This is a genomic window from Fictibacillus sp. NRS-1165, from assembly GCF_050468105.1.
Taxonomy (GTDB): Bacteria; Bacillota; Bacilli; order Bacillales; family Fictibacillaceae; genus Fictibacillus_C; species Fictibacillus_C terrinigri.
The window spans coordinates 1-57,671 of record NZ_JBDPNU010000052.1; the positions used below are offsets into that span (position 1 = coordinate 1).

General features: G+C 38.2%; 48 protein-coding genes and 7 pseudogenes (1 of these 55 running past the window's edge). 42 read left to right on the forward strand and 13 right to left on the reverse strand.

All coding sequences use genetic code 11. The annotated features are described in order from the left end of the window. Nucleotides 1–82: 82 nt before the first annotated feature. Nucleotides 83–505 (reverse strand): hypothetical protein, encoded by a 423-nt coding sequence (locus ABHN01_RS20560; protein WP_429877061.1) that lies wholly within the window; start codon nt 503–505, stop codon nt 83–85. Between the two features lie 1,741 nt (nt 506–2,246). Between ABHN01_RS20560 and ABHN01_RS20565 the strand changes: the two genes are divergently transcribed. The 3 genes from ABHN01_RS20565 to ABHN01_RS20575 all read left to right on the forward strand — a co-directional run bounded on the left by ABHN01_RS20565 (nt 2,247) and on the right by ABHN01_RS20575 (nt 3,771). Beyond that, on the forward strand, nt 2,247–2,540 hold the full coding sequence (locus ABHN01_RS20565) for a hypothetical protein (RefSeq protein ID WP_429877062.1): 294 nt from the start codon (nt 2,247–2,249) through the stop codon (nt 2,538–2,540). 456 nt (nt 2,541–2,996) lie between these two features. Continuing rightward, the gene (locus ABHN01_RS20570) at nt 2,997–3,404 is read left to right on the forward strand and encodes a hypothetical protein (RefSeq protein WP_429877063.1); all 408 of its coding nucleotides are present in this window, start codon (nt 2,997–2,999) and stop codon (nt 3,402–3,404) included. A gap of 37 nt (nt 3,405–3,441) precedes the next feature. Further along, nucleotides 3,442–3,771, forward strand: a complete 330-nt coding sequence (locus tag ABHN01_RS20575; RefSeq protein WP_429877064.1) for a hypothetical protein — start codon at nt 3,442–3,444, stop codon at nt 3,769–3,771. Between the two features lie 1,110 nt (nt 3,772–4,881). On the opposite strand, the pseudogene ABHN01_RS20580 reads toward ABHN01_RS20575, so the two are convergent. Next, nucleotides 4,882–5,089, reverse strand: a pseudogene (locus tag ABHN01_RS20580) (BlaI/MecI/CopY family transcriptional regulator); the annotation flags it as partial. Between the two features lie 645 nt (nt 5,090–5,734). On the opposite strand from ABHN01_RS20580, the gene ABHN01_RS20585 reads away from it, so the two are divergent. Further along, nucleotides 5,735–5,956 (forward strand): hypothetical protein, encoded by a 222-nt coding sequence (locus ABHN01_RS20585; protein ID WP_429877065.1) that lies wholly within the window; start codon nt 5,735–5,737, stop codon nt 5,954–5,956. 198 nt (nt 5,957–6,154) lie between these two features. On the opposite strand, the gene ABHN01_RS20590 is transcribed toward ABHN01_RS20585, so the two are convergent. Further along, nucleotides 6,155–7,192, reverse strand: a complete 1,038-nt coding sequence (locus ABHN01_RS20590) for an acyltransferase (RefSeq protein WP_429877066.1) — start codon at nt 7,190–7,192, stop codon at nt 6,155–6,157. A 325-nt stretch (nt 7,193–7,517) separates the two neighbouring features. On the opposite strand from ABHN01_RS20590, the gene ABHN01_RS20595 reads away from it, so the two are divergent. The 10 genes and pseudogenes from ABHN01_RS20595 to ABHN01_RS20640 form a co-directional block, all read left to right on the forward strand. Next, complete coding sequence (locus tag ABHN01_RS20595; protein ID WP_429877067.1) at nt 7,518–7,727, forward strand: NAD(P)H-binding protein; 210 nt, start codon at nt 7,518–7,520, stop codon at nt 7,725–7,727. A gap of 702 nt (nt 7,728–8,429) precedes the next feature. After that, nucleotides 8,430–8,639 (forward strand): annotated as a pseudogene (locus ABHN01_RS20600) (3D-(3,5/4)-trihydroxycyclohexane-1,2-dione acylhydrolase (decyclizing)); the annotation flags it as partial. A gap of 199 nt (nt 8,640–8,838) precedes the next feature. Continuing rightward, nucleotides 8,839–9,021, forward strand: coding sequence for a NucA/NucB deoxyribonuclease domain-containing protein (locus tag ABHN01_RS20605; protein ID WP_429877068.1), 183 nt, complete (start codon nt 8,839–8,841; stop codon nt 9,019–9,021). Between the two features lie 114 nt (nt 9,022–9,135). Then, the gene (locus ABHN01_RS20610; protein WP_429877104.1) at nt 9,136–10,503 is read left to right on the forward strand and encodes an N-acetylmuramoyl-L-alanine amidase; all 1,368 of its coding nucleotides are present in this window, start codon (nt 9,136–9,138) and stop codon (nt 10,501–10,503) included. A gap of 338 nt (nt 10,504–10,841) precedes the next feature. Further along, nucleotides 10,842–11,195: pseudogene (locus ABHN01_RS20615) on the forward strand (sigma-70 family RNA polymerase sigma factor); the annotation flags it as partial. Between the two features lie 396 nt (nt 11,196–11,591). Continuing rightward, nucleotides 11,592–12,458: a DUF1259 domain-containing protein gene (locus tag ABHN01_RS20620; protein ID WP_429877069.1), complete on the forward strand. Its 867-nt coding sequence runs from the start codon at nt 11,592–11,594 to the stop codon at nt 12,456–12,458. A gap of 174 nt (nt 12,459–12,632) precedes the next feature. Beyond that, nucleotides 12,633–12,872, forward strand: a complete 240-nt coding sequence (locus ABHN01_RS20625) for a peptidoglycan-binding domain-containing protein (RefSeq protein ID WP_429877070.1) — start codon at nt 12,633–12,635, stop codon at nt 12,870–12,872. A gap of 397 nt (nt 12,873–13,269) precedes the next feature. Next, the gene (locus ABHN01_RS20630; protein ID WP_429877071.1) at nt 13,270–14,121 is read left to right on the forward strand and encodes a DUF2935 domain-containing protein; all 852 of its coding nucleotides are present in this window, start codon (nt 13,270–13,272) and stop codon (nt 14,119–14,121) included. Between the two features lie 1,096 nt (nt 14,122–15,217). Continuing rightward, nucleotides 15,218–17,041: an APC family permease gene (locus ABHN01_RS20635; RefSeq protein ID WP_429877072.1), complete on the forward strand. Its 1,824-nt coding sequence runs from the start codon at nt 15,218–15,220 to the stop codon at nt 17,039–17,041. A 226-nt stretch (nt 17,042–17,267) separates the two neighbouring features. Next, a pseudogene (locus tag ABHN01_RS20640) lies at nt 17,268–17,543 on the forward strand (VOC family protein); the annotation flags it as partial. Nucleotides 17,544–17,570: 27 nt separating this feature from the next. Here ABHN01_RS20640 and ABHN01_RS20645 read toward each other — a convergent pair. After that, nucleotides 17,571–17,903, reverse strand: coding sequence for a helix-turn-helix domain-containing protein (locus ABHN01_RS20645; protein ID WP_429877073.1), 333 nt, complete (start codon nt 17,901–17,903; stop codon nt 17,571–17,573). A 180-nt stretch (nt 17,904–18,083) separates the two neighbouring features. On the opposite strand from ABHN01_RS20645, the gene ABHN01_RS20650 reads away from it, so the two are divergent. From ABHN01_RS20650 to ABHN01_RS20685, 8 genes and pseudogenes are all read left to right on the forward strand, one after another. Beyond that, nucleotides 18,084–18,392, forward strand: coding sequence for a PadR family transcriptional regulator (locus ABHN01_RS20650; RefSeq protein ID WP_429877074.1), 309 nt, complete (start codon nt 18,084–18,086; stop codon nt 18,390–18,392). A 14-nt stretch (nt 18,393–18,406) separates the two neighbouring features. Next, nucleotides 18,407–19,600, forward strand: coding sequence for a chromate transporter (locus tag ABHN01_RS20655; protein WP_429877075.1), 1,194 nt, complete (start codon nt 18,407–18,409; stop codon nt 19,598–19,600). Between the two features lie 249 nt (nt 19,601–19,849). Then, a complete protein-coding gene (locus ABHN01_RS20660) occupies nt 19,850–20,359 on the forward strand; it encodes a PCYCGC motif-containing (lipo)protein (protein WP_429877105.1) in 510 nt (169 codons plus the stop codon). Nucleotides 20,360–20,709: 350 nt separating this feature from the next. Further along, on the forward strand, nt 20,710–21,468 hold the full coding sequence (locus ABHN01_RS20665) for a copper resistance D family protein (protein ID WP_429877076.1): 759 nt from the start codon (nt 20,710–20,712) through the stop codon (nt 21,466–21,468). A 56-nt stretch (nt 21,469–21,524) separates the two neighbouring features. After that, nucleotides 21,525–21,734: pseudogene (locus tag ABHN01_RS20670) on the forward strand (HAD family hydrolase); the annotation flags it as partial. Nucleotides 21,735–21,765: 31 nt separating this feature from the next. Then, entirely contained in the window at nt 21,766–22,395 is a 630-nt protein-coding gene (locus ABHN01_RS20675; RefSeq protein WP_429877077.1) for a class I SAM-dependent methyltransferase, read from the forward strand. Nucleotides 22,396–22,571: 176 nt separating this feature from the next. Beyond that, the gene (locus ABHN01_RS20680) at nt 22,572–22,892 is read left to right on the forward strand and encodes an ArsR/SmtB family transcription factor (protein ID WP_429877078.1); all 321 of its coding nucleotides are present in this window, start codon (nt 22,572–22,574) and stop codon (nt 22,890–22,892) included. Between the two features lie 12 nt (nt 22,893–22,904). After that, nucleotides 22,905–25,541: a heavy metal translocating P-type ATPase gene (locus ABHN01_RS20685; RefSeq protein ID WP_429877079.1), complete on the forward strand. Its 2,637-nt coding sequence runs from the start codon at nt 22,905–22,907 to the stop codon at nt 25,539–25,541. A 594-nt stretch (nt 25,542–26,135) separates the two neighbouring features. Here the strand turns inward: ABHN01_RS20685 and ABHN01_RS20690 are convergent. Beyond that, nucleotides 26,136–27,302 carry a CdaR family transcriptional regulator gene (locus ABHN01_RS20690; protein WP_429877080.1) on the reverse strand — a complete coding sequence of 389 codons (1,167 nt, stop codon included), beginning with the start codon at nt 27,300–27,302 and terminating at the stop codon, nt 26,136–26,138. A gap of 166 nt (nt 27,303–27,468) precedes the next feature. On the opposite strand from ABHN01_RS20690, the gene ABHN01_RS20695 reads away from it, so the two are divergent. The 8 genes from ABHN01_RS20695 to ABHN01_RS20730 all read left to right on the forward strand — a co-directional run bounded on the left by ABHN01_RS20695 (nt 27,469) and on the right by ABHN01_RS20730 (nt 38,190). Continuing rightward, a complete protein-coding gene (locus ABHN01_RS20695) occupies nt 27,469–28,590 on the forward strand; it encodes a glycerate kinase (protein ID WP_429877081.1) in 1,122 nt (373 codons plus the stop codon). A gap of 36 nt (nt 28,591–28,626) precedes the next feature. Continuing rightward, the gene (locus tag ABHN01_RS20700; RefSeq protein WP_429877082.1) at nt 28,627–29,493 is read left to right on the forward strand and encodes a carbon-nitrogen hydrolase family protein; all 867 of its coding nucleotides are present in this window, start codon (nt 28,627–28,629) and stop codon (nt 29,491–29,493) included. Between the two features lie 38 nt (nt 29,494–29,531). After that, nucleotides 29,532–31,004 (forward strand): purine-cytosine permease family protein, encoded by a 1,473-nt coding sequence (locus ABHN01_RS20705; protein ID WP_429877083.1) that lies wholly within the window; start codon nt 29,532–29,534, stop codon nt 31,002–31,004. 488 nt (nt 31,005–31,492) lie between these two features. Next, entirely contained in the window at nt 31,493–31,975 is a 483-nt protein-coding gene (locus ABHN01_RS20710; protein ID WP_429877084.1) for a PTS sugar transporter subunit IIA, read from the forward strand. A 12-nt stretch (nt 31,976–31,987) separates the two neighbouring features. Then, a complete protein-coding gene (locus ABHN01_RS20715; protein WP_429877085.1) occupies nt 31,988–32,299 on the forward strand; it encodes a PTS fructose transporter subunit IIB in 312 nt (103 codons plus the stop codon). Nucleotides 32,300–32,324: 25 nt separating this feature from the next. Next, nucleotides 32,325–33,344, forward strand: a complete 1,020-nt coding sequence (locus tag ABHN01_RS20720; protein ID WP_290398937.1) for a PTS fructose transporter subunit IIC — start codon at nt 32,325–32,327, stop codon at nt 33,342–33,344. 78 nt (nt 33,345–33,422) lie between these two features. Then, nucleotides 33,423–36,062 carry a glycoside hydrolase family 38 C-terminal domain-containing protein gene (locus tag ABHN01_RS20725; RefSeq protein WP_429877086.1) on the forward strand — a complete coding sequence of 880 codons (2,640 nt, stop codon included), beginning with the start codon at nt 33,423–33,425 and terminating at the stop codon, nt 36,060–36,062. A gap of 148 nt (nt 36,063–36,210) precedes the next feature. Beyond that, a complete protein-coding gene (locus ABHN01_RS20730) occupies nt 36,211–38,190 on the forward strand; it encodes a BglG family transcription antiterminator (protein WP_429877087.1) in 1,980 nt (659 codons plus the stop codon). Nucleotides 38,191–38,575: 385 nt separating this feature from the next. On the opposite strand, the pseudogene ABHN01_RS20735 reads toward ABHN01_RS20730, so the two are convergent. Further along, nucleotides 38,576–38,786: pseudogene (locus tag ABHN01_RS20735) on the reverse strand (transposase); the annotation flags it as partial. Between the two features lie 32 nt (nt 38,787–38,818). Between ABHN01_RS20735 and ABHN01_RS20740 the strand changes: the two are divergent. From ABHN01_RS20740 to ABHN01_RS20750, 3 genes are all read left to right on the forward strand, one after another. Continuing rightward, nucleotides 38,819–39,022: a YitT family protein gene (locus ABHN01_RS20740; protein WP_429877106.1), complete on the forward strand. Its 204-nt coding sequence runs from the start codon at nt 38,819–38,821 to the stop codon at nt 39,020–39,022. A gap of 164 nt (nt 39,023–39,186) precedes the next feature. Further along, nucleotides 39,187–39,516, forward strand: coding sequence for a YmaF family protein (locus ABHN01_RS20745; protein ID WP_429877088.1), 330 nt, complete (start codon nt 39,187–39,189; stop codon nt 39,514–39,516). A 1,303-nt stretch (nt 39,517–40,819) separates the two neighbouring features. After that, nucleotides 40,820–40,990: an STAS domain-containing protein gene (locus tag ABHN01_RS20750; RefSeq protein WP_429877107.1), complete on the forward strand. Its 171-nt coding sequence runs from the start codon at nt 40,820–40,822 to the stop codon at nt 40,988–40,990. 391 nt (nt 40,991–41,381) lie between these two features. Here ABHN01_RS20750 and ABHN01_RS20755 read toward each other — a convergent pair whose 3' ends face one another. After that, entirely contained in the window at nt 41,382–43,037 is a 1,656-nt protein-coding gene (locus ABHN01_RS20755) for a hypothetical protein (protein WP_429877089.1), read from the reverse strand. Between the two features lie 411 nt (nt 43,038–43,448). Here ABHN01_RS20755 and ABHN01_RS20760 point away from each other — a divergent pair, with 411 nt between their 5' ends. Together ABHN01_RS20760 and ABHN01_RS20765 are read left to right on the forward strand one after the other, a co-directional pair. After that, nucleotides 43,449–44,561, forward strand: coding sequence for a polysaccharide deacetylase family protein (locus tag ABHN01_RS20760; protein ID WP_429877090.1), 1,113 nt, complete (start codon nt 43,449–43,451; stop codon nt 44,559–44,561). 9 nt (nt 44,562–44,570) lie between these two features. After that, nucleotides 44,571–45,108: pseudogene (locus tag ABHN01_RS20765) on the forward strand (transposase); the annotation flags it as partial. Between the two features lie 355 nt (nt 45,109–45,463). Here ABHN01_RS20765 and ABHN01_RS20770 read toward each other — a convergent pair. The 3 genes from ABHN01_RS20770 to ABHN01_RS20780 are packed head-to-tail and all read right to left on the reverse strand — an operon-like array spanning nt 45,464 to nt 47,634. Then, nucleotides 45,464–46,882: a PQQ-dependent sugar dehydrogenase gene (locus ABHN01_RS20770; RefSeq protein WP_429877091.1), complete on the reverse strand. Its 1,419-nt coding sequence runs from the start codon at nt 46,880–46,882 to the stop codon at nt 45,464–45,466. A 30-nt stretch (nt 46,883–46,912) separates the two neighbouring features. Next, nucleotides 46,913–47,374 (reverse strand): LysR family transcriptional regulator substrate-binding protein, encoded by a 462-nt coding sequence (locus ABHN01_RS20775; RefSeq protein ID WP_429877108.1) that lies wholly within the window; start codon nt 47,372–47,374, stop codon nt 46,913–46,915. Further along, nucleotides 47,326–47,634 (reverse strand): LysR substrate-binding domain-containing protein, encoded by a 309-nt coding sequence (locus ABHN01_RS20780; RefSeq protein ID WP_429877092.1) that lies wholly within the window; start codon nt 47,632–47,634, stop codon nt 47,326–47,328. The genes ABHN01_RS20775 and ABHN01_RS20780 overlap by 49 nt, the downstream gene beginning before the upstream one ends. Before the next feature lie 513 nt (nt 47,635–48,147). Between ABHN01_RS20780 and ABHN01_RS20785 the strand changes: the two genes are divergently transcribed. The 4 genes from ABHN01_RS20785 (at nt 48,148) to ABHN01_RS20800 (ending at nt 52,709) form a co-directional block, all read left to right on the forward strand. Further along, the gene (locus ABHN01_RS20785) at nt 48,148–48,366 is read left to right on the forward strand and encodes a hypothetical protein (RefSeq protein ID WP_429877093.1); all 219 of its coding nucleotides are present in this window, start codon (nt 48,148–48,150) and stop codon (nt 48,364–48,366) included. 298 nt (nt 48,367–48,664) lie between these two features. Further along, entirely contained in the window at nt 48,665–49,246 is a 582-nt protein-coding gene (locus ABHN01_RS20790; protein WP_429877094.1) for a TetR/AcrR family transcriptional regulator, read from the forward strand. 554 nt (nt 49,247–49,800) lie between these two features. Further along, nucleotides 49,801–51,048: an MFS transporter gene (locus tag ABHN01_RS20795; RefSeq protein ID WP_429877095.1), complete on the forward strand. Its 1,248-nt coding sequence runs from the start codon at nt 49,801–49,803 to the stop codon at nt 51,046–51,048. A gap of 1,223 nt (nt 51,049–52,271) precedes the next feature. Next, nucleotides 52,272–52,709: a YybH family protein gene (locus tag ABHN01_RS20800; RefSeq protein WP_429877096.1), complete on the forward strand. Its 438-nt coding sequence runs from the start codon at nt 52,272–52,274 to the stop codon at nt 52,707–52,709. A gap of 368 nt (nt 52,710–53,077) precedes the next feature. Here the strand turns inward: ABHN01_RS20800 and ABHN01_RS20805 are convergent, their stop codons facing one another. Next, a complete protein-coding gene (locus tag ABHN01_RS20805) occupies nt 53,078–54,418 on the reverse strand; it encodes an MATE family efflux transporter (protein WP_429877097.1) in 1,341 nt (446 codons plus the stop codon). 14 nt (nt 54,419–54,432) lie between these two features. Then, nucleotides 54,433–54,726, reverse strand: a complete 294-nt coding sequence (locus tag ABHN01_RS20810; RefSeq protein ID WP_429877098.1) for a metal-sensing transcriptional repressor — start codon at nt 54,724–54,726, stop codon at nt 54,433–54,435. Nucleotides 54,727–54,916: 190 nt separating this feature from the next. On the opposite strand from ABHN01_RS20810, the gene ABHN01_RS20815 reads away from it, so the two are divergent. Both ABHN01_RS20815 and ABHN01_RS20820 read left to right on the forward strand, forming a co-directional pair. After that, nucleotides 54,917–55,861 (forward strand): DUF1259 domain-containing protein, encoded by a 945-nt coding sequence (locus ABHN01_RS20815; protein WP_429877099.1) that lies wholly within the window; start codon nt 54,917–54,919, stop codon nt 55,859–55,861. Further along, nucleotides 55,821–56,099 (forward strand): efflux RND transporter permease subunit, encoded by a 279-nt coding sequence (locus ABHN01_RS20820; RefSeq protein ID WP_429877100.1) that lies wholly within the window; start codon nt 55,821–55,823, stop codon nt 56,097–56,099. The genes ABHN01_RS20815 and ABHN01_RS20820 overlap by 41 nt, the downstream gene beginning before the upstream one ends. A 33-nt stretch (nt 56,100–56,132) precedes the next feature. Here ABHN01_RS20820 and ABHN01_RS20825 read toward each other — a convergent pair whose 3' ends face one another. Then, complete coding sequence (locus tag ABHN01_RS20825) at nt 56,133–56,468, reverse strand: DUF1259 domain-containing protein (RefSeq protein ID WP_429877101.1); 336 nt, start codon at nt 56,466–56,468, stop codon at nt 56,133–56,135. 287 nt (nt 56,469–56,755) lie between these two features. Here ABHN01_RS20825 and ABHN01_RS20830 point away from each other — a divergent pair, with 287 nt between their 5' ends. Further along, nucleotides 56,756–57,671 carry the 5' portion of an FTR1 family iron permease gene (locus ABHN01_RS20830; RefSeq protein ID WP_429877102.1) on the forward strand. The gene runs 599 nt beyond the window's last position, so 916 of the gene's 1,515 nt are visible here — the first part of the coding sequence; the start codon lies at nt 56,756–56,758; its stop codon lies off the right edge, out of view.

A 57,671-nucleotide genomic window follows, 5' to 3' on the forward strand; every position in this document is an offset into this window, starting at 1 on the left:
CTTATTTAGGTTAGCTCACTAAAGGCAGCTGGCTTTTATTTTGCATTTTTTATAAGTGGTCTTTGTGTGGGATGACACCTCTTTAACAATTATTATTTCGCGCATCAATAACAGTACACTGCTGCGCGCCCTGGCGAATTAGTCGTTGCGCTTCTTGCATGGAAATCCTTACAAATACTGCGTTATCAAAATCGTTTTCCACATCAAACAAAGCAAAGGCCTGATTACGGTTAATAAATACACACTTAAACTCAACATTCTCACGATTTCTTGATCTAGGTATGGAGTTTCGAATTTCACACAATTCCAAACCAGCTCGGTTTAATCGTCTTGCAGTCCTTTCATCTATGCGAATAATCACAAATACCTCTAAATCCACTCCAGGAACCTCTGACTCAATTTCCACGACCGCAAAAAAACGGTTTCCAAGTACCAAAAGGCAATTAGCCCCTATTTCAAAAACTTCTTCGCTGCCCACATTAATATTGTTGTGCCTAAAACTCATTAACTTTTATCCCCCTCTGATCTAAAGCTATTGAATGGATACAAGTATAGATAAAGTCTTATTGGTAATCCAACCTGCATCATTCACTATCTAGCATATTCTGCAAAAGGTGAATTGCTACTAAAATAGTAATAATGTGACTAATAAATACACAATTATCTACAATAAATGGAAAAAGCGAAGGCTGATTTTAACACATTAAAATTTTAGTGGAATCAAATAATGGCAATGTACACATCTCTGTGATCCTAGATTGGGAATACGCTTTTAGTGGTTCACCTGTAATAGACAATGAAACATGCTGAGGGATGAGAACTAACTTCAAATCTATTAACTCATTTTAATGGAAGTTACCAGCCCCAAGGAGGGAAACCTGCTTGATAAATGGTTACAGAAAGCTATTAGTCCTGATCTCATTGTGTGTTTTATTAAACAAGGAAGAATGCGGAGAAGTAAGAGGGATAATGAGTTCAAAATAACTGGATGAAAAACACTGGTGATGACATACCTGTCTTCGCATTCGGTTTTGGAAAAGAACGATTCGCTGGGCAGATTGATAACACTGACCACGCGAAAATCATCTTTAACATTCTGAAAAACAACCAGTAAGTATAAAAACGCATCATACATGAGAAAATATCAAAATCCCGCTGCTTAATAGGGCAACGGGATATATTCGGGGCTATCATTACTCAATAGGGTTTGCCATGTTCCGTTAGCCATGCAGTAGCTGCATCGTGCTGTTTCTGATTCCATCGATGGAATAAATGGTAATTATTATAAGAGGGCATACTCCATAAAGAATAACCCTGCTGAAAGGAGTCGTCTTCAAAAGCAGAGTTGTTTTTTAGAAAGTGGGGCAGTATTGGTAAATGGTCCTCAAATATTCAGTAATAAACATAAAGTGCACATTAAATGCGCATTTCTACGTAGGATTCTTTATTGTTATCGCTCGTTTGTCCCTTTACCCACAGAGGGAAAAGGAAACAACGCACATTTTAAAGGTTTGTTTTCACAGTCTATCATATTTCTACATAGTATATTGTGAGATTAAGAGATTTTCTCTTTTTCTCAAATTGTTAACTAGGAGGTGAAATAACATGTCATCTTCTAAAAAGGATTTCAAATGTAAATGTAAATGTAAACGACGTAAACGTTCATCAAGTTCTGTTTTTAGATGTAAAAAAGTAAAAAAGAAAAAACGTTGTCATTGCGAGTGATATAAAAGCTAGTGGAAGTGAGGTCTATCTCGTCGGAGGTAGGCCTTTTTATTTAGTTCTTAAAAAAGAAGACAACTCTTTGTAGCAAAATACCGCAGAATTATGTAAAAACAGGAAGTGACTGACTTTGGGTTTGTGCTACCCTCCTTTACAATATGCGGATAAATGTAGAAGGGTTGGGTTATATGAAAACTTTTTAAAGTTTTCTCCGATTCTGGTATTGATACTAAAGATGGGAGACATAGTAGAGCTATTTATGATACAGAGGATCTGCCAGCATCAATTAAGGGCATACCCATTGAAATAAAGAGAAATCATAAACTATGGTTCTATATTAACAAAGCACAAGATTGCACCTGAACCAACTAAACCTGCAAACGGTTTTGCTTATACATTTAACCAATCCCAGATTCCTGTTTTCAATTGGGTTATTAACGGAAAAAGTCAAATCACCAAGAACCATGCCCTGAAGTAACAAATGCAAGCCAAATCCTTCTAAACTTTGGCCGGTTGACAAGAGAATGGTCCCGATCAAAATTGAAGGGGGGATAGACCCAGACGGTGACCCGGAATCGATTAAAATTAAAAGCAATGAGATAGATGAGCCTGGAAAAGAAACCGACATCGGCGGTATTGGCACAGATACTGCAAGAGTGCGTGAAACCCGTAATGGCAATGGAGATGGCCGGGAATATCATATTACTTTTACAGCTGCTGATGATAAAGGTGGAGTGTCGACGGGAAAAGTATTGTTTATGTCCCACACGATCAAGGAAAATAAAAATGAGCGAAGTAATCGTAAAGGAGGATTGTAAATCACAGAAATGAAACCACGATTATTGATAACTGGAAGGAGAATAAGAAGACACACTAGCATTTAAAACGTAAATGACAGCCAGGGTGCTGACACGTTTTAAATAAAGTACTTTTCACTGAATGCCAAGAATCTGTTAGGACCATTAAAAGGCACATTTCTTGAATAAGAAATGCGTCTATTATCATTGAAGAGCTAGATTGTGATTAAGGTGTAAAAGTCTATTTCCTCGGAGGCAGGCTTTCTTTATGGTTATTGTTCATTTGTCTCATTTAAAACCCAGTGAGGTTAAAAGGAATAACGTGCTTTTTTAAGGTTTATTTTCACAATTTACCTTGATTCTACATAATATATTGAGAGATTAAGAGTTTTCTCTTTTTCTTTAAATGTGTTACTTGAGGATTTATAAAACCCTCGATGAACAGGCTTTGCTGCTGTGTTCGGAGGGAGGAAAAAAATGTCTTGTAAAGACGATCAAAATTGCCATGTGGAAACCCATACCATCGGGGGCCCGGAAACGTCGGTAGATACGAGTTTTAATATCGTTACTGGTTTGAATACTATTTTTGAAGATCTGACCAATAATCACAATAAAACATTGATCAACATCCAGAACAATGGGGGATCTCCCATTGTAGTCAACATCAATACAAGAGAATGCAAAGGACCCATCAGCTTTACGCTTAATTCTGGACGAAGGCGTGCCTTCCAAGTAGAGGATTTTGATAGTTTAACAATTAATTCAGTAGACGGTGGTTCGGTAAGCTTGTTTGTTCAAAAAACGTTCTGTATTTGCTGTGAGGAAGAAAAAGAAGAAAGCTCTAGCTCTAGCCACAGCAAATGCGAAAGTTCTAGCAGCTCTTAGCGTAATCTTAATGGGGATTTTGTTAAGGAGAAAAGAAATGAGCTGTAAATGCAGATTGACAACCCACACCATTGGGAAACAAACAACAGGTGGAGGTGTGGGTTTTACATTGATTGAACCCTTTTTGAAAATTATCACCTGTCATTACAATAAAACATGGATTGACATCCGAGTACAATGGCCATCGATTAACATCATAGTGTTTGGTACGACGGCTGTTATAACCATTCGGACAAGAAATTGCCCAGAAGCCGTCATGGAAACACTTGCTCCTTTTCAAAGGCGTGTAATCCAAGTAGAAGATTTTGAAAGCTTGACCATGACTGCGACAGGGGAAGTTTCCGCAAACATAAAATTTAATGCTTAAAAAGGAAAGGATCGCGAGCTTTCCTTTTTATTTAATCGGGACTTTTGAGCCAAGATCTATTCAGGATGTTTGCTTTTACGTAAAGCCCATCAAAGGCTGAGTCCATATTCAAGGACTGCAATCTTCTTCTCATTTTGAAGACTGCAAATTCCATAGTTTTCTCAATTTCATGATCTGAAGGGGCTTTAATGACATGTATGTTGCCAGGACTACGATCTAACAAAATATTTGCTTTTCTTATTGAGTTCTTTATATCTCATATTCTATACTATCACCGATTCTTTTTAAGCTATTCTTGTTTAATGTACGTTTGTCCTCTGCCATTCAACCATACATAGGATCATGTAATTAATATAATATAGAAGATTTAAAAAGAAGGTGGTGAAATTATGAAAAAACGTTGCCATTTTCATAAAGACGAAAGTTCCAGTTCCTCTAGCTCCTTTAAGTTCAACGAAGAGAGTTCCTCTAGCTCCTCTAGCTTCTGGAATAGAAGATTTAAAAGACGTTGTCATTTTAAGATAAACGAAAGTTCCAGTTCCTCTAGCTCCTTAAAGTCGCTCTTCTAGCTCCTTGAGCTCCTCGAACTAAGAAAAAAGTAATAAATTTCATTTAAAATAGAAAACCCCTGGTCAGAATTATTCTGATCATGGGTTTGTCGACTTGTAATGTTAGATACTAGAACATTACAATTACAGAATTGGGTTAATTTTATGAGTATAAGCGATTGTGAAGATTTCTACTAGTAGCTCTTTCATCAAAGGGAAGTCTTTAAATCACCCCGTGAAGATATTGAAGTCACAGGGCGGCTAGTGGCTATAGGAAAACTTATCGGTATTTAAGTTCTGGATCACTTAATGGCCGAATACACCAGTCTGAAGGAAAAAGGATGCAATGATCTTCAGGAAGGGTTTTAGCCTTCTAATTTTTGTGAACTTTTTAAGAACAAGCAAATTTCACAAACTTCTAGTCCCTTGACAGCTCTATTTCGCAGAATTGGACGGCTTAATTGACATTTGGAGCTACCAAAATCCCTTTTTATTTTCTTTTATAAAAATCGGTGAAAAGAAGAGCCCTGTGTTGCAACGAACTGTCATACAAGGAATTGTATCATAATCGTTGGTCTTTAAGGGATGCTTCGCATGATAAGGACTCCTGTTGGATGAACTGAACCAGCATCGACTTTGGCGTCCACCGAAAATTATCTTTATAAAAGACTGCGTCTCGGCCCGCTGATATTCATCCTGCGAGTAAAGCGGAGAAAAGTATAGACCTTCTGATTTTTATTTACACCGACCACCTTTTTTTGGACTACACGAAGAACTTACGGGTTTCTTAGGGGCCCCAGGATATGTAATTTGGTTTACTTTAGCAGTATTATTCTTTGTCTCATTTAAATCATTCCACATTCCTTATTTTGGGCCGTTTATACCTTTTAATTAAAAGCAATTAGAGATGTGATTTTCAGAATACTATGCCTCTGAAAAACAGAAGGCCGATTGTTCTAGATACAAAGGGATCCAGACCGATAATCCACAGCGACAGCTAGTGTAAGACTGGCTGTTTTTTTGCGTATAATTTATGCAAGGGGCGCATTTCAGCCTTTACTTATTGGTATAATGGCACGGAACGATTGGGAATAGAGAAGCAGAATTTGAACCATAAATTAATGGGGCAGCCTTACCTTTGGTTCATCATGTAAATGAGGTGAGGTTTTTGCTGCATGTCTTTGAAGGTGACAAATGTGTTTTACAGTTTAATCAATTGGATTTTAAAAAAGGTAAAACTTTAAAGTTTGAAGAAATTTGGGTAATCCAACCGAGAATATGAAACAAAGTATGACCATTTTAAGTTTGATGGTAAAATGATATCTATGAGCTTGACTCGCCGGATCACTACAAAGATTTTAATCATTTAAAAAGATGGTTTAATGCTAGAAGATGCATAAAGGGGAAATCGACATATGAAATCAATCAAGGTCAACATGTTCTTCAGTGTAGGGGAGGGCTATTTAAGAAGGGCCATAGAAGCAATGAAGCGGTCGTCCGATTTCGATGAAAAAACATTTAAAGAGTATGATGAGGCTTGTTTTGTAGCGGGTTATCTAGCGGGAGATGGAAATAAGGTCACCGTAGAAAAAAATAGAGACGATTGGACAGTTAAAATTCTTGAACGGAGAACGTAAAGAATCTTAAGAACATTGCTCGAAAAGTGGAAACGAAAAAGCTCGTCAGATGACGGGCTTTTGGTTTTAAGGGTAATGATCCATGTATTTTACTATACTTAAAGATGGCAACTCGAGCACCTGATAAGAATTTCCTTTTACTGTATAAAGTCATTCAAAGTAAGAACTGCAACAAAAAGTTTATTTAAATGTAACATTTCACTGACTGGTTTTTACATATTTTAGTTTGCTTAAATGCACTTTTAAGAATTGAAGTAAATCATAAATGATATATGACATAGAAAATATAATAAGTGTCTTAAATAGCTTTAACAATAAATGGTCAGATATGCCATCCATACCTATATCCGATACAAACATATCAAAAATATCGATGAAGAATACATGCACAATATATATACCTAAAGCTCTTGCTCCGATTTTATTAATGAACCAACACTTCCCCAAAGTCACATTCTTTAATGCGAATAAAAAAAGGAATGCAGTTAAAAAAATAGTAGATAAAAAATATTCTCCATGGCTGCCCGGCAGTACCTTATCTAATAAGTATCCTTCTGCCACTTGGATCACAGAGAAAATAAAAATTAGTAACAGGTACGTTTTTGAGGTTAACGCGCGTGCTTTTTTAAACCATTTATTAAATGCAAAGAAGAATCCCAAAGCAGCATAAAATAGACCAAAAAATAAGGCATCACGGGTTCTTAGAGGAAAATCATAGAACACTGAATACGATTGTCCAAAAAGGCCGATCAAGTTTAAAATGAGGCTGACGAATAAAAGAAGCCTTATTTTTTTGAATTTAAAGAACCCGAATAGAATGATAACACTCCAAAATAATGCGGTTAAAAACCACAACTGGTATCCGCTAGTCGCTTCTCCATAATAGATGAGTTCAAGTAACGAAAAACGATTGAAGTATTGCTCATATCCCTTTAGCCCTGCATCAGCAGGAACTTTAATAAAAACATCAAACATCATATAAAAGAAGAGCCAGGTTAAATATAGTTTTGCGATTCTTAAAATATACCTTTTAAAATAATCAAAGGAACCGTTCGTTTGTATCATCTTTTTACCGAATAAATAACCGGATGCAGTAAAGAAGAATGGTACTGCAAACCTTGATACGTTATCGAGAAAAAATAATTCAATCTGATGATCCCTAGGGAATACATGAATAACCACAACAGCAAATATTGCAAAAAATTTAATATAGTCAATCGCGTGGTTTCTCTCCATTGTTTCCTCCCATTCGTAACTCTAATATTAACATCATGGGCCATTGCCCATATTATTTACAACGAAGATATTTTTATTTGGAAGTATTCGAAATTAAACGGTTGAAGTCGGTCAAAAAGTAAAAGAGGGCAGAAAAAGATTGCTGTCATTGTTTACTCAAGGTGTAGATTCTTGTAGAAGAGGTTCAGTAAAGTATTTAGCATAAGAATAAGCTGGATTAAAGGGGCAGATTGGCGGTAACATTGGATATTTTACACATAAGTTGTTTTCTTTTTTATGCCCATTTAGATAGCAGGTTTGACTGTTTGGACTTTACACTGATCTATTGGCCAGTCCTAAAGAAATGGCTGAAAAGATGTATGACGCAGAAGCAATTTTCTTTGTAACTGTTTCTAGGGGAAAAGATTTATTGAAGATTGACTTGAAGGGTGCTGTTAAGGTTATGCGTGCCGCTGAGAACAAGAAAATAAAGAGGTTTATCATGCTCAGTTCAGTTTTTCTCTGGATCAAGATAAATGGAATGAGTCTTTTCTAAAAGATATAACGACTATAATATTGCCAAACATTTTGCCGATAGTGGCTTATAAATAATACTTAGCTAGACTATACAATATTACGGCCAGGAGTTTTAAAGGAAATCCCTGGATCTGGAAAAATAGATGTCAATATTAATTATCCTGCTGAAATCTCTAAAAATGTAATTGACACTTTAGCCCAAAGCTTGCAAGAGCCAGCTACCATTGGTAAAGTCATAACAATGAGCGATGGTAAAACTCCTATACCAGATGCTTTGCGGAATTTATAAGAATCGTCCTTATGGGGTTAAACTCGAATTTTGTAAGCTAATTAAAATTTCAACTAAAAGAAGTCGGATTCCTGTATGTTAAGGAACCGACTTCTTTTAGATTGGCTTGTTGAAATATCCATTCCGTTTAAGAGCAATATTTCACACACTTGCTTTTAGAATCACAAAAAAGGTTGCAGTGGCAACCTTTTTATTATAGATGACTTTTGAAATGATAATAACCAGGTCAAGGAAGCTTACTGCAACTTTCTATTGGAGAAATTTAGTATAACTTTCAGTGAATCTAAGGTTAAGCTATTTGAATCGTATATATTTTTCACCAATAGTAAAAAGGTTACGGCAATAAACAATGTACGGACATAACCACCTCCTTTTTTAATTGCAAATTTCGATCCGCACATCGCTTCAGCAATTCCTGCAAGTGCTATTGGCAATCCACCTGTATTGTTTATCCCGGGGGACACCTTTGCAACAAGACAGCCAGATCCGGTTTTACAGCAAGTGGAACATGAATATAGCTTGGCTGTAACAACAAATGATGCGTTAAAACCTGTTTCAAGGTACTGGCATCGGATTACTCGCCCTGAGCAGTTAATGTTAAGCTTAATTCGGGCATTTGAAGTAATGACAAATCCAGGTCAAATCTGTCTACATCTCTTGCAGAAATATTATCGAATAAACTCATTTTTTCCCTCCAATTTCAATTTCTTGTATTTCTTTATTACATTAGATGCGAGAATTGATAGCTTGGCATAGATAAACGTCTTGCAAACTCATTTATTTTGTATTTTTATTTTTCCTTTGCTGCGGGTACATTTGAGGTTACTCGCCATCAAAGATTTTGCGAAAAACCCTTACCTATGATCCCTCTGAAAGAGGAGAACAGTGCGATGAATTCCCGTTTGCTTCTACCTATGAGGGAGCAGGGAAAGGGGACGGAAACTTCTCAGTCGTTACATTCCTTATGCCGTTCAAGAGAGTCGGAACGCCCCTCTTAACAAATTACCTTCGGAAAAGTTTATGATAGATACCTACGGACAGGTATTTTGATTAGAACTCGACTTTTTACCCAAACCAACTATCATTCCTTAACATATGATATGGAAGGACAAACGCTAGGGGTGATCAGAGATTGAAAGTGATAGTAATAGACCCAGGACACGGAGGCAGTGATCCTGGGGCGACGTTTAAAGAGTCTCAGGAAAAACTTTTCAACCTGAAAATAGCTTTGAGGGTAAGGGATTATCTGGAAAAAACCTATACTGTTAAAATTATAATGACAAGAACTAGCGATAAGGCTTTATCCTTAAAAGAGCGTACTGATTTGGCGAATTCTACAGCTCCAAATTTTTATCTCTCCATACACAGCAATGCAGGTGGCGGAAGCGGGTTTGAGAGTTATATTTTTAATGGTCATGTTCCTGAACAGACTAAAACCTATCAGGAAGTCATTCATGAAGCCATTATGAACCAGGTAAAAGTGAAATATGATATCACGGATCGGGGAAAAAAACGAGCAAACTTCCATGTGCTTCGAGAAACTAAAAGTCCTGCGTTACTTTTGGAAGTTTTATTTGTCGATAATCTAAAAGATCATGCCTTTCTTAACCAATCCTCTTTTATTGAGGACGTGTCGATCGATATTGCAGAAGCCATTGCCAAGGCATTAGATTTACCCGTTAAACCACAGCCGAAAATTTTTTATAAAGTAATTGCTGGTTCATTGAAAAATCGAACAAATGCGGAAGAAAGAGTCTCGTATCTGGAATCAAAGGGAATAGAAGCATTTATTGATCCAATTCTAATTTTAGGCGAACAGCATTATCGTGTGTTGGCCGGTGCCTTTTCCAGCAGAGAAAATGCAAAAGAACGTGTGAATGCTTTAAAAAGAAGTGGCATTACAGATGTATATATAGTGACGGAGAAGCCTAAAAGTGCTCCTTCCCAACTGCCATCCAAACCAGAGGACAAGTTTACGATTAGAGGAGAAACCAGTTTAACCGATCAACAGATGGATTTCTTTGTTCAGATGGTTAATCCGAATGCTCCGCTTCTTGGTGCCCTTTATCAAAGGTTTGGAGAAATTTTCGGGGTAAGAGCAGATGTGGCTTTTGCGCAAGCGGTACACGAAACCAACTATTTTCGTTTTACGGGAATCATTCGCAAAGAACAAAACAATTTTGCCGGTATTGGTGCTGCAGGTGAAGAAAATCCAGGAGCGGCTTTCAAAACAGCTGAAGAAGGTGTACTCGCTCATATTCAACATCTTTTTGCTTATGCTTCTACAGAAAAAATCCCAGAAGGATATCTTCTCGCTGATCCGTTATTTTGTTTGGTGGATCGTGGCAGTGCGGTTGCCTGGACACAGCTGAATGGAAAGTGGGCATTTCCTGGTACATTGTATGGCCAAACCATTCTTTCCATTTATACAAAAATGGTAAACTTTACGATACAACCGCTTGTAGAACAAAAACTAAAATTAGAGCAGATATTAAAAGCAATGTAAAAAGGTTTATCAAACATCAAAAACCACAGATTAACAGGAATCCGTGGTTTTATTTCTTATAACTTAATAGCTTTTTGATTCTTTATCGAACTACATATAACCGATCAGGTACGGCGGCTATTTGGACAATAGCGGCGTTGCAAAATACCAATGAGCATTGGATTCCTGCCAAGCGCGGGGCAAAAGTACATCATCGTGAGGAACAGTACTCTGCTCTACTTTCTTGGTGTAATGTTTATTGTAACAATGCAGAGCAATCTTTATTCCCTGGTACAGACACCTAACAAGCCCAACCGGGCATACAGATAAGAGAACAAAAAAAGCCGGGAGGTGTTTGTATGTCCGGGTTGCTTGCCGTATTAGCGTACTTTTTTAAAGAAGTCATGCTGTTTGTTTCCTACGTAAAAAACAATGCATTTCCGCAGCCCCTCTCCGAAAATGAAGAGAAAGAATACTTAAAAGCGATGGCCGAAGGGGACCAGGAGGCCAGAAGCAAACTGATCGAACACAACTTGCGTTTGGTTGCACATATCGTAAAGAAATTTGAAAATACAGGGGAAGATACGGAAGACTTGATTTCCATCGGAACCATTGGACTGATCAAGGCGATCGAGAGCTATTCGAGAGGGAAGGGCACGAAGCTTGCGACGTATGCAGCCAGATGTATTGAAAATGAGATTCTAATGTCAATAGTGTTGCATGAAAAATACATTATAGGTAATGTGCCAACATTCAATTGCACCCATAAGGATGGGTGCTTTTTTTATTTATATCTACTCTCCTGGTTTTGCTGGTCATGGAATCAGTTGGAGTGGTTTAGCCATGAGATTTCAAATTTAAGTAATAATGAACGGAAAAAATCTTAAGACTGGATACAGTAAAAAGACTACAGCTAACACCGAGCCTTTTTCACTATCATTATAATGTGGGTTTTGTGACAAAGTGGACTATACTTGATCACTTATATTTTTCGATTGTAATAGGGAAGGAAATGTAATGGTTTGATTAGGACATATATACCTTTCAAAAAATGAACGAGAGCATATCCTAAAAAATAAATATGATTAGGAGGAATCCAAATTAGAAACATGGACATGAACCCATCAGATCTTTGCATAAAATTTGCAAGGATCCTCAATTCAACACCTAGTGTGGTTAATGGTGTTTGCTTGGCTACGCGGTCACGCACGAACATTCATCCAGTGGTTTTAGGAAGAAAGGCTGAGTCTTTTATGTTTGTTCCCCAAGCGTTTTCGTTCGAAAATATGGACGAAAAAGGGAATGCACTATGCCTAGGGGAGACTGTTATTCTTCAAGAAGAAATCAACCCATTTTTAACCAAGCTTCGCCAGTTTGGTATTATTGTTACTGCCGTTCATAATCACTGGCTTTTTGATAAGCCACGACTTATGTATATGCATTTTGAATCAATCGATCAACCACTTGCATTTGCCAGAAAAGTTAGAGAAGCTATGAAGGTTTTAATTACCCGAGATGTTTATGGTAACTGCGATTACGAAAAGAAAGTAATAATAGGTAATCCAGGTCTTTGTGATGAATTCAATGACATTCTTAGTGGGGCAATGCACACTTTTGAAAATGGAATTTGTACGGTAATGAAATTGCGTAACAATATAAAACCTGTTGTCCTTGGTAGACGAGGAAGGTCATTTTTACTCATTCCTCAAATGTTTACATTTGAGTCCATGACAAAAGATGGTCGTGCGCTTTGTAGTGGGGAAACTGTAATCCTTCAAGAGGAAATTAATCCTTTTATTAGTAAATTACGTGAACATGGGATTATCGTTACTGCGGTTCATAATCACTGGCTTTTTGAAAGTCCCCGGCTTATGTTTATGCATTTTGAATCAATCGATAAACCACTGGCCTTTGCAAGGAAAGTAAGGGATGCATTAAGCGTGCTTACTACTAAAAAGGTCCGGGGCCATTGTTAATTAATAAAGGCTTTAGTGATTTAAACATGCGATTCTCATGAAGAATCGCTTTTTTCTTTAACTTATAACTCCTAGTTTGAAAAGTTTCAACTTCAACTAAACTGCCACATTAACTCAATAAAAAAATACTACGGTGTTTGTGATGCCTAGCCGCGGTCTTCCTATAAGTATTCTTTGCCTTCTATCACAGTTGGTAGAGGTAAGAAGAATCCGAAGGCTGAGATCCTGAAACTTCAAAAGGCGTTGAATGCTGTTAGATTTAAATGCGGGGCTGTGGATGAATTATGGGGACCACAAACCCAGGATGCACTTGAAAGGTTCCAGAAGGTTTATCTTCCATATGAAGTTGACGGAATCTTTGGCCATAACACACGAAAGAAACCGCAAGCCGTTCTGAAATCAAAAGGATATTAAGGAGAGGATAAAAGATGATTGATTTTACTTCTGAATTTCTTCCGGGAATTAAATACTTCTTGGAATCACTCCAGAACATATAACTGAAAGCCCTTGCGTTTATTGTAAAGTGTGACGTTTTCAGGTGTTTTCTTATAAACTGGCGTAATAAGTGACGTGTGAATGGGCACACGTCATTTTCCGAATTAATTAGGGTTTTTGAGTCCTTTTAAGAAGTTTTGACATAGGAATTCACAAGAATTTTATGCTGGACAATAAGTATTGAACACATTAGATAGGATAGTTATAGGTAGAAGAAAAATATTCCTCTCTTTATTACTCAATTTTCAAATAAGCATATTCAAACGGCCAAGTATATATAAATAGAATGAAGGAAGTATATCAGGGAGGTTATAGAATGAACGGGGAAGATACATCTCTGCATGCTGATACCGGTGTTACCTCTGGATCGTTTGTTGAACGCTCTTTAAATGAAATTCGTTTTTGGGCTAGGATCATGAAAGAACATTCTTTATTTCTTCGATTGGGTTTTAGAGCAGAAGATACTCAACTAATTCGAGAGGCTAATCAATTTTATCGCATATTTGAACGCATCGAACAAACTGCACATTCCTTTAATAATCAAACAGACCCCGAACAAATAAGAAGATTTAATTCCGAAGTTCAACGAGCTGCAACTAATATTTTCTTCTTTAAACGGAAGATATTAGGATTAATTCTCACATGCAAATTGCCTGGGCAAAATAATTTTCCACTATTAGTTGACCATACAAGTAGGGAAGCAAATTATTTTAGCAGACGATTATTAGAATTAAATGAAGGAAAATTACAAGCGCTTCCAGATGCCATTATTAGAGAAAATGTCTTCTTCTTAAGGATTATGGCAGACCATGCCAAATTTATTGGTCATCTCCTTGATCCATCAGAAAGGAAACTAGTTGATTTAGCACGGAATTTCAGCAATGATTTTGATCAATTGCTATATCAGGCAAAGGACTTAGAATCTATGAAGCCACAATCTCAAACAGTTCCTCTTTTAGATCAATTTCTTGATCAAAACAGGGTGTCGGTCGCATCTCTTAGGGACTTCAAGAAAACAGCCCGTGATTTGATTGAACAATGTAAAATAAAGAGCATTATTCATCCTCTATTAGCAGACCATGTTTTCAGGGAAGCGGATAGGTTCCTTGAAATCATTGATATGTTTGACGCGCATCTTACAGGGTACCCGATAACAAGCAAAAGTTAAAGAATGTGCAACTTGGTTTAATAAAACATTGGAGATGGAATTAAAAATCGAGTTGCGGAGGCTGCTCTTTTTTATTTTGCTTAAAGATTGTGAAGAGTTGTATTTAAAGTAACGAGGGCTTCTGTTAAAAAGGGACAAAAACGCCTTATCAATCAGCAACAAGAAATAACTGTCAAGTCTGAAGATGTTCCCGTATAAAAATTAAAAATCCCTCAAAATAGAGCAAGCATGAACAATAAAAAGCTGATAAAAAAATTTGATAAACAGGCCAATACTTACGATCGATTAAAGGAAAAACAAATGCAAAGGAAGTGGATTAATGGACAGCTACCCTTGCTTTCTCCACCTTCGATAATTGGTGGCTAAAAGAAATGCCGAAATTACTATGTTATCTTCGGTTGCTCTATTACAACGTTTGGCACCAACGTAATGACTGGAGAACGGTAGAGGGTGAACTGAAGATGAAATGGTTACGTTTTAAAGAAGAGATTGAATCAGATGAAACTTTGACAAATTATCCATTTGGATGATCTTTCTGTATATAGGAGGCTAACAAAATGTTTAATCCCGTTGGAGGTAACGGTTGTTATTGTAGTATTGTATTTCGGGGGAAGAGCAGTCATAAGGTAGATTAGAGTACAAAAAGACAGTAGGTGAAAACCCACTGTCTTTATTTTAGCTTAATATGACAGACTCTCTTACACTTGACCATCAAGAAGGTGGATTTGTTCTTGTAGGTATGCCTGAAAGCAATTGTTGTTCATCCAAAAAACCGCTCAAATTGAGCGGTTTTTTGGATGAAAGTTCCATTTTATCAGCATTCCCTTTATGGGAATGTGGAAAATTTTTAAGAAAAACAACTCTTATAATAAGAAACCTCATCTTATCTTTTTAATCTTTTAGTTTACGTTACATAGTTACAAGGGTATGATGACAGTGTTTTCTATTTCTTAAATAGCTGTAACCAATTAAGTACGGGAGAACTTCCATGGATGTTTGGTAATCGTCAGCAGCTCTTTTTACGTTGACCAGCTGACTTTCATAAGATCATTGGGTTAAAGGAATTATAAAGTTAAATTAATTTGGCGGTGATGTAATGTTTTCATCTTTAAAAAGGTTATTGATCGGAAGACCATTAAAATCAAAAGAACTAGGCGAGCAAAAGCTGAATAAAACAAAAGCTCTAGCTATATTGTCTTCAGATGCCTTATCATCAGTTGCCTATGGTCCAGAACAAATTTTAATTGTTTTAATCACTGTAAGTGCGGCAGCCTTTTGGTATTCCATTCCGATTGCGGTAGGTGTGTTAATACTTTTAACCGCTCTCATCTTTTCTTATCGCCAAATTATCTTTGCCTATCCTCATGGCGGAGGGGCATACGTTGTTTCTAGAGATAATTTAGGTGTGAATCCTGGATTAATCGCGGGTGGATCACTATTGGTTGACTACATACTGACTGTGGCCGTTAGTGTCTCGGCTGGAACAGATGCGATTACATCTGCATTTCCAGCATTGCATTCTTATAACGTCCCGATTGCCATCGTTTTCGTTCTATTTTTAACTATCTTAAATTTAAGAGGTGTAACAGAGTCTGCTTCGATATTGGCATATCCCGTTTACTTATTCGTTTTAGCTTTATTTATCTTAATTGGAGTTGGGGTATATAACATTGCAACAGGACAAGTGCCTGCTGAATTACATACTCCCATTGGAACGCCAGTTGCAGGGATTGGGCTGTTTTTATTATTGAAGGCATTTGCTTCAGGAAGCTCAGCTTTAACAGGTGTTGAAGCTATTTCTAATGCCATTCCAAACTTTAAAGATCCTGCCCCTAAAAATGCTTCTAAAACTTTAATGGCCATGGGAGCTTTATTAGCCGTTTTATTTTCAGGAATCGTAATATTAGCGTACTATTATGGCATTACTCCAAGTGAAAAGGAAACGGTTGTTTCACAAATTGCAGAGGATACGTTTGGACGAAACTTTATGTACTACTTTATTCAAGGTACCACGGCATTAATCTTAATCTTAGCGGCAAATACAGGTTATTCAGCTTTCCCATTATTGGCAGTTAATCTGGCAAAGGATAAATTCATTCCCCGCATGTTTACTATAAGAGGTGACAGGCTAGGTTATTCTAATGGAATTATCACACTAGGGGTTGCCGCCATTATTTTAATCGTAGTATTTAAAGGTAAAACAGAACAGCTAATACCTCTTTATGCAGTAGGGGTTTTTATCCCTTTTACGTTATCTCAAACAGGTATGATTTTAAAGTGGCTTAGAGAGAAACCTCAAGGGTGGCTACCCAAACTCTTGATAAATTCAACAGGTGCTCTTATTAGTTTTACGGTAACTCTCATGTTCTTTTTAACCAAGTTCACTCAAGTTTGGTCAGTTTTAATCTTTTTGCCTATCATCGTTTTTATCTTTCATCGAATTAAAAAACATTATGAACAGGTTGGTGAACAATTAAGAATCAAACCTGGCCAACAACCAAAGGCCATTGAAGGCAATGTTATTATCGTACCAGTAGCAGGTATTACACAAGTTGTTGAAAATTCCATTAATTTTGCGACATCCCTCACTGATCAGGTCATTGCGGTTTATGTTGCTTTCGAGAGAGATGACGAAAGAACCTTTGAAGAAAGATGGAAGAAGTGGCAACCTAATGTAAGGCTCGTAACACTGCATTCTCATTATAGAAGCATCATTCACCCATTAACCAAGTTTATCGATACCGTTCAACACAAGGCCAATGAAAATAACTACCAGGTCACCGTATTGATACCACAATTCATCACGAAGAAAAGCTGGCACCACATTCTTCACAACCAATCCAGTCTTCTCATTAGAGCTTATTTACTCTTTAAGAGAGATGTTGTTGTAGCAACTGTTCCTTACCGTTTTAAAAAGTAAAATAATCTAAGAATTACCCCCCCCCCCGAGTGGCTTTGTACTTGGAGGGTTTTCTTATGTGTTCGTTCTATACCAGAAAATGTTCCAATCAGAAATTCTGAGGTTTAGAGTTAATATCTGCAAACAGTGAAAGAATGAACAAATTCCCAAAAAATATGAAATCGACCATAAATATTTATTTTATCTTATTTTTGGTCTTTACAAATTACAATTAACAGGAGTACGCCTTAACTTTACGTTGAACCTAAAGAATGAAGTATCTGGAAACCAAGTTGGCCACTTCGGGTTCCAGGTAGATAATGCAGAAGAAGTACTAAAGCATAAAGAACGTCTGGAGAAGCTCGGCTTTTTTGCTCGTGAGGAAATGGATGTGACCTGTTGCTATGCTACTCAGGACAAATTCTGGGTATCTGATCCCGACGGAAACGAATGGGAATTCTTTTACACTAAGAACGATGTAGAGGAACCAGCTCCATCCGCGAACACCACATCCTGCTGCTAGGAACATAAAAAACGAGAGCAGAAGCTCTCATTTTAAGAAATGTTCCAGTCCTTTCTCAAAACTCGATAACAGGTATTCAGCTGTACCAGCATCGATTGCTGATAAGTCGGGGTACTGCTGCATGGCTCGGTTAAAACGAAACGAGATTTGATCTTTTTCCTGGTCTGGCGGGACCATGCTGAAGATCAGCAGTTCTTTTTGTACCTTTTCTAAAAAGCCGAGTTCAATCTTATTCGTCTTACCTGTCTCTAATTGGCTCAAGTAACCTGAGGATACCCCGAGGTCTTTGGCAAAATCATTTAATGTGATTCCTTTCTTTTCTCGGAGAAATCGGATTCGTTGTCCCAGATCTTGCATCATGAAATGTAGCTACCTCCTTTTCATGAGGATATGCCCCATACATTAGTAAGAACTATTTCTCTAAGGGGAATAAAAACACCTTCTTGTATATAGAGGGTGTTTTTTTTCGTAAATCTCATGTTATTATCTTGATAACGAACTTCGATATAGAAAAACGATATCGCTGAAAGAGGTGGGAAATTGGAGGATAAAGTATTAAGGAAACTTTTTCTTGGGTTTATTCAGATTCATATTTTACATCATGCTAAGGAACATCCCATATTTGGCGTTTGGATGCTAGAAGAATTAAAAGAGCATGGTTATAACATTAGTTTTGGCACCTTGTATCCTATTCTTCATTCAATGGAGTCAGATGGGTTGCTATCAAAAGAGGAAAAGAACGTCCATGGAAAAATCCGAAAGTATTACTCAACCACTGAAAAAGGAAATAGGGTTCTCATTGAAGCTAGAAAAAAAGCATTTGAACTTTTCAAGGAAATTAAAGAGTAAAAGGGGTGATTGTAGTGCAACGAAAAAATGATAAAAGAGGATTGTCCACCCTTCTGGAAATCCTTTTAGTTTCAACCAGACTTGGATTAACATCCTTTGGAGGGCCGATCGCACATCTAGGTTATTTTCATGAAGAATATATCCGCAGAAGGAAATGGCTGGACGAGAAAAGTTATGCCGATTTGGTGGCTTTATGCCAGTTTCTACCTGGACCTGCAAGCAGTCAGGTGGGGATTGGAATTGGTGTTTTGCGTGGGGGAGTATTAGGTGGCATTGTTGCTTTTCTTGGTTTTACACTTCCATCTATTATTGCACTCATTTTATTTGCCGTCATTATCCATGGACTAAATGTTCAAAACGCAGGCTGGATCCATGGATTAAAAATTGTGGCGGTAGTAGTTGTCGCACAAGCCATTTTAAGTATGGCTCAAAAACTTACGCCTGACTTAAAACGAAAAGCTATTGCACTGGTTACGATGGTCAGTACACTCTTATGGCAGGCACCTATTGTTCAAGTAGGAGTTATTGCTATTTCTGCTGGATTAGGCTTTATGCTCTTTAAACAGCAAAGTGACAACGATGATAAACAAATACGTTTTCCTGTATCGCGGGGGTTCGCGTTATTTTGTTTGGTTTTATTCTTTGGATTACTCATTATACTGCCGATAATGAGAGAAATAACTACGTCGAAATGGATTGCTATGTTTGACAGCTTTTATCGATCAGGGTCCTTAGTTTTTGGAGGAGGCCATGTGGTTTTGCCTTTATTGGAACGTGAATTTGTCCCTTCTGGTTGGTTAAGTAAAGAATCCTTCTTGGCTGGATATGGTGCTGCACAGGCTGTACCAGGTCCATTGTTTACCTTTGCCGCCTATCTAGGTGCTGTGATTAATGGATGGAAGGGTGGCATATTAGCTACGATCGCGATTTTTTTACCTGCATTTTTACTCATTTTAGGAACTTTGCCATTTTGGGACTCTTTACGACGTCATCCCAAGGTTACAGGTGCTTTAATTGGCGTTAATGCAGGAGTGGTAGGAATCTTAATTGCTGCTTTTTACACTCCAATCTGGACGAGTTCTATTAAAGATCCCGTTGATTTTGCTTTTGCAGCTGTATTATTTAGCATGTTGGTTTACTGGAAACTGCCACCTTGGCTTATCGTAGTAACTGGTGCAATTGGTGGATCGATCATTTCATTACTTTAAAACAATAGCTTTGAGAAAAACTATAATCCAAATAGAGGGTTGAGTTCATAGAAAACAAATTGGAATCGTTCAAAAGTCTCTTTCCATAAAGAACTTCAGGTACGATACGGCGGGTAACTGGATCCCGCACCTTGTCCATGGAAACCATATCATTCATCAATTCTACATAACTTTTCAATAATCTAATGGTACATACGTTTTATACTGTAATTATAAAAGACATACATAAACAAAGGAGTTGTTCGGGTGATGAAAACTGTATCTTCTTTTGCTTTGATTTTATCGTTATCTTTTCTTATAGCATGTTCTAATCAGAAGCCAGAGACCAGTAGTGAAAAACACAGTCAGCATACTGAAGCAACAGAGGAAATGTCTCAGCATGGAACTTCTGACATACGGGAAGAAACAGCGGGAGTTGATACATTACCAACCTTTTTAATGGACAAATCGAAAGATATCAGAGTGATATATCAGGCTGCTGCAGAGCATAGAGACCTGTTGGAGAAAATCCCTTGTTATTGTGGTTGCGGAAAAGAAGCGAATCATAAAAACAACTATGATTGTTTTGTGCATGAAAACAAGGAAAACGGAGCGGTGGTTTGGGATGACCATGGAACCAAATGTGGAGTTTGCTTGGAGATAGCGGCTCAATCTGTCATGGATTTCAGCAATGGGAAATCAGTGAAGGAAATTAGAGAAAAGATTGATAAAACGTATGAAAAGGGTTATGCGAAGCCAACGCCTACACCCAACGTATAGACAAACCAGTTGACGAGGTAATTCATGAATATCATTGTACCAATTACAGAATTTTTAACCTATGTACTTTTTTCATTACTGACGGGGCATGTGGCGTTGCAGTATGTTCTGAAAAGAATAAACCAGTCCTTGCTATTCCTCAACGGTTCTTACTTTTTCTGCCCTTAGGCATTGCCGTTTTTTCAATTGGACCTGTCTTGCAACTAATCATATATCTCTCCGAAGGAATCGGCGTTGGTACCACAGTTTATTCCGTATTGACCCAATTTGAAGTAGGTAAGGCTTGGGTTTTTACAACATTGATGGCTCTGCTTCTATTGCTAACCCTTTATATAAGGGGTTCCAAACACTTGCAAGCATTTTGGTTGTTTTTAATGATGATATCGGTTGGATATGCGAGTCATGTGGCCTCCCTATCGTTCTGGTCAGGGTTCTTATCTCACACGTTACACTTTATCTTCGTTACCCTTTGGGTGGGGACGTTGTTACAAGTCGCTTGGTTTACCAAAGAATCGAAAAACTGGACCCGTTTCTTGCATTGGTTTACTCCTTTCGCCATCGTTTGTTTACTCTTTATCGTAACAAGCGGCATTATGATCATGTTCTTTGTGGTGGAACCCAAGGATTATGTCAATGCCTGGGCGATTCCCTATGGACAAATGCTTTTATTAAAACATCTGAGCATCATTCCCGTTCTTATTTTTGCATTTATTAACGGCCTACTAGCCAAGAAGTCATCATTGACTTCTTCCTTTCTCCAGCAACGGTGGGTAAAGGCAGAGAGTATCATCTTATTGGTTGTTTTCTTCTTTACAGGAGTAATGGGAACATTGTCCCCACCTCATACTGTGAATGATACAGTCAAAGCAGAAGGAGCGGCATCGTGGGCGGAAGCATTGATGGGTAAACACATCGAAGCACCCTTTCAAATCGAGTTCGTGCTTTCTCTTGAGGGCATCTCGCTCATCTTAATTGCATGTGCTTTTCTTGCGTTACTAATCGGTTGTTTCTTTAAAAAAGTAACGCCAATCGTATCTGTATGCTTAGGTTTTCTCTTTATTTTTTCCATGTATTTAGGATTAATGTGGAGTGTGTCCATAGTTGATTAGAACAATACCAAGCAAAGAACTAGTGCCCCACTTCAAGGAACCACGGTAGTTATTCGGTTTCGTTAATTGCCGTGGCAGATGAAATGAGAGAATCATCCAAAGACGTCATCAGTAAATTGAACGGTCTTGGAATCGAAACGGTAATGCTGACTGGAGATAACCAAAGAACCGCGGCAGCTATCGGTAAACAAGTAGGCGTATCGGATATCAAAGCTGATTTACTACCAGAAGATAAGCTCAATTTCATTAAAGAACTTCGTGGAAAATTAAGATTACTAAGGGTAAAAGAGGAATAAGATGAATAACGAGTGGAACCGCAAGATCTATAAAGTTTGGGCACCTGTTTATGATGTGTTTTTTAATCAGGGGATGTTTATAAAAGCGAGACAGAAAGTGTTTCAAGATGTGGTCTTCAAAAAGGAAGAAAAAATCTTGTTTGCGGGTGTTGGAACGGGGGCTGATTTAAGGTACCTCCCCTCCTTTCCTGTTGAAGTTACAGCGGTTGATTACTCACAGGAAATGCTCGAAAAGGCGAAAGAAAAGTACGTTGATCAGGATATTCATTTTATACAAATGGATGCCCAACATCTTGAATTCCAAGAAGATATGTTTGACACCATAATAGCTAGTCTTATTCTAAGTGTTGTCCCGGATCCTAATCAAATGATAAAAGAAATGGCAAGGGTCCTTAAACCAGGGGGGAAAATCATTATTTTTGATAAATTTGTGCCGAAAGATAAAGGTTTATCTTTCGGACAAAAAGTAGTAAGCCCCTTGATTCGACTCCTAGGAACGGATATCAGTGTTTCTTTTGAAAATCTATTCCAAACCATTGCAGGTCCTTGTGTTGTAACAAAGGACAATGAGGTAATGATGAACGGTATATATCGTCATATCGTGCTTGAAAAGAAACTACACGAGGTATGATATAAGGATTCAAAGAACTGAAGATACGAAATAGCATCTTGAAGAGAGGGCCTGTAATTTCCAGGGCTCTCTTTTTTTTAGTGACTGCTAAAAAATTTTGACACATATATTAGGTATTGCTAATATGATGGTATAACCATACATTAGTTTTTACTAATATGAGTGGAGGCCAATACATGCAAACAACTGAATTAGATACAAAGGTAAAATTCCTTCGTGGGTTTGCCGATAAAACCAGAATTCAAATTTTAGAAACCCTAACGGATGAGGAGAAAACAGTTTCTCAAATCGTTGAGAAGATTAATGGGAACCAATCCAACATTTCACAGCACCTTGCTTGTTTAAAAGGATGTGGCATCATTGTTGGAAGGCAAGAAGGAAGGTATTGTTATTACAGTATTCGTAATGACCAGGTCAGAGAGCTACTTACTATGTTCGATGTGGTGCTTGCTGATGTTCAAAATGATGTTGCTTGCTGTGACAGTCATATAGAGTAGGAGTGATTCAAAATGTCAGACCAATGCTGCGGTTCTAATAAGGAACTACAAAAAACAAAAAGCAGCTGTTGCTCCTCCAATCAAGTGAATGAGGAAGTGGCAGCAACTTCAGAAAAAACAACCAGTTGCTGTTCATCCAAAACTGAGAAGCAGGAACAATCTGAACCTTCAGCAGCAGGTAATTGTTGCTCAAGCACTGTACAGAAAGAAGACATCGATAAAACAACTACTTCAAGTTGTTATTCGAATCAAAAACCAACAGAGGCCGTGGCTCAAGTGAAAGCAACAAGCTGTTGCTCTTCAGAACAACAAAATGAATCATATGCTACATCCCCTGCAGTCGGCGAAAAGTTGAGCTTTCGAGTATATGGAATGGATTGCCCTTCCTGTGCCAAAACACTTGAAAAAGGAATCCGTTCGTTAAAAGATATACAAGAAGTCAAAGTAATTTACAGTACTTCAAAGATGGAAGTTGTCGCAGATAGTCTTTCTGCTTTTGCACCGATTGATGCTGAAGTCAAAAAGCTCGGATTTACAGCGGAACCAATGAACGATAGCAAAAACTTGAAAACATACAGCGTTGAAGGTATGGATTGTGGTAGTTGTGCAAGGAGCATCGAAAATCATTTAAACAAAGTAACGGGAGTACAAAGCGTAAACGTCAATTTTTCCACAGGAAAAATGAAAGTCGAACATACAAATAGTGTGGAAGAAATCATGAAAGAAGTAAGCAAGATCGGATTTTCAGCTTCATTGGATTCAAACCGATCCACAGGTCAATCGGCTCCAAAGAACAATGAAAAAGGGTTATTGATCCTTTCAGGCGTATTGATCGCGTTTGGCTTTGCAGGCTCCTATGCTGATGTGTCTTCAATGATGTCCAATATGCTGTATGCCATCGCAATGATTATCAGCGGCTCTAAGCCTGTTAAAAGTGCGTACTATTCCATTAAAAGTCGCTCACTGGACATGAATGTCCTGATGTCAGCAGCCGCGATTGGAGCCGCTTTTATTGGCCAATGGTTAGAAGGAGCAACGGTTGTTTGGCTCTTTGCTTTAGGAAACCTTCTGCAGAATCGATCGATCGAGCAAACTAGGAATTCCATCCGTAACTTAATGGATCTAGCACCGCCTGAAGCGTGGGTCCAGGCAGGAACCGACTTGGTAAAAAAGCCCGTGGAAGATGTTTCGATCGGTGACGTTATCATTGTTAAACCTGGTGACAAAATTCCGTTGGATGGAGAAGTCATAAAAGGCGAATCCAGTGTAAACCAAGCTCCGATCACGGGTGAATCCATCCCTGTTGATAAGGAAGCTGGGAATACAGTATATGCAGGGACCATTAACGAACATGGAACCCTTGAAATTAGAGTAACAAAGCTAGTTGAAGATACGACCATTGCAAAAATCATTCATTTGGTCGAAGAAGCCCAGGAACAAAAGGCCCCAACTCAGGCCTTTGTTGATAAGTTTGCCAATATTTATACGCCGATTGTTTTTATTATCGCGTTACTGATCATGGTTATTCCTCCTCTTTTGACTTTGGGTTCATGGGGAGAATGGTTCTATAAAGGTCTTGAATTACTGGTGATCGCCTGTCCTTGTGCTTTGGTGATTTCCACACCTGTTGCCATTGTATCCGCGATTGGAAATGCAGCGAAAAATGGTATTTTGATTAAGGGTGGTACGTTCTTAGAAAAAGCGGGAGCAATAACAGCCATTGCTTTTGATAAAACAGGAACACTAACCGAGGGAAAACCGAAGGTATCTAACGTTGAAGTTTTAGCTGGCAGCAAAGAGGATCTGTTATCTATTGCTTTTACGTTGGAAAATTATTCGACTCATCCCATTGCCAAGGCCATCGTGGACTATGCGAAAACTGAACGATTTTCCTCTAAAGACGGTGAACTCTATAAAAGTATTGTAGGAAAAGGTGTTCAGGCAAGGATTGACGGGGTTATCTATTATGCCGGCAACCTTAGCTTATTCAATGAACTTTCAGATTCACTTGACACTCACCTCTATCAAAAGGTCCTAGAGTTACAGGGTCAAGGAAAAACGGTGGTTATCATCGGTACGACAGAAAATGTCCTGGGGATTATCTCGGTTTCTGATACCATACGAGAATCCACCACTTCTTCCCTAAAATCATTACATGCAAGTGGGATTCGCGAAACGGTGATGCTTACAGGGGATAATGAGGGCACAGCAAAGTTGATTGCTTCTGAAGCCAATGTTAGTCGTTACTTCGCAGAACTACTGCCTGAGGATAAAGTTTCTGCGATCAAAAAGCTCCAAAGCGAAGGATATAAGGTCGCAATGGTCGGCGATGGAATTAATGATGCACCAGCTCTTGCAGTCGCTGATCTAGGAATCGCAATGGGTGGAGCTGGTACAGATACGGCGATGGAAACGGCGGATATCGTACTCATGGCCGATAATCTGGATAAACTTCCGCATACGATGAAATTAAGCCGAAAGGCGTTAGCGATTATTAAACAGAACATTTGGTTTTCCATAATCGTCAAATTAATCGCCTTAGGCCTAATCTTTCCAGGATGGCTTACACTTTGGATGGCCGTTTTGAGCGATACAGGTGCCGCTTTGATTGTTATCTTGAATGCTTTACGATTGTTAAAGGAAAAATGAAAGGGGCTGTCCATAAGTCCCTAAAATGAAAGCAGGACGGAAAAACGAGTCGTTTTTCCGTCCTGTATCTTTCTTTGAATGATTTCACTTTGACAGGTGGAAGAGAGCGGTTGATCGAAGAACTTCTAAAGGTAAACATTTGGGCAGGTCTTGTTTTGAATATCGTGATCGTTGAGTGGCTGATCCTGAGCCGTAATTTAAAAGAAAATTAACTTTATCATTGAATCTTCCATTTGGAAGATTTCAGTGGATGAAAATATTCAATTGTTGAACCCTAACAACCTGAAAGAAACAAGCAGAAGCATGAAACAAATGGATGGTTTTTAATTTTGTCTGAAATGTTATTAATTGATAATGATGCTGAAAGATTTGGTCGTTCTTGTCCAACATTTTTCCTTAGCATAAAGAGCTGTATTGTATTGATTCTATTTCAGATACAACTCGAAGGCATCTGTGTGGAACTCAGATGCTATTGGTCCAGACGGTCGCTTTCATCAGTTTCGTTGCCCTCACGCTGATTGTTTAGTTTTTATTCAACAAACGGGTGCCATTCTTAAATAGAAAGCGCCTTTTTTTTTTGCATGATCCAATAGCTCAAACAGTTGCGTTTCGGTTTTCATTAATTTTTAAGAAAAACAGAAAAATTTTCAGTTGGACTGCATCATTGAAACGTTTTGGATTTAATCCCCAAAGCTGTTTCACCTTATCAAGTCGATAGTTTACTGTATTTCGGTGAACATTTAATTGTTTAGAAGTTAGTTCAACATTTAAATCCAAGTCTAAGAACATTTCAAGAGTATCTTGTAACTCGGAATCTAAATAAGAAGAACTATGATGTGAAAATTCATTAAAATAGGAATTCATGAATTCCTCTGGGATTTTATCCAGTATTCTTGTAATGCCCCATTCATGAATGTGCATAACCTTTTTTGGATAATTCAACTTTTTTATTATTTTAATGCTTTGTGATGCCTCCTTGTAGCTTTCTCGGTATCCAATAATGGTTTTTTTAGAAGTACCAATGCCTATACAAACATCAAAATGCTCATTCCTTAATTTTTTATATATGCGCTCCGATAAATGCCTGATTTTAATCAAATCGTGATTATTTTTATCTTGAAATGCCATCATAAATTGATCTTTTCCAATGAAGGAAATGAAATGTGGAGTGAAATAAAGACTCATAAGCTGCAGAATTCGTTCCTGTTTTTCCGATAACTCGTCATATATTGATGTTTTATTGGTAAAGTCTCCCACTTCCACCAGAACAAACGTACATAATTGCACTGTATTCATCTTAAGGAATTCAGCTCTTTTTTCTAAGTCAATGAAATTTGTGAAATGTGGGTTAACTAGGTCAAGAGCCCATTCCTGAATAACCTTCCTTTTTTGGTTGAGCTGCCCACTCAAATAATGTTGCTGTAAAAGAGCTTCAACCGTTATTTTAACAATGGAGGCGATATTATAAACTTCTTTAGGATCCCCCGTTATACCTACAGTGCCAATGCATTCATTTAGATATAAGATTGGTAAATTCACTCCTGGTTTAGTGCCCATTAAATTTCCACATTCAGAAGGATAGATCAAACGTTCCGATTTCATTTCCATGACTTCGATGGCACCTTGATGAACCTGATGAATCCTCTCTGGATCGCTGCTGGCAACGATCACTCCGTCGGCATCCATTATGTTAATGTTACGGCCTGCAACTTTTGCTATTTTTCCAATGATCGGCTGTGCAAGTTCTGATGTAATCAACATCGATCTCAACTCCTTCAAAATAATAGTACTTCACTTTTTGTGCATTTGAACAAAAATTTTCCGATTTTGTGCGGTAATATTTAGAAATATAGTTAATGAATTTATGTAGATTATTAGATAGATTAATAATATGACAATTTTGAATAGACAAAAAGCGAGGCTTATGATGCGAATAATAATAGCTCCTGATTCATTTAAAGAATGTCTTTCGGCAAGGGAAGTAGCAATTAGTATACGAAAAGGATTTGAATCTGAATTACCTGCCGCTAAGGTTGATATTTTTCCAATGGCTGATGGCGGAGAAGGAACGATGGATGCATTAGTTTATTCCACTAAAGGAAGAAAAGTGGAAGTAAGAAGCACAGGTCCCCATGGTAAAGAGACAAATTCCTGCTATGGAGTTTTAGGGGATGAACAGACCGTAGTTATTGAAGTTGCAAATGTAGCGGGCTTACAGATGGTGATTGAAAGGAACCCGCTCATTACAACCTCATATGGTTTGGGTGAACAGATTAACCATGCGTTGAATGAGGGGTACCGTAAATTTATCATAGGTTTAGGTGGAAGCGCCACCAATGACGGCGGGATGGGCATGTTACAGGCGTTAGGCGGGATCTTTCTTGATAAAAAAGGTACTATGGTTCCACCTAATGGAGGCGGACTCGAACAAATTCATTCTATTGACTTGTCTGGTATTAACCCAATACTGACAGAATGTGAATTAATCGTAGCGAGTGATGTTGATAATGTTCTCTGCGGTCCAACCGGAGCATCCCATGTGTTTGGTCCTCAAAAAGGGGCAACACCGGAAGATGTTGTACGGCTGGATTTTGGTTTAAAACATTATGCTGACCTTTTGGAAAGAACATTAGGTGGGTCAATGCAAAACGAGGCGGGTGCTGGCGCCGCTGGGGGATTGGGATTTGCCTTTTTAGTACTCGGCGCCCAAATTCAATCGGGAGCCAAAATTGTAGCTGAGGCAATGGATTTGGAGCACCAAATAAAATCTGCGGATTGGGTTGTGACAGGAGAGGGAAAGTCAGATTTTCAATCTTTATACGGAAAAGTTCCCATTTATGTTGCGAAAATTGCTGAACGCTACAATGCCAAACCGTTATTAATTTCTGGATCGTTGGGAAGAGGGTATGAGCAATTATATGATTATTTTATTAGCTGCCAATCAATCACAAATGGTCCGATGAGCTTGCAGGATGCCATTAACAATGGTAAACAATTACTGATAAATACATCACGGGATGTAGCAAGGCTCATTAAGTTAATTAAATAGTGGAAATTAAAAAGTAAAATAGAGGAGGTTCTCAAAATGACAAAGGTCGCGATTGGACAAATTACACCAGTTACTGGTGACAAAAAGCAAAATTTAAAGAAAATGAAGGAGCTGACGCTTGAAGCGGTGGAGCAAGGCGCCCAATTAATCGTGTTTCCGGAACTAGCATTAACCGGATATAACTGTGGTGATGACTTTTTCGAAGTGGCCGAACCAATACCGGGAGAGGCAACATGTTTTTTTGAAGAATTGGCGCACAATCACGATATCCATATTATTTGGGGCATGCCGGAGAAAAGTATTAGCGGTGTTCTATATAATGCAGCTGCATTAGTAGGACCCAATGGATTTATTGGAAAATGGAGAAAGAATACGTTGCCAGGACACGCAACAGACCAAACAGGACCGGGAGCGTTTCCAGACCGCAGATATTTTAAAGCAGGTGAAGACTTACCCGTTTACGATACTGAAATAGGAAAAATAGGAGTATTGATCTGTTACGATATCTTTTTTCCCGAATTATCACGTGCACTTACCATGAAAGGTGCTGATTTAATCGTTGGAATTTCTGGTTCTCCCACATTTGAAAAAGAGATATTTGAGCCGATCGTTAAAGTCCGAGCAATGGAAAATATCATTAATTTTGTTTATACCAACCTGGTAGGGAAAGAAGGGGATACCGAGTATTGGGGTGGAGGCTGTGTTGTAAGTGCCGGTGACAAAGAGACCAAGATACCAGGTCATCCTATTCTCTGTAAAGCACCATACGAGGGAGAATGTATCACTCTGGCTGAAATCGATATTCAAGCGCCTTATAAGGTTCGACCGTATTTTCCGGTATTGAGAGATCTCACAACACGGATGTATGAACAACTCGCTGATATCCATCGAAAATTGACTTAATGGTGGTTAAGAAAAAAATGAAAAAGGTGGGGGAAGGTATGAGTAAGTGGAAAGAATGGTTTCAGGGGCCTCAGGATATTACCAAAGCAGAAGCGGTGGAGGATTATGCGATAGGGCGTGTTCCTGCTCGATATCGCTGGCCTATACCAGCCATTATTCTTGTTCTTTTAGGAAACTCGACAGCTATGTTTTTCTTTACTTATGGTGCCGAATTTGGTTATACGGTTGGCTGGCCTACCATGCTCATCCCTATTTTGTATTTTTTTATCGGTGCCACAATTATCGGTTCATGCACGATGAAGATTGCCAGCAAAGAGGGCCTGTCAATGAGCTTGTTAACAAGGGGGCTTGGTTTTGGGTACTTGGGCTCGGCGGTAACATCATTGATATATGCGATTAACTATATCTTTTATTTTATTTTTGAAGGAACAATCGTTACCCATGCTATTGCCAATTATGCAGGTATTGAAATTAATTCCGCTGGGGGAATAGCGATTTTTGCTGTTTTAGGTTTAATAACGATCTGGTTTGTGTGGAAAGGGATGACGTCCATGCAATTTTTGCAAACATGGGGAGTTCCTATCTTTCTTATTTTATTCCTTATTGGAATGTTTCAGCTTTCGTTTAATTATGATATTGTTGGAACGGCTTCCTGGATGCCAAGAAACGAGGTAACAGCAACTACGATGTGGACGGCAATGAATATGGCCAATGGCCAGCTTGTATTTCAGGGTTTATTGGCTACAGATTATGGACGTTTTGCGAAACCAAGTATAACGTATAAAGGAACCGCTACGATTATGGTCGGAATGTTAATTCCGATGCTTGCCGTTATACTTCTCGGGGCAATGCTCGCTTATACACTTTTGCCCAACCTTGAAAATACCACCTATTCGCTGGCTTCTGATCCTGGATTTGTGTTCCCCTTTGTAATGGGACTTCTTGGTGTTGTGTTTGCGGTCATAACCCAAATAAGAATCAATGTCATGAATTTGTACTCCGGATCGTTGGCTCTATCCAATACGATGGACAGTATGTTTAATTATCGTCCTGGCCGACAATGGTGGATGATGTTGGTTTGGCTGTTAGGGGTCATATTTTACGCAGTGAATGTTCTTCAATATATGAATACTTTCCTGGCTATTACCGGTATATTAACGAACACCTGGGTTTTCATTATCCTAACAGATTATTATATCTGCAGAAAAGTGTTTAAACTGGCTCCCACTGAATTTGTGGAGTATCGACAGGAGTATCTTCGTTCCTGGAACCCAGCAGGTATTATATCTTTATCCGTAGCTGTTATTATTGGCACACTTGGTGTGTTTAATGTTTATCCGATTTACTACGCTTCGTTTTTAGCGATGTTATCCGGTCCTGTGTTACATGTACTCATATCAGTAATGACAAAAGGGAAATACTATTTTTCGAAGTTCCCTTCAGACGTTGAAACCCATTGGTCACCGAGAGTCTCATATTCAAGTGATAACAAAAGTTCAAGTGCAAACTAAATCTAAAATATTGGAAGCATTAATGCGCAGCCCATTTAACATTCGAACAAGCAAAGTTTTCAACATTAAATTAGTAATAGAAAAAGCAATGGAAATTGACTCCATTGCTTTTTTGTTTAGATTGTTTTTCTCTAGGCATCTCCGATAGACGAATTCTAACTTGTCATAAAATATGAGCTAATTTACTTGTTAATATTGTGATAATCCTAAAATACCAACAAATAAAAGAAGTCTAATTCATATGCGAATTTGACTTACAATTGTGCGGTTAATTTAATTTTTCTACTTCAAAATCGAACCCGTTATTTTGAGTTTTTGTGCCATGCGTGTAAGCGTTTCCTATGTACTTAGGAAAAGAGTTAATTTTTATTCAGGTAAGCGTGGCTTTATAATAACAATTGTAGTTCAAATAGCGGTTCCTTTTGTTAATAAAATATACAGGAAATGAATCCGGATTATTTCTTGTAACGCGACTGAAGAGAATGAGGGTGGAATTATTGGAAATAACATCATTGATTAATAAAGACCTGATCGATCTCAACCTTGAAGCTTCCAGTCAACTGGAAGTGATTGAGTACTTAGCTTCTTTACTGGAAAACCAGGATCGCATTGATTCAAAATCAGCGTTTATTCAAGGGGTAATGGATAGGGAAGCACAATTTACTACAGGTTTTGGAAATGGAATTGCTATTCCGCATTGCAAAAGTGAAACGGTCAAGAATACGAGCATTGTCATTGGAAAAATGAATAATGCAGTTGATTGGAAAGCAATGGATGACCGAGAAGTTTCATTTGTCATCATGCTTGCCGTCCCAGAATCGGAAGGAGGAACAACTCATCTTCAAATTTTATCCACACTGTCTGGAAAATTAATCGATGATGATTTTCGGACAAGTTTGATGAATGCTGCACATAAAGAGAATGTATTACGTTTATTAGAAGATTGCGTTAGTAAAAAATCCAACTCATAAGGAGAGATTGTTATGAAAATGATCGCTGTTACAGCTTGTCCAGCTGGAGTCGCACATACACATATGGCTGCTGCGGCCTTAGAAGCTTCTGCTAAAAAAATGGGTTTAAAAATTAAGGTTGAAAAGCAAGGTGCGATGGGAATTGAAAACGCCATCAAAGAAAAAGAAGTCTCAGAAGCTGAAGCACTTATTCTTGCGGTAGATACCGCCATTGCAAAGTCTGATCGATTTAATAATATCCCGACTATTAAAGTTTCAGTGGCAGAGGCGGTAAAAAATCCTCAAGGATTAATAAATCAGGCTATCGAGCTTGCAAAGAAATAATCGTTGTTAGGAAAGGAAGGTCACTATGAAAAAGGTGCTAGAAGAAGCAAAAACACATCTAATGACCGGTGTTTCATATATGCTGCCTTTCGTAGTAGCGGGGGGATTGTTACTTACGATCGGATTACTGCTTGGCGGTGGAGAACAAGAAACAGGCTACGCTAAAAAAATAGTAGAAACCGGTACTCTCATTTTCTCTCTTATGGTCCCAGTTATGGCGGGTTATATGTCATACTCGATTGCTGACAGGCCGGGTATTGCACCTGGAATGGTAGGTGGTTTGATTGCAAATGAAATCGGAGCAGGCTTTTTAGGCGGGATTGTTGCAGGTTTCCTTGCGGGTTATATCGTAGAGGGACTAAAAAAAATGCCTATGCATAGATATTTTGCTCAATTAAAACCAATCATTGTTATTCCTTTATTGGGCGCAGGAAGTGTTGCGTTATTAATGTATATTATAGGTCAGCCGATTGCTGCACTTTCAAAAGAATTAACCGCTTGGTTAACTTCATTAAGCGGCGGGAACTTATTAATTCTTGGGCTCATTATAGGTGCTATGATGGCGTTTGATATGGGAGGACCTGTTAATAAAGTAGCATTTGCTTTCTGTGTAGGTATGTTGAAAGATGGTGTATATGCTCCAATGGCGGCTTGTTGGATCGGAATCATGACACCGCCTATTGGTTTAGCACTTGCAACCAGACTAGCTCCAAAGAAATTTACGTTAGCAGAAAGACAAAGTGCGCTTCCAAGTACATTCATGGGAGCAACAGGAATAACGGAGGGGGCTATTCCATTTGCAGTAAGTGACCCACTGCGTGTTATTCCATCGATTGTCATTGGTTCAGCGGTTGGCGGCGGGTTAGCGCTTTCATTAGGTGCAAAAGCCCCAGTCCCAAGTGGCGGTGTATTCGTACTGCCATTCTTCACAAAACCCATTATGTTCTTAATTGCTTTTACAGCTGCAATCCTTGTAACGGCTTTTATAGTAGCTGCCTTAAAGAATAATATTGAAGAAGAAATGCCGATTACAGAAGAAGCGTAAATCATAAATTTAGTCTGAGAGGGGGGATCTAAATCATGGGTTCCCCTTGTTTTTCATTATAATAATGGAGGCATCTAAATGAACTTTCATGTTATTTCCCACACTCACTGGGATCGAGAGTGGCACCAAACCTATCAACAATATCGTGTAAAGCTTGTACGGTTTATGGATGAGTTAATTCAATTGCTGGACAATAGTCCAAAGTATACATCGTTCATGTTGGACGGACAAACGATTGTATTAGAGGATTATTTAGAGATCAAGCCTAATCAACGTGAATCAATAGCAAGGCTGGTTAGAGAAGGCCGATTACTCATTGGACCGTGGTATATCCAACCGGATGAGTTTATTCCGAGCGGGGAATCTCTTATTCGTAACTTGTTAATTGGTCAGCAAATCGCTAATGAGTTCGGAATGGCCATGAAAATTGGCTATCTTCCAGATTCCTTCGGACAGGCTGCACAAATTCCTCAGGTATTAAATGGATTTGGTATTCATCACGCACTGTTTTGGCGTGGTATTACAAACGAGGAAACAGAGAAAACAGAATTCTGGTGGGAAGGACCGGATGGGTCAAAGGTGTTTACAACCCATTTGCCATTAGGCTATGGAAATGGAAGAATGCTTTCTGCTAACCTCGATCAAAATTTGAAAATCATTGATGATAATATGAATGATTTAAATAAAATGCTTACGTCCCCTAATCTGTTATTAATGTGTGGCTTTGACCAAAGAAGTGCAGTGAAAGAGCTTCCGGAAATCGTTGAAGAATTGAATCGTCATTTTTCTTCTCAAGGTTTAGATTATTCGATAAAAATCAGCCAGCTCATGGATTACTTTACAGCGGTAAAGAAAGAAACAGAAAACCTGGAAACCATTGCGGGAGAATTTAGAAAAGGTAAAAATATGCGCGTTCATGTAAGTATCGCATCAACCCGCTTGGACTTGAAAAAGGAAAACTTTGAAGTTCAAAACTTATATGAAAAGTACCTGGAACCTCTTAATTCAATGTCTCTTCTTCTAGGCAACAGTTACGACAATGCAATAATCAATAAGGGATGGAAATATACACTTCAAAACCATGCGCATGATTCCATTTGCAATGTTTGCACAGATGCTACGCATAAGGAAATGGAATTAAGGTATCAATTTGCTAAGCAAATCGGGCAGACTCTTCAAAATGACACAACGGCAGATCTGATTGATAAAATCCAATTTGATTACAACAAAGGCAACCCCCTTGTTGTGTTTAACACATTGGGTCACAAAAGAAGCAATATTGCAGATGCTGTTCTTCAATTAAAATCAAAGCATTTTGCCATTACGGATTCTGCAGGAAATCACGTTCCTTATCAAATTGTTGAAACCAAGCAAGAAAACTTAAACGATAAACAAATTGAGATTGGCGTAAAGAACGAAGATCACTTTGTATGGACGACCCATATAAAGTTCCTTGCAGAAATGAATGGCTTCGGTTATAAAACATTCTATCTCAAAGAGAATGAATCCACTGAGCATGATTCGTCTCTTGTTTATCAAGACGGTGTATTTTCAAATGATTATTTTCAAGCAGAAGTTCAACCAAATGGATCCCTTACCGTTACAGAACATTCAACAGGAAGGATATTTTCTAGCCTCAATGTATTCGAAGAGGGTGGGAATGCGGGAGATGAATATGATTTTTCTCCGCCTAGGGAAGATGAAATCATAACAACAAAGGACTCTGCTCCTGAGATATCAGTCGTTCATAATGGTCCTGTTTTTGCTACCGTAAGGATCGTTCATACTCTGCATTTTCCTGTGGATTCGGATGTTAACGGGCGTTCAAAGGAATTCAGAGTGTCCACGATTGAAAGCTTTGTCACGGTAAACCGTCATGGGGACAGAATAGATATAAGAACAGTTATAGATAACACGGTGAAAAATCATAGAATTCGTGCCCTTTTTGAAACAGGGCTTAAGGCAGGCACTCATATCGCTGATCAACAATTCGGAACCATTCGCCGTGATAATGTTCTGCCTCAAGTAGAATATTGGGAAGGAGAAAACTGGGAGGAAAAGTATTATCCAATCTATCCTCAACAAAAATTTGTCGATGTCTCAGATGAAAAAAATGGGCTTTCTATTTTTAATAAAGGACTGCCTCAATATGAGATACTGAGTGGACAACAACCAACAATTGCACTTACCTTACTTTGTGGAACAGATTATATGGGTAACCAGGACCTAGTGGACCGCCCCGGAAGAAGATCAGGACTTCATGTTGAAACACCAGATAGCAGTCTGATAGGAAAGTATGAAATGGAGTATTCCATCGTTCCGTATTCCGGCGGCAGTACCAGGGCGGAAATTGGAAGGAAGTCTAACGAATATGTAGCTCCATTATTAGCGATTCCGGTCTATCATCAGTCTGAAACAGCAATGGTTAAAGATCAGAATGAATTCTTTAAAATTGATAACCCGCATATGGCTATCAGTGCTGTAAAAAAATGCGAAAATGATGACAGTATCATTGTACGAATATATAATACAACCGATCAGGTACTTCCGTTGGTAAAGGCTTCTGTAAACCCGGAATTCTTCAATAAAATTGAACTGGTGGATTTAAATGAGATTCTTATTTCTGAAGCAGATGAACGAATTCAATTGAATCATAACGAGATCGAAATAAACGATGTTGCGAGTAATGAAATTTTTACCTTGAAAATAAGTAAATAACGTCATCAAAAAGGGTGATTCCTTGATAAAGAGTAAAAGCACTCCTTTCAGGGCGTCCTTTTAATGTATGGCATTTTTTTATCTAGCATGAAAAGCAAGTCAGATGCAATAATAGGAAGGATATCTGCTAAGAAAGGGGGGACACTTTTTGGATTTTTTAAACAATCGTCTAAAAGAAATAATTAAAGAATTACTAGCAAACGAAGAGCCTGTCACAAGCGGATACTTATCAAAGGTATTGGGGGTCACATCACGGACGATAAGAAATGATATATCTGCTTTAAATCATGAGTTGAAAAAAATCGGTGTGAAAATAGATGCTCAAAGAGGAATTGGCTACTTTATACAACCGATCCCCGACAAGAAAATCAGAGAATTAATTGAAGAATTGTTCCAGTTAAATCAACCATCGGAAACACAAACCCTGCCTATTTTACCCGAAGAAAGAGTTCTGTACATTTTAAAAAACATCATTATGGCTGATGATTTTATAACAATTGAGCAATTAGCCAGCGAATTATTTGTAAGTAAATCAACGGTAGACAACGATTTAAAACAAGTAGAAAAGCTATTGAGTAAATTTGACGTCTCCATTTATAAAAAACCAAACTATGGAATAAAAATAGCAGGAAGTGAGATGAACATTCGTTTTTGTTTATCAGATTGTTTGGCCAATATTAAAAATGAGCAAACAAAAACAGTGGAAAATAACAACCATTTTTTGGCCGAAGGAATAGATATTGATTTAATTGAAAACATCACAAAACAACATATTCAGCAGCTGCCTTTTAATATAGCAGAAATGCCGTTGAATAACTTAATTATGCATATTGCGATTGGAATACAACGCATAAAAAAGGGGAAAAACGTTGAACTTGATAAATTGGAGCTTAATCATCTAGAAGAAGAGAAAGAATACGTTGTGGCATCCAATATCGTAAAGTCATTGGAAAGGGAATTCTCCATAAACATTCCGGATGAGGAAATCGCGTATATTACCATTCACCTACTCGGAGCAAAACGGTTTCGGGATGGAAATATATTACGAGATGATTTTATTGAATTAATCGGAAAAAGTAATTATCAACTAGTGATAGATATTCTAGACGAGATAAACACAGTATATCGGATTGATTTAATGGACGATAAAGAACTTATTTATGGATTGGGATTGCATTTACGATCAGCTATGAACCGAATGAGATATAAAATGAACCTTCGAAATCCGATGTTGAAAGAAATCAAAAAAAACTACCCTTTTGCTTTTGAATTAGCCGTTGTTGCTTCTGACATCATTCTGAGAGAACACCAAATGAAAATAAATGAAGATGAGATTGGATACATTGCTGTTCATTTAGCTGCAGCAATTGAAAGTATAAAAAATAAGAAAAAGCGTAAGGTAAGGCGAGTAGCCATTGTTTGTGCTTCAGGTATGGGAACAGCCAAGCTTCTAGCTGCAAGCATTGAAAGTGAGTTTCCAGGATTAAATATTGTCGGAACGTATCCTTCTTATTCCTTAAAGGATATTGAAAATCAAGATGTTGATTTAATCTTAAGTACAGTTCCAGTAAAAGAAGAACGAACGATCCCGATTCTGCATATTAACGCATTATTAACAGAAAAAGACGTGGATATGGTCAATAACTATATTTCACGAAGGTTTTTAAATGATGACCAAGAGAAATCGTTTGAAAAACTCCTGAATTTATTTAGTGAAGAATTGTTTTTCCCGGAGATTGAAGAAGAAGAACCGGCAGCCATTATTAAATCTATGGCTAGCGCATTAAATAGGAAGGGATATGTAGATGATTCCTACCTGGATTCTGTTCTTGAACGGGAAGATATATCACCTACTTCAATTGGCAATTTAGTAGCTATTCCACATCCGGTAAAACAAAATGCACTCGATTCATGCATTGCGATTGGGATTCTAAAAAAACCGGTGCAATGGGGAGGGAACCACGTCCAATTAGTGTTTCTCCTCGCTTTAAATGAAAAAGACAAGGAAGAATTCAGCACCCTTTTTGACCGGCTCTGGAAGGTAGTTCATAATAAGAATTTGGTTGAGGAATTTTGCAAAACCTCTAGCTTTACTGTAGTGATGACTAAATTAGGAAAAATTAAATAATGATAGTTAAGTTTAATTTTATCGCCGCGGGCTGGGTGTTAAAAAAAATCGGCGAAATTGTTATTTGCCGTACTGATGTTTAGTCGATTGTCTGCCAGAAAGTAAATCCTATAAAGGGTTTGAGATGTACGGAGTTACCAGCAGTAAGATAATACTCTCCTAATCAAGAAAAAACAAGGTGAATAAAAGCCATCTCTTCGTAAAGTGTACCCCATGTAAAGGGCATTTTAAAAAAGGCTAGGCCCTTTAAAGAGATGATCTCTGTATTCAACGAGGGCACTGAAAAACTTATGTTTTTAATTAATTATGTCACTTCATAAAAAATAGGCACCTTCTTGAACGTTATCGTCCTAAGAAAGTGCCTATTTTCATTTACTTTTACTATTTATTTTTCTTTTAAAAGCGTAATGATTCGCTTCAAATTGACGGCGAATATTGTTGTTGCACCTTGTATTTCCATACCAAATAGACCCGCAGATGATGCCATATCATACCCGTGTCCATGTTTAAATTCACTATTTTTTGCTTCAATTTTAACGTGAACTTGCGAGTTCTTTAAACTCTTCACTGTTTTGGAATGCTTCCTGTTCCTTATGTACCCTGTAGGTAACATATCAGTCCTGGGGGAATTGACTTACTAGCATTGATTTTTTCGAAATTATTTTCTATAAATGTTGGAATGGCTTTGTTAATATTAGATGCCATTATTATATTTATTGGAATCTTAACCCTTAGAGATGAAAGACTAATATATTCTTTGACAATCGTTATAATAGTTGGATTAACTGCAACAATTATAACATCAATAAAAAGTATTAAGATATACGTGTAGAATGAAATATCAACCTCCCAAGGTGGTGTCGAGATGGCCTCTAACTTATGCTCTTAATTACTGGTTTGGTGGAAAAGTTGCTTGTGTACATCAAGATTGGAGTTATACTTGTTTAATTTGTTACATATATATTCAGAAGTAATTCAAGAAAGAGGAGGGGTTCTGTGCACGAGCATGATATTGAACAAATAGAATGGAATGACAGAGTTCTTCATCGACATCAATATGCCACGGAAACGACGATAAATAACGGACATTCGCACAACGTTCAGGGAACAACAACGCCAGTAAATAACACCATTGCTCATGTTCATTACTATGAGGGAAAAACCACTTTTGCAGATGGGCATGTTCATGGGTTTTCAGGAGACACAGGACCTGCTGTCCATCTGAGCGATGGGACACATTATCATGAGTTTTCTGGAACAACCACCTTTAATAATGGACACGTACATTATTACTCGGGAAGGACAGGAAGGAACATTAGCCCTTAAATTTTAAAAATCTAAGGGCTTTTTTATTGCTGAAGAACTCCCTTAAAGTGCGAGGTTACTGAATTTTTCATTGCTGTAGATTAATTCTGATCCATGTTCCAAGAAGCATATGAACTAAACCGATCTAAAGACCTAGAATTTTTCAGGATAAAAATTTTTTGCTAGTTGTTCTATGGCACTTGGACCCCTGATACCTTCCGCAGCTGCAGACAATGGAAGCACTACAAACCGTTCTTCTTTTATTGCTTTGACACCACTAAGTGCATGGTGATTTAATAAAAAGTTCTTTTTTTGTTCAAGAGTTGTTTCTCCTTAATCGATAATAACAATAATGTCAGGATTGCGATTTAAAACTTCCTCCCAAGAAACGCTAGACCAGCCTTTTTCAATATCCAAAAACATTAGATCCGCCAGCTAATGTTATCATTTCATTTAATATGGTTATTTCGGTATAGCTTTGTTTAACTTTAAAACTTTGTAGATTCGTATGTGAACGAATTTTTCTTTTCTGATGAAATAGTAATTGTTGAAGGGGATACTCATCAAACTTTGAGAATGCGATTGGTATTTGTGATGTATCAAACGAAAAAAGACGCAAACAGACTTCTGACGGTGAAAAGAATATGAGGAATTATTTGATTTATTGATAAAGCAAAAAAGTTATGAAGAAACCGAGGAGAAGAAGAGAAAAGAGGAAAGAGGAAGTGGATGCTCATCAATAACAACTTAAAGATTGAGCTAACTGATCTCATTTCTTGTTACTCTTATCTTAAGTACCTAATATTTTAATTAAATTTCTGTCTTTTTTGCAATACACAGATGATGATGATAATCGAAGAAATGACGAGAAAAACTGAGTTTGTATCCACATAGGATAGAGAGCCGAGAAAACCTACGAAAATGAAAGTTGTTACGAAAAACAGTTCTTTATAGGAATTATGTTTTATAGTAGTTGAAGAGCTAAGAGTAAGTCCGATATACGCAATCTAGGAGGCTATTTAAGGCGTTGTTTAGAGACTACGAATGCACCACCAAACACCTCCTAATCCTAAATGCATCTCACATTTTTTGTGAGGTGCATTTACACTAATATTTAAATGAATTAAATGAATGTTTGCTTACTGGAGGAAATAATAATCTTAAAATTCAGCACGAAACGTCTCAAGGCACACATTATGTAAAACTAGTTGGAGAAATCCATTCTTACACAGCACCAAAGTTAAAAGAAGTACTCGAACCGATGTCAGTTCAGAAAGAGCAAGCCATTGTGATCGATCTTCAGCAAATTTGATTTTTCGACAGCATTGGGGTAAAGGTTTTTCGAGGGGCACTTAAATCGACAAACAGAAACCACAGTACTTTATTAATCAAAGGCATGCCGTACCGTGTCCGGCGGCTTTTCAAGGCAACCGGGCTCTTGGATCTAATGGAATTTGGCAATCAAACAAATGGAGAAGAAAAGGGTCTGGCGTAACAATAGCCAGATCTTAGAACTTCGGTGCCTCCGAATTCAGCAAGCGGATTCAATCTGTTTTATCGGAAAAGTATGGAACGAATTCCAATTGAATAAAGGGTTTCGGAGATAGAAAATATTTTGCATTTCTAATTTAAGAACCTTATTGCGGGTAGTGACAGCTTCGCTGGTACTACCCCATCAAAGAAGTTAGCTCTAGATAACACCTTGAAGTAGCAGCATGGGTAATCCAGACGAAACACATGAAAACGAATGTTGAACCAACGGAGAAAAAAGCCGATCGCCAGTGAATCACCAGCGATCAGCTAAATTTTAGTCACAAATATAAAGGCTTGTCCATGATTTTTAATAAAACACCGCTTCACCTCGTCATAACTTTTTAGAATAAACGCTATACAGCAGAATAATATTCCTTAAGTTCCTTAATCAAGGCCTCCCAGGCTTCAGCCTGATCAACAGATATTCCCTTTCCTTTTAAGGAAGCAATCTGGCTTTGTAAACTGTCAAGACCTTGAATTGCCCTGTCATTTTGTTCTTCAAAGTGGTAGGTCATGATGGCTGTTGCCTTTTTAAGAAGGCTGCTTTTTGTTGAAGATTCAACATTTGAAGAGTAAATGGAAGAATACAATTCATACGTTGCATAGGAAACCTTGATGTGATTATATGCACGCTCGCGTCTCTGCTCATCATATTGCAAGATCTCACCGATGATACCCGAATAGTTAGATGAGAAATTCCAGCTGCTGGTGTCGGCAAAGTTTGGGTTGTTTACGGTAAAACCAACTGGCTGCAAGGCATCAAACCCTGCATACGTCCAGAAATTACTTACTCCCTTCCTCTCATAAAAACGGAAAGTTATATTCGCCCAGGATTTTCCAGTCAGATACGGTTTCAGATCTACAGTAACTGGTTTCCAAAGTAGGTCGGGAACTATTTCAGCAGTATCCTGTTCCCAGACCACCTTGCCATCAACCAGCAGCTGTTTTTTATGGTAACCGGAGACGTCTGCTCCAAGGTTCATGGTCTGGAACGTTAATGAATAGTTGTCGGAGTTATTCACCTGCACTCGCTGGGATGCCTGCGTGTAATTACCAGCAGAACTTGGGACGCCACTTCCGATAAAAAAGTTTAAATATCCTTTATCGTCATATGCCTTATCGTCGGTTGGTTCAGGTTCAAAGTTCTTTTTGAGGACATAGGAGATGGTTCCCTTGATTTTTCCCTGCTTCATATTCTTCAACGCAATTTGAGTCGCTTCTCTTATATAGTTTGCCGATGGATTTGCAGGAGTGTTCGACAATTGAGAGGCATAGATCATCCAATATAACGGCAGATTATATTTGCTGAGCAGGCTAAATGCTGCATCGATTTGTTCCTGTTCTGACGCATATACCTGTGTATTCCGGTAGACGCCATCTCTGAAGGCTATGATCACACCATCAATATATGCTCCACGTGTCTGAAGAAAAGATTCATTCAATGACTCGAAATACATGAGAGGAGTAAAAAATAGGTCAGGATTAATTGCTTCTGACGTTTTCTTCATTTGGTCCATATACTCCGGGGTGAATTTGTTAAGATTATGATTAAAATCATCGATAGCCCAACCGATCACATTTGGATATTGAACAGATAATTTTGCTATTTCTCTGGACCATGCAAGGTAATCAGTGGTGTAAGGGTAGGATTTTCGCTCACCAGTGGATTCAGTTGGGGGAACAACATAGACAACCACATTGATTCCGGCCTTTTGGGCAGCAGGTAAAAATTCATTTCTCAGGTCATCCCAGTCTGTTTTTTCATCCCAAATCAGAAAATAATAGGTGTTGATATGTAACTCCTTCATCTTCTCAATGGAAAGGGGTGTATCAATGTGGTAGATTCCATCAGAACGAGGAGAGGTTTCGCGAGCAACCCCCGCATAATCTCCAAGAATGTTTCCTGGTTTTACCGCTTCTGCTGCATCAGCTGATTTAGGTGCGGCAAACCCAGTGAAAACGCTGATAAAAAAGGATGTTAGCAGAAAATAAAACCCCAATCTTTTCATAATCTTTCCTCCTGTTTTCTTCGATTAATAGGCATCAAATTTGTACCCCTTTCTACGTAAAATTTAGGAGAAAAAGGTGTTAACGAGTAGTTTTCTAAACATGAATGTCATCGCCTATTTACAATGTCTAATTGTAAGCGAGGAATGAGATAGGTACCATTACAATCGAATTAAAAGTATGTAAATAAAAGTTACTCAGATCAAATTTTCGAATGACGCCCTCCATTCTGCACAATGACCCGAAAAGAAGACTTACTGGGTTTTAGTACCTTTTACGCATTGTCGCTCTTATTTTCTTCCCTTTCTTTCACGGTCAAAAAAAGATCCATTTGTCGAAAAATACTACTGAGGACTCGGAGAGGGATAACATTTTTGTCGAGATTAGTTCATAACTCCTAGGAGGGACAGCATGTGAAGAAAATTGGTTCTTTATTAGCAATATGCTTAGTAAGTCAACTCACGGTTAGCCATCTTGCATCCGCTGCATCTTATACCGTTCAACCAGGTGATACCGTTAAGAAAATTTCCGACAAATATCATACGTCTCAAGATCGGATTGTAAACCTAAACAAATTATTCTCTACTGGTCTCGCAGAAGGACAGCGCTTAGAGATCCCCAATCCAAATCAGCATAGTGTACAAGCAGGAGACACCATTTCGAAACTGTCAAGTAAATATGGTGTTTCGACATCGAAAATGAAACGAGCCAACCCTCAGATTAAGGATTATCATCCCGGGCAAAAATTGAACGTGGGGCAAAACTTGAACGTGCCTATGAAACAAACAACCGGGTATTATATGGGGAATACCAGTAAGAAACAAATCGCCCTTACGTTTGATGACGGACCGGATAACCGCTATACTCCGCAAATTTTAAAAATCTTAAAAGAAAAAGGTGTTAAAGCTACTTTCTTTGTGATCGGAGAGCAGGCAAAACAACATCCTGAAGTACTGAAACAAATTCATAGAGAAGGTCATGTGATTGGGAATCATACGTGGAATCACCAGAATGTACCGCAGCTAACAGATCAGGAATTAGAGAAAGATGTCCAGGCCACAAGCGAAGAAATTGAAAAAGTTACAGGTGCTAAAACCCATTTATTCCGGCCGCCAATGGGAGAAATCAACGATCACCAGGTAAGTATGCTTAATAAACAAGGCTACCGTTCGATTATATGGACAGCAGATACTAAGGATTGGGAAGGTGTACCTGCTGAACAAATTGTATCAGCAGTCAACAAGGACGCGGCTCCTGGAGTTATTGCTCTTCAGCATTCCTATCATGCATCCGGGAAATTTGAAACGGTAAAAGCTTTGCCTGAAATTATTGACCAATTACGTGCAAAAGGGTACAAATTTGTTACCGTTCCAACACTGATAGACGATATAGACGAAAATGAGGCAACCTTAGACACACCTGGAAACGGAGAAGATGAAACAGGATGGCGAGCAACCGTTCAGAAAATACGAGACATCATAGAAGACTTTAAAGAAACAATAAATCAGCTAGTGAAGAAGGAGTAACCTGTAGGTAAAAAGGTTCGCAAAAAACGTGGCCGTGCCAAAATTCTCGCTTCGATCGTTGTCGGATTGGGTCCTGACGAGGAAAGCGGAAAGGAAGTCCAAGCTCGGATTATCTTTGTCCGCGATCGGAATCGGTCAAATAATTGGTTAGCCTTACTTACCACTAATCTCGACCATACAGATGAGGACGCGATCCGCATCTACGATAAACGTTGGGCCATCGAATGCTTCTTCAAAGTGGCCAAGTCCCACCTGCGATTGGCGAAGGAGTGTCAATCGCGTAGCTACGACACCTTGACTGCGCATACGACCATTGTTTCCGCTACATGATGTTAGCTATGAGTTCGCGTGAAGAACAAGACCCTAAACCATAGGTCAACTCTTTTACGTGTGCTGTGATGAAGTAGAGGATATTCGTTTCACCGAAGCTCTCTTAACCATTCTGGAATTACTGGGAGCCACATTAGCTGAAGAATACCTTCTAACGAATGAACAAATCCAACAGTTTCTGGATCGTTTTTTCAATAAGCTACCAGTTTTTTTGTGAAATCCGCTCCTTTCTCAAGGCGTAACAACATAGTTTAACCTCAATTTTCCCTTTTGGGTTGAGGTTGATTTACCATGTCCGAAAGTTGAGTTAAGTACAAAAGGGAGAAGCTCAATGATCGCGATCTTTGCAAGGGTAAATATGCCGGAGCAGGAAAAAAGGGCTTCAGCTTTTAGAAAAGTCCACTTATTTTACGTAATTGTGTACCCCTGCAGGGCTAAAACTTGTTTCGTTTCCCTAGCCCTACTGCTTCAAACGAGGGAGTATGCTTGCACTCTTGTTTGTTTTATATTTCGATTCAACTTAATCCAAGAAGGATTTTATCTGGTATTAAGTTGAATATTATAGTTATGAATCATGGAACAATTTCAAAAACAGTACCTTGGTTAAAATCAGTCACTTTCATAGAGCCATAAACCCCTAAATATAGTCTGGTCTGATCCAGATTCGTTCCCAAAGTAACGTAATAAGCTGATTGAGACCCAAAATTATAATCTGTTTTAATAACACTAAAATCATTTAGTTTACCATCTGTTCTTACCTTGGTATAAGCTAAAACCCCTCTAGCCGGAGATTGAGATTCCTGGGCAAGATCGGTAAACACAACGCTTCCCTTTAAATCGGGGATTCCATTCCCCATATATGGCTGGACTCCTGTAAGTGCAGTTCCTCCAAACTTATCGGGTCGGGGATCTTTATGAAAATAACTAGTTAAAGGCTGTAGACGCCTCACTGAAGTTTTTATTGCTTCATTGTAATAAGCAATAGTTTTCTCATCCAAGGTCGGATTTGCAGAGCAGCCCCTTAAAATAGAAGTAGGGAAATCACCTTCCCACCCTCGCCAGCCAAAGTTAATATAGTCTTCTTGGACAGGTTCAATTGAATAAGCTTGAATAAGCTGAGTAACCGGTATTGGTCTAAAATGCACGAATGCAAAAATCGACTCTGCCAAATCCTGTCCGACATTTCCCACATATTTGACATACTCATTATAAAACCTTTGAAATGAAATGCCTGGTATATTGCGAACCCCTTTGGCAATTACTGTAAGCGTTTCCTGAATAGGTGCAGGAAGTTCATTAAAACGTGTGACTACGGGTGGATTATAGATAAATGTATTCTTAACTACATCAATTTCAATTATTTTACCGGCTATTTCCATATCATCTTGGCTTAAATTAAATGGATCATAGCCAGATCCTCCATCTCCGGTTGTTAAAACAAGTTTTCCTGTTTCAGGTGAAAAGTTTAAGCTATTAACACCATTATGATTTAAAAATGGTCTTCTCAAGTTAAGTAATGTCCGTCGTTTTTGAGGTTGACCATTCGGTTGTAAAATCCATTCTTCAACTGTATCGATATGATCATATTGAGTTTCTCTATTTATCCACTTCAGGTTTAAGGTTCTTGGATCACACGGGTTAGGATGAAAAGGTTCAGGAAGAGCACCTGGACCTTGTGTTCCAGCCACAGAAAAATGAAGATAAAACAGACCGTTGTAATAAAATTCGGGATGAAACGCCAGCCCTAGCAATCCGCGTTCATCATATCCACCACCAGAAACCCCTAGTTCAGAAGCACCTAGTTTTATGATTCGCGGGCGAATATCTAAAAAAGTCCTTACACTTGAGTTTCCTATGTAAAAGATCTCTCCTACCTGGGTTGCTATAAATAATCTTTCAATTGTGTCACCCGGAAGTATAGTTGTTTTCAAAACAGTGGGTAAATTTAACTTACTCACAATGGGCCGTAAACTAACCTTAACGTTTTTCAACTAACTATACACTCCTTCTGATTTTTTCTTTTATAAGAATATGATTGGAACCGTTCTATTAGTACAAAATAAGCGCTGCGGAAACTGACAAGGCATTGCACCATATCTTTGGATCATTCCGACAAAGTTTTGAGCAACTTTTGATAAGCAAAGATTCTTCAGCCATATTAATCCGACTGGGGAAGACATCTCAGCTAAATTGGAAATGTTAAGCACCGTCTCCGGAAGGATCGATGCGCAAAAATCAGATGAGATTAACTCCATCAAAAGAGTAATGTCGGAACAATCACCAATCATGTTGGGTTGTATTTGTAACCGAGAAAATGCCTCCAAAATCAAATATAGTACTCCTAATCCCTCGGTGCTTGGTAAAAGGAGTGGATAGTCTTCGATTTCAGCAAGCGAAACTTCTTGACCAAATTCCTTCTGTTTTTTGGATGTAATTAAGTAAAACGGTTCTGCATGGAGATGAAGAATTGAAAAATCGTCCAGTCAAATGGCAATCTGATGATCGCCATTTCTACTACCCGGTCTCTCACTAATTTACAAAGATGAGAGGATTCATTTTGTTGAATTTTATAAGTAACCTTTGAATGTTGTTTTTTAAATTGATGAAGTATTTCAGTTAACTCAGTAACCGAAAACGTATTGATGCCTATCATCAACGTTTCGTTTACCCTGTTTTCGACTCCTTTTACTTTTATTTTATCCTCTTCCATTAACTGGGTCATTTGCAAGGCATATTTATACAAGGTTTTTCCTGCTTCCGTTTCTTCGAAAAATTCAATGAAATTGACGATCCTTTCATGAACAAAAAATTAGGTAATAACGGAGAAATCATTGACGTAGAGATGAGATTGGAACTAAAGAATCTATTGGACGCCTTGTTTCGAGAAATAAATGAGAATTTTGTAGGAACTTAGGCTAAGAGGGATTCGATATCAAGATGAACAAAGAGTTTACAATATTGGCTTAGGGGAGCTCAGATTATATTGAAAATGTAATATACTTTTATTTAAAGAGTAATCATTGTTCGATTAACGCATGCGTTAATTCAAGAATGATAATAAATAATTCGGGTTAGTGGACCCATTCCGCCCTGGACCAAAGCCTCCAAACTTAGAAGTTTAAAAACTGGATTTAGGTAATCTATTGTAAATTAAATATAGATTGTGAAGAATTGTACTAACACTAACGGGCAGGATAGTTAAATAATCCCCTGTGACAAAATAAATATAAATAAAAACGACCAAGGGGAATAAAAAATGTCTGAATCTAGCATGAAAATAAAAAAATTATTGTATGACGATGATGATATTTTCTTTGAATTGAATGTAGATTTTTCTTCTGGTAATTGCAACTTAAACATTAACATCTATACAGATAATGAAGAATTAGAAAAATTGCGAAAAGGAGTAGTGGAATTTTCGAACTTTAAACAAAAGGAATTTTTATGGACTACTAGGGAAGATATAGAATATTAAGTAATTTTCTATCTATGAGATTTTTTTATAGGGTAATCGAGGATATGTAGGAATTGAAGTAACTGCTGATAATAAAAAAGAAAGTCCTTATAGTGTTCGTGCGACTCCAGCTGCCATTTTCGTGGTCTTTTTTTATTGAACTAACATGGCAGTTTAAGTACAAAAATTCACAATCTTTCTTGGGGAAAAAGAAAAAGGACGACTTTCTTCTTGAAGTATTGCACCCGTTAGTATTCTTAAAATAATACTGGACTGTTCGGTTCGAAAATGGTAAAATCTTCTTAAAGGAGGGATGGCATTGGGACGTCAAAAGGAATTTATTCGTGAAGAGGCACTCAGGGCTGCTATGGAGACCTTTTGGAGTAAAGGGTACGAGGGAACGAGCATTCCCGACTTAATGCACAATATGGGGATTAGCCGTTCCAGCCTTTATGAAACCTTCGGTGACAAGCAATCTTTGCTTAATGAAGCGGTGAAATATTATTCTCGATTGGTGGGTGAGAGAAAACGAAGCATCTTGGTGAATGCGATGACGGTGAAGCAAGGGTTAACGGTCTATTTTCGTTATCATATGGAAATGGCTTTAGCCGAAAACTGGCCAGGTGGCTGTTTGATTACTAATTTGTCTATTTACCAAGATTATCTGGATGATGAAACGAAGGCCCTCATACAAGATAGGTCGGAAACACTGGAAGAGGCATTTTATAATCTCCTGGAGAAGGGTAAGGAAACTGGCGAGCTTAGACCGACCTTGAATAGTCGGAAAATCGCTCGTTTATTGTTATCCATAAATCATGGCATAAACGTTGTTGCGCGCGTCAAACGAGATAAGAGTCTCCTTGAGGACATTTCAGAGAGCATTGTCAACCTTTTAGCTTAATTTGTAACTGTGTGCATATTTCGGACTGTTCGATTCAATAAAGTTTGAAGAGTTATAGCTTGAATGTTTTAATCCAGTTATGTAGTCACAGTCATTAAGTTGTGACATTTATGGACCGACCAGTCTCGAAAGAGATAGGTTATTCCATATGGAATAACCGGTGTACATTACACATCAGTTTGCTGCTCTCGTGATTGAAATGATTTGTTAAGAAAGGGGACTAATGCTAGCATTGGCTTGGATTTACCAGATGAACATCTATGTAAATTGATCCGAGACGGTTTCGAGGAATTGAACAGGCTTTTTATGAGCTTCTCAGTAATGGACAGCAGACGGGAGAAATTGACCACAAGAAAGATATTAAGGCTCTATCACACCTATTGCTTAATCTTAATCATGCATCAACATAGTATCCAAGGTGAAAACCGACAAAAAAAATTATTTATGACAAGATGAATACAGTAATTGAGATGCTATAAACAATTTTTTTTTAATATTATTGGACCGACCATTCCAATAATATTACTTATATAACAAGTTAGGGAGAGTGTTCTATGAATTCAATCGCAAAACAAAAAATGGAGAAACCTGTATCGTCGTGGGTTACACTCATTCTGGCCATCGCTTGCGGTGTGATCGCTGCTAATCTCTATTATGCACAACCTTTAGTAGGCCTCATCAGCTCTTCACTCGGACTATCCTCCGTGGCAGCGGGCCTCATCGTCACGCTGACTCAAATTGGTTACGGATTCGGATTGTTATTTATCGTTCCTTTGGGAGATATCCTTGAAAACCGAAAACTTGTTGCTGCGTTATTGTTCCTCACTGCAATCGTGTTGGCTATTGCTTCAGTAGTCAAAAGCGCATCGCTATTTCTTGCAGTTTCATTGTTTATCGGGCTGGGCTCAGTAGCAGCTCAGGTACTCGTACCGTACGCAGCTCATCTTTCGCCGGATGCCACACGCGGCCGCAATGTTGGTAATGTCATGAGTGGTTTGTTACTCGGTATCATGCTCGCTCGTCCAGTATCAAGTATTGTGGCGGAGTTTATGGGCTGGCGGACTATATTTGCTTTATCCGCTGCAATGATTTTTGTTCTTGCCCTGGTATTAGTAAAGTTGCTTCCTATAAGGCAGCCGATGACAACGACACAATATCCAACGCTGCTGAGTTCTATGTTCCTTTTACTCAAAACGACACCTGTCCTGCAACGTAGAGCAATCTATCATTCTTGTGTGTTTGGAACTTTTAGTTTGTTCTGGACAACTGTTCCTTTGCTACTAACTAGTCCTATTTTCCACTTTTCTCAAAAAGAAGTTGCACTGTTCGCATTGGTTGGAGTATCTGGGGCGGTAGCTGCACCAGTGGCAGGCCGTCTTGCCGATAGAGGTTGGATTCGACCAGCCACGGGAATAGCATTAGCTTTAGTAACCATTTCTGGCATTCTACCCCTTGTAAGCCAAAGCGGTTCAACTTCCGCATTAGTAATCTTGGTAGTTTCGGCCATTCTTTTAGACATTGGAGTTTCTGCAAATATGGTCCTTGGTCAACGGGCTATTTTCTCATTGGGGGCAGAATTTCGAAGCCGGCTTAATGGTTTATACATGGCAATCTTTTTTGCCGGTGGTGCCATAGGCTCTGCAACAGGAGGTTGGGCATACGCGATGGGTGGCTGGAAAGCTGCATTGTTGATTGGAATAGCTTTACCGGCCATTGCGATAATTTATTATACGACGGAGAAAAAAGAAATTGAACTAACGGAGAACGATACCGAAATAATGGAAAATTCACCTCTTAGTTAGGTTGCTTAATTCAGGGTACCTACATTTATCCTTCTAAAAAAATGTAGAAGAGTTTGTGAAACGATATACTTAAACAAACGGGTGCGCTAGCTGAAGATCGGAGCTGTCTTTAAGGCGGCTTTTTCTTATGGAACTAAAGGGGCAGGTTTGTTGAATATGTAAGATGAATAATTGTACTCAAACTAATGGATGTAAGTGTCCTATATATGCTTTTTATCTCTGATTTTTTGTAATGGATACCCTGACTTCTTCCAGACATATAAGACTCCTTGTTTGAAGGACGTAAAGGTCTTCGCACCAATAAAAATTTGATCCCTAACAATAGATTGGGCAAGCTCGGGTTTGATTCCGACATAGATAGGTTCTACACCCATTAAGCAAAGTGCAGTTTGCATCTGTTGCAGGCGAGATGCGGTTTCAGGCTTAAGTCCTTCGTTAACCCCTGATAAATCAAAAAGGACGTCATTAATTTGATGATTGGCACAGTATTTTAATACTTTGCTCTCAATATGATTTATTCGGTCTTCCGTGATTTTCCCGAGAAGGGGAACAAGGATTGAAGTATCATTAGCAAGTGGAATAATAGGGCTTTCTAATTCCTTAATTTGTTCGTTTCTTTCCTGGATGGCGTTGTCAAATTCGGTAAGGTCTTTCCAAGTAAGAATATAACCCAGCTTTTCCCCTGCTTCAGAGGTTAAGGTGTTGACAACGATATTGGATTTAAATCGTTGAAATAAAGTTATAGTAGTGGAATGAGGAAAGTACCCATTTTACATATATTCCAACGATTTTTGACTATGAAATCTAGAGATGTTTTGCCCTATAAAATCTTCTGGGTTATCAATATTGACAAAAGGTCCAATTACTTTAAGGAGTTCTTTGGCAGATTGGTTAATCCATACGATTTCATACTCAGCATTGGTAATTAATATATTTTCACCAACCTTATCAAGTAGCGTTGGAATGTTTGTTTGACTAAAAAGTTCAATAGTTATGGCAAACCTCTCCTTTATTCATTATAGAACAAGTATAATTGAGACAATAAAGTATTACAATTTTCAAAATTCAAGCAAATATTAATATAATAACTAAAGGGCAGGATTGTTTAATAAGAGTTTGGAAATAAAGGAAGAATATGTATTTAGCTACAACATTATGTTAAACTCCACTATATATTATCTCATTATTTTATATTATCAAAAAATTACGAGGGAGGTTATAGTATGAATGATGGATTTACAAAGGTTCAGGACGTTATAAAAAATTATAAGTCTGCCGTTTATGAACAGGATGTTGAGAAGTTTGTATCAGCATACGCAACTAACATTCAAGTTTATGATTGTTGGGAAGACTGGGAGTATAAAGGTATTTCGAAGTGGAAGGAAGCTGTGAATGGTTGGTTCAACCACTTGAAAGAGGGAGGTGTTCAACTCAAAGTAGAGTTGAATGATTTAGTTGTTGAAGAAAATGCGGGACTTGCCTTCATATATAGTAATATGTCTTTAATAGCTTACAATGGGTCTGAAGAGAAACTACGCCAGATTACTAATAGATTTACATTTGGATTAAAAAAGGAAAAAAATTCTTGGAAAATAATACATCAACATTCATCATTACCAATCAGTATGGAAACGGGAAAATGCATTTCTAACTTAAAGTAATAAGCAGAACTAACTAAAATATAATCATTCCTTAAATTAAAGTCGGGCGACATCAATAAACTTCTAAAAGAAACGGTTCCATCACTCATCGATGATTAATTTGATAAGGAAGAGCTTCCCCATCCCATACAGAGAAAGAAAGGGAAAGTGGATGATGGTGTGCAATCAAACTTTATCCTACCTAACGAGAAGGAATCTAAGGGAACAACAGTTAAGGAACCTAATGAGTTTAATTCAAATAATTAATAAAGCAGTAATGGGACTTCCATTGCTTCCGAAAGCGGACGAAATCCATTCTGTTGTAATCTACTAAGAAAAGTGAATTCAAAAAGATGGCCTTCTATTTAGAAGAACCATCTCTTTTTATATCACGCTGTTTTCGCATTACCTTTAAATTTATAGAACAAGAAAGCTGCTCGAACATATAAATCGACTGCAATAGAAAGCCAAACGCCCGCTATTCCCAGCTCGAAATGAATTCCAAGGATATAGACTCCTAACACACGAATAACCCACATTCCAATTGCTGTACTGTACATAGGACTTTTAGTGTCCCCTGCACCTTGTAAAGCACCTGCCAATACTAATCCGATGGCTAAAGAGGGTTGAGCAAAAGCATCAATCCTTAACGCGGTTACTACCATATTTATAGCATTTTTATCTGTCGTGAACCAAGTTGCAAACCAAGGAGAAAGGAAGTACAACAATACTCCGATAAGCGACATAAATGCGACCGCGACCCATGTGGTTAACATTCCATATTGATAAGCCTCTTTAAAACGTTTTGCTCCCACACTTTGACCAACCAAAGTAGTCGCTGCTACCGCTAGCCCATAACCTGGCATATAAGAAAATGTTTCGATATTTCCTGCAATAGAGTGAGCAGCATAGGTATCAGCACCAATTTTCACGATAAGACCAAAGTAAAGAACCTGACCAAGTCGCATGATTAATCGTTCAACGGCAGCTGGAGTCGATAACTTAAGAATTGAATTTGCATCTTTTATTGATCGGGTTCCAAATAAGTTGAAAGATACCTTTGACTTTTTAATGTAGTAATACAATGCTAGAGATCCTATTATGCGAACGATAACCGTTGCCCAGGCAGCCCCAGCTACTCCCATCCCTTTTATTCCAACAAAGCCAAAGATAAAGACATAATCTAAACCAATATGAAGGATATTGATCCACCAGCTCACCTTCATTGGAGTTTTTGTGTCACCTGAGGCACGGAGAATACTACCAAACGTAAACATAAGTGAAATAAATATTGAAGGTATGGCAACAATCTGAAAGTAAGTCTTACTGTCTGCTAAAACCAAGGCTTCTGCACCCATCAATTTAAGTAAGGGTTCACTAAAAAATAAAGTAATGAGTCCGAAAATCAGTCCGAGTATAGCTGAAATAACCGTTGATTGACGAGCAATCGATTTTGCTTTATCTAAATCTCCTGAACCAATATTCCTTGCAATCAGGGAAGAGGTCCCGACTCCAATTGCCATGAATATCGCTATATATACCGCTAAAATCGCGTTCGCGACACCCACCGCAGTCACTTCATTTAAGCCTAATTTAGAAACAAATAGAGTATCTACAAAACCCACTACCGTTTGAAGTATATTTTCAATCATAGCAGGAACAGCTAAAGCAACAATGACCAGTAGCTTCTGCTTTGTTGTTTTATTGGGTTGTATTTCTACATCCTGCATGTATTCCTCGCCTCCTATCGAATGAAATTATCCAGTGCTTTCTTAATGTCTAGCAGCACTTTTTCCTCATTTCCTTCGTGAACAGCATTGACAAGGCAATTCTCCATATGGTCCGCAAAAATTAGCTTCGCAGTATTATCCAGTGCTTTTCTGATGGCGGCAATTTGTAGAAGAATATCAGGACAATCACGGTCGTCGATAGCCATTTGTTTAACACTTTTGACATGGCCCTCAATTCTGGCCAACCGATTGATGACACTTTTTCGTTGTTTATGTTCGTGATGATGATGCTTATCTTCTTTACTCATAACGATCCCCCAATAGATTATAATATCCCCCCTAGGGGGATATTTCACTTATCTTATACCTTAAGACAGATTTGTTCAACTATCCTGCTGGTTACGACAAGAAAAGCTGCCTATATTGGCAGCTTTAATAATTCGTTAGAAATTAGGTGAAGATAAGAGTGTCCATTTTACATCCAAAGGGAGTTATTTTATGCACATAAAGATATACATGAGAGTAGTAATTGTTTTTTTAGTTTTAGTTCTGATTTTTGATATTACTTCCACTTCATCCACTATGATAATAAATGCAAAGAATTCTTCTTCTCCTAACCACTTATACTCAACAAATCTTTTACCACAATGGGACCTTGTTGAGAAAGAAATAGGTAAATCAGGTGAAATGAAGCCAGGCGAAGTCTTTTATATCAGCCTCCCACGAAATGATTTGAAAGTAACGGTCAAGGGGATACCCATTCGCACTGGATTGGCATTAGGGGGCTGGACGGCTTTTAAACAAATGGCTAACCAAGCGATGGTTATGGGTGATTTGGTTCTAACAGAAAAAGATATTCAACCTGTCATGACTGAGCTCATTCATCAAGGAATTCAGGTTTCAGCATTACATAACCATTTATTAGGTGAAAAGCCACGAATTATGTATTTGCACATTGAGGGGCATGGTGATCCAGTTCAATTAGCGAAAGCAATAAGTTCTGGATTGAAACTAACATCAATACAAAAGAACATAACGGGCAAATCGGTTCCCTTTCCCATTGATAAACAGAAACTTGACAAGACCTTTAGACATAAGGGTACGGTTAAGAATGGCGTTTATCATGTTGGTGTGCCTAGATTAGAAAAAATCATGGAAAATGGCATGGAAATTCCTCCTGCTATGGGGGTTGCGACATCAATAAATTTTCAGCCAACGGGAAATGGTAAAGTGGCAATAACTGGGGATTTTGTACTTGCTGCTGAAGAGGTAAATCCTGTTGTTCGTTCCTTAAGTAAACATAGGATTGACGTAACTGCTATCCATAATCACATGTTAACCGAAAATCCTCGTCTGTTTTTTATGCATTTTTGGGCAAATGACGATCCTTTGAAATTGGCTAATGCACTCCGTGAAGCCCTGGACAAAACTCATAGCATGTAGCTTAACGAATGGTATCGTGTTAATTGACAAGGTTGAAAGAAATCGAAAAGAAGGAATGGATGTAAGAACGGCTGTGTTAAATGGTACCTTGTCCAGAGTTCGGCCGATCTTGATGACGGCAGCTGCCACGATCCTAACTTTATTGCCGCTGGCCTTTTCGCACAGTGGAGATACAGTCATTTCTCAAAACTTTAGGTATTGTTGTCATAGGTGGATTGATTACCTCCACGATAAATAGTTTTATAATCATCCCGATTATCTATGAGTGGCTTCATAGAAAGTCCGTACGAAAAGGAATAACTGCTTCAAATGGAACAAAAAGTTTGCGGAAAAGCTGTATGGCTCGTTGGAAACGAAAGGATATCTCATCTTCTTCCTGGGCTGGCTGGGAAAGATGAGAACTAAGTTCCGTTAATAATGGATTAATTTCCTCTTGCAAAAGGACTGTCTCCTCTAAGTTTAAGGCTCGTCCTTTGCTATCTATATTTTCAAATGTGAAAAATTGAGGAAGTACTAACGGTGACTTAGTCTTTCTACCTAAAATTGTGAACTTAAGGTTTCGAAATTTTTGTACTAAACAAACTCCACTTTGATCTAGACTACCCATCCCCTCCAATATTCTTGCGAATTCTTGGCAGAGTTGTTGTCTATGCTCCTACTCAATATGAACACTCCTTATTTCATCAACTTGAAGGCTTGTTTCACTTTAAACCCTCCATACAAGTTTTGAAAAAGTAAGGTGCATTGTTTGGACTTCTCATTGTCTTTTAGGATCTTTACAAAAGGGCAATTGACAATGATTCTCATAGGAATTATACTTTGTAAGGGAGAAAATGATAATGATTTTCATTACCTACAAATAAATTGGTTAATTTTAGAGTTGGGGGAGAAATGATGAAACGTAAGGTTCAAATCATTCTTACAATACTTCTAATGGGAGTCTTGATGTTACCTATACATAGCTTTGCTAAGGGGAATGCAGCTGATGACATGACCGAAGCGAACAAGCTCGTTACACAAGCTCTACAATCATCCCAAAAAGGAGATATGAATAGCACCTCTAGTAAATTTAAAACGTTTTCTAGTACTTGGTTGTCCATTGAGGATGGAATTAAGGAACAATCGACTACTGCTTATCATGATATTGAGGATGCGATGGGACAAGTTCAGTTTGCTCTTGCTCAAAAGCCTGTAAATAAAAAAAATGTAACCGCTGGCCTGGAACAATTAAAGCAAACGAACCAAAAGTTCATTGACGGGAAATATCCTAAAACGTCTAATGATGAAAAAAGCAGTTCAGGTAAAGAAGGAGACGTGGCAGGCCTTGTTTCCTTACTGGACCACTCCTTGAAAAATATCGATCAAAATGATGTTCAAGGGGCCAAAGCTGACATCGAGAAGTTTAGAAAGTCTTGGTTAAATGCAGAAGGTGCTGTACTTACCCAATCTTCAAAAGTTTATAGCAACGCTGAACGGGATATGGTTACTTCTTATGCCCAGTTATCATCAAACAATATAGACGGGGCTAAAAAAACCATTCAAGAGATGCGGGATTACCTGGCTCCCATAGCCATGAAAACAAGCTATAACATGATGGATGCGACAACGATTCTGCTTCGTGAAGGACTTGAGGCTTTGCTTGTAGTAGTAGCACTGCTTGGTTTCTTGAAAAAAGCAGGACACGAAGACAAAAAACAATGGATCTGGATGGGTGTAGGTTCAGGAATTGGCGTCAGCATTATCCTGGGTGTCATTGTGAATCTCCTCTTTTCGGCAGGAGCATTCGGAAGCAACAATTTCTTGATTGCAG

Bases quoted from the DNA above. Each gene is read 5' to 3' on its own strand.
- ABHN01_RS20585 (WP_429877065.1), top strand. From the start codon at position 5,735: ATGAAATCAATCAAGGTCAACATGTTCTTCAGTGTAGGGGAGGGCTAT.
- ABHN01_RS20785 (WP_429877093.1), top strand. From the start codon at position 48,148: ATGTCTGAATCTAGCATGAAAATAAAAAAATTATTGTATGACGATGAT.
- ABHN01_RS20705 (WP_429877083.1), top strand. From the start codon at position 29,532: ATGAGTAAGTGGAAAGAATGGTTTCAGGGGCCTCAGGATATTACCAAA.
- ABHN01_RS20820 (WP_429877100.1), top strand. From the start codon at position 55,821: ATGCACTCCGTGAAGCCCTGGACAAAACTCATAGCATGTAGCTTAACG.
- ABHN01_RS20810 (WP_429877098.1), bottom strand. From the start codon at position 54,726: ATGAGTAAAGAAGATAAGCATCATCATCACGAACATAAACAACGAAAA.
- ABHN01_RS20675 (WP_429877077.1), top strand. From the start codon at position 21,766: ATGAATAACGAGTGGAACCGCAAGATCTATAAAGTTTGGGCACCTGTT.
- ABHN01_RS20815 (WP_429877099.1), top strand. From the start codon at position 54,917: ATGCACATAAAGATATACATGAGAGTAGTAATTGTTTTTTTAGTTTTA.
- ABHN01_RS20645 (WP_429877073.1), bottom strand. From the start codon at position 17,903: ATGATGCAAGATCTGGGACAACGAATCCGATTTCTCCGAGAAAAGAAA.
- ABHN01_RS20825 (WP_429877101.1), bottom strand. From the start codon at position 56,468: ATGGGTAGTCTAGATCAAAGTGGAGTTTGTTTAGTACAAAAATTTCGA.
- ABHN01_RS20620 (WP_429877069.1), top strand. From the start codon at position 11,592: ATGGACATGAACCCATCAGATCTTTGCATAAAATTTGCAAGGATCCTC.
- ABHN01_RS20800 (WP_429877096.1), top strand. From the start codon at position 52,272: ATGAATGATGGATTTACAAAGGTTCAGGACGTTATAAAAAATTATAAG.
- ABHN01_RS20685 (WP_429877079.1), top strand. From the start codon at position 22,905: ATGTCAGACCAATGCTGCGGTTCTAATAAGGAACTACAAAAAACAAAA.
- ABHN01_RS20700 (WP_429877082.1), top strand. From the start codon at position 28,627: ATGACAAAGGTCGCGATTGGACAAATTACACCAGTTACTGGTGACAAA.
- ABHN01_RS20725 (WP_429877086.1), top strand. From the start codon at position 33,423: ATGAACTTTCATGTTATTTCCCACACTCACTGGGATCGAGAGTGGCAC.
- ABHN01_RS20680 (WP_429877078.1), top strand. From the start codon at position 22,572: ATGCAAACAACTGAATTAGATACAAAGGTAAAATTCCTTCGTGGGTTT.
- ABHN01_RS20805 (WP_429877097.1), bottom strand. From the start codon at position 54,418: ATGCAGGATGTAGAAATACAACCCAATAAAACAACAAAGCAGAAGCTA.
- ABHN01_RS20635 (WP_429877072.1), top strand. From the start codon at position 15,218: ATGTTTTCATCTTTAAAAAGGTTATTGATCGGAAGACCATTAAAATCA.
- ABHN01_RS20565 (WP_429877062.1), top strand. From the start codon at position 2,247: ATGGTCCCGATCAAAATTGAAGGGGGGATAGACCCAGACGGTGACCCG.
- ABHN01_RS20795 (WP_429877095.1), top strand. From the start codon at position 49,801: ATGAATTCAATCGCAAAACAAAAAATGGAGAAACCTGTATCGTCGTGG.
- ABHN01_RS20560 (WP_429877061.1), bottom strand. From the start codon at position 505: ATGAGTTTTAGGCACAACAATATTAATGTGGGCAGCGAAGAAGTTTTT.
- ABHN01_RS20660 (WP_429877105.1), top strand. From the start codon at position 19,850: ATGAAAACTGTATCTTCTTTTGCTTTGATTTTATCGTTATCTTTTCTT.
- ABHN01_RS20590 (WP_429877066.1), bottom strand. From the start codon at position 7,192: ATGGAGAGAAACCACGCGATTGACTATATTAAATTTTTTGCAATATTT.
- ABHN01_RS20695 (WP_429877081.1), top strand. From the start codon at position 27,469: ATGCGAATAATAATAGCTCCTGATTCATTTAAAGAATGTCTTTCGGCA.
- ABHN01_RS20630 (WP_429877071.1), top strand. From the start codon at position 13,270: ATGAACGGGGAAGATACATCTCTGCATGCTGATACCGGTGTTACCTCT.
- ABHN01_RS20720 (WP_290398937.1), top strand. From the start codon at position 32,325: ATGAAAAAGGTGCTAGAAGAAGCAAAAACACATCTAATGACCGGTGTT.
- ABHN01_RS20575 (WP_429877064.1), top strand. From the start codon at position 3,442: ATGAGCTGTAAATGCAGATTGACAACCCACACCATTGGGAAACAAACA.
- ABHN01_RS20570 (WP_429877063.1), top strand. From the start codon at position 2,997: ATGTCTTGTAAAGACGATCAAAATTGCCATGTGGAAACCCATACCATC.
- ABHN01_RS20690 (WP_429877080.1), bottom strand. From the start codon at position 27,302: ATGTTGATTACATCAGAACTTGCACAGCCGATCATTGGAAAAATAGCA.
- ABHN01_RS20715 (WP_429877085.1), top strand. From the start codon at position 31,988: ATGAAAATGATCGCTGTTACAGCTTGTCCAGCTGGAGTCGCACATACA.
- ABHN01_RS20755 (WP_429877089.1), bottom strand. From the start codon at position 43,037: ATGAAAAGATTGGGGTTTTATTTTCTGCTAACATCCTTTTTTATCAGC.